The sequence below is a fragment of the Ruegeria sp. CDSB022 genome (assembly GCF_059611145.1).
The window spans coordinates 337023-392959 of record NZ_JBXWOZ010000003.1; the positions used below are offsets into that span (position 1 = coordinate 337023).

Genomic DNA, 55937 nt, shown 5'->3' on the forward strand with positions numbered 1-55937 from the left:
TGGTTAAGGCGGGGATGGTCGAAAGAGTGCAAAACCCTGAGGATGGCCGGGGCTTCCTGATCCGTCTTACCCAAAACGGATTCAAAGCGATTGAGGCCGCCGTTTCGGATCATGTAGAGACTCAGCAGCGCCTGGTTCAGGGTTTGTCCCTGCAACAGCGCGATCAACTCAATCACCTGCTCAGATCGTTGTCTGAAACGCTGGACTGATCCGGGCAGGTAAGCATTCTGGATCGGGGTGCCAATTCCGATGTGGCATAAGCCGTTTTAGTGCGCACGGCTCAAATTCTATAATTCTTGGGCTATGCGGTTTCCTCGGTCAGGGGATTGGCATATTGTCCAAACGAATTTCAGGTAGCCGGATGAGGATACATGTCGCGCTTCGATGGATATTTCCTGCGGCAACTGCTGATTCTGTTCGGCTTTTTCACTCTGATTCTGGTGGGGGTTTTCTGGATCACCCGCTCGGTCAGCCTGTTTGACCGTGTCATCAGCGGTGGTCAATCGGCCATGGTGTTTCTTGAATTTACCGCTCTTACTTTGCCGACGCTGATCCGTACGGTGATGCCCATGGCCGTGTTCGCAGCGGCCGTCTATGCCACCAACCGCCTGAGCCGTGAAAGCGAGCTAACGGTGATGCTGGCCACAGGCTCCAGCCCGTGGCGGCTGGCTCGCGCTGTGGTTCTGTTCGGTCTTGTTGCTGGTCTGATGATGGCCTCGATCAGTGTTTTCCTGCGCCCGGCCTCGGTCGATCTACTGGAAAAACGGCAGGCCGAAGTGGCGGGTGACGTCACAGCGCAGTTATTGAATGAAGGCGAATTCCTGCATCCTGCAAGTGACGTGACCGTCTATATTGGGGGAATTGATCTGGACGGGACTTTGCGCGAAGTTTTTGTTTCGGACCGGCGGGATAAAACCAGCCCGGTCAGCTATTCCAGCCAAACAGCTTATCTGGTCAATAACGGCTCGGGCATTCATCTGGTGATGGTTGACGGAGTTGCCCTGCGTCAGGACAGGCAGGGACGTACCCTGTCGTCTACACTGTTTCAGGACGCGTCCTATGACATCTCAGAATTGACGAGTACCGACAACGCGGCCGAGCGAAGCCTCGAGGCCATTCCCACCGCAGAGCTGTTGCGCGACCGGGCTGCGATCGCGGCAGCAGAAGGGTTCACTGAGGGCGCGTTGATCGACGAGCTGCATCAGCGATTTTCGTGGATCACCATTTGTATCGCGGTCGCGATGGCGGGCTATGCAACCCTTATGTTGGGCAGCTTTTCCAGATTTGGCCTGTGGCCACAGATTTTTGGAGCATTCATAATTCTGGTCCTTTTGGAAGGTATGCGCGGCTTTGTGTCTCCGTTGGTGATCGAAGACCCGAAATTGTGGCTATTGCTCTATTTGCCTGCTGTCATGGGCATATTGATCTCGTGCCTGTTTCTTTTGATTGCAGGTCGTCCGCTTCTGCGCGTGCGCGCAAGAAAACACTCGCGGGCATTGTCCCAAGCCTGAAGCTACGGCGCATTTCGGCGCAATGTTCTTCGGCCAAGCTAATTCGTTTTTTCGCTCAGGTTTTCTGCGTTAGGCTGCGGTTGGATGATCAGTCAAAAGGACCGGACCATGCTGGACAAAACCCACAAACCCACCTGGACCAGCTTTGAAGAGGCGACCAAGGCCGATTGGGACGCCGTCATGGAATACGAAGAGGCCTATAACGCCGCGTTGCCGGACAGGATACTGGATGCGATCCGTTCGCTGGACGAGGATTGGACGCCCTATCCCGTGAACCGCTATCAGCACAGCCTGCAGGCCGCGACGCGCGCCTATGAGGATGGGGCGGAAGAAGAGCTGGTCGTCGCAGCGCTGATCCACGACACCGGCGATATCCTGTCTCCCTATAACCATGGAGAGCTGTCAGCGGCGATGATGAAGCCCTATGTCAGCCAGAAAACCCATTGGATCCTCAAACATCACTGCGTGTTCCAGGGCTATTACTACAATCACCACCTGGGCGGAGACCGCAACGCCCGAGACAAGTACCGCGACAGTCCTTATTGGGAGGACTGCCGCTATTTCTGCCATGAATACGACCAAAAGGCGTTCGATCCGGATTACCCGACCAAACCGTTGGAGTTCTTCGAGCCGATGCTGCGCCGTGTCCTAAGCCGCGGCGAGGGGCATATGGAGTTGAACGAAACCGCCGAAGGTTAGCAGGCGGCCATCAGACGGTAGACGATCTGTGCGGCGGTAAAGTCCCAAGCGGCATTGCCGACCGGGGCGAGTTCGACCACGTCGAACCCCACGCATTTGCGCCCCCGAAGGGCATGCTCGACCAGTTGTAGCGCCTGATAATAGCCCAAGCCGCCGGGCACGGGTGTTCCTGTGGCCGGCATTTGCGAAGGGTCCAGCCCGTCGACATCGAAGCTGACATAGACCAGTTCGGGGAAATCCTTGGGCAGATCGACCGCGTTGATGTTACCGGTGACCAGCTCCTCGGCATCAATGTGGAACACGTTGTTCTTCACCCGGCTCTGCGCCTCTTCGGTCGAAAAGGCCCGGACGCCGAATTGGGCCAGTCGGACGCCTTCTTCGGCCAGTAGATGCATGACCGAAGCATGGCTGTGTTTTTCACCCTGATACGTGTCGCGCAGGTCCGCATGCGCATCAATCTGGACGATCCCGATCGGTTGGTTCAACGCGCGGGCCACGCCCATCACCGCACCGTAGCTCAGCGAATGCTCACCGCCCAGAGCGACCGGCACTTTACCAGCGCGAATGGCGGCTTCGGTGCGCAGGGCAAGGCGTTCCATCACTGCAGGCATAGGGCCGTCACAGTTCAAAGGTTCCTCAGTGAAAATACCCGCTGTGCAAGGCTCGGCAAGGCCGGTGATGCGCTCCAGCTCGTTGCTGGCCTCGATGATCGCCGCCGGGCCACCGGCTGTACCCGAGCCGTAGGATACCGTGCGCTCCAGCGGTACTGGGATTACACGAAACCGGGCGTTTTCGGTCCGTTCCGATGTGGTCAATTCACTGTCGAGGAAAACGCTCATGAGAGCCTCTCTTTAAAGTCGTCATAGCCGAACTGTTTGATAATTTTCAACGCGTCGGTTTCGCTGTTCCACAGGGCGATTGTGGGCAGGGGGACACCGTTGAAGGTGTTGGTCTTGACCATCGAATAATGCGCCTGATCTAGGAAGGCAAAGCGTTGGCCGATCTCAAGCGGTTTGTCCCACGTATAGTCGCCGATCACATCCCCCGCCAGACAGGACGGGCCGCCCAGACGGTAGGTATGGCCTGCCTCGGCCTCGGCCATCAGGGCCGGGCGATAGGGGGCTTCGATCACGTCGGGCATGTGGCATGTGGCCGAGATGTCGGTGATCGCAAGGGCCATGCCATTGGTCGGCAGGTCGAGAATTTCGCCCACCAGAATGCCCGCATCCAGTGCCACAGCCTCGCCGGGTTCAAGATAGACGTCGACGTCATGGGTTTCGCGGATCGCCTTGATGAACGCGATCAACCCATCACGATCATAGTCGTCGCGGGTGATATGGTGGCCACCGCCGAAGTTCAGCCATTTGAGATGACCCAGGAACGGGGCGAGTTTTGGTGCAATGGCTTCCCATGTGCGCATCAAGGGCTCGAACCCTTGTTCGCAAAGTGTATGCATATGAAGGCCGTCCACACCAACCATGATTTCATGGCTTAGTTGGCTGACCGGTGTGCCCAGACGCGAACAGGGCGCGCAGGGGTCGTATTTTGCAATCTCGCCTTCGGAATGTTCCGGGTTGATGCGCAAACCGACCTGCACACCTGCTGCTTGGGCTTTGGCCAGGAACCGATCCTTTTGAGCTATAGAATTAAAGATGACATGGTCGGACAGCGACAGGATTTCATCCATGTCCGCTTCCTTGTAGCCCGCGCAGAAGGTGGCGACTTCGCCGCCATATTCTTCGCGGCCTAAACGCGCCTCATAGATACCGCTGGCGCAGGTGCCGTCAAGATGTTGGCGGACCAGCGGCGCAAGCGAGAACATCGAAAACGCTTTGAGCGCACTCAGCACTTGCGCACCTGACTGACTGCCGACGTCGGACAAGATAGCCAGATTTTGCTCAACTGCTTTTTCGTCGACCACAAAGCAAGGCGTTGGCACGCGGTTGAGGTCGAAATTGCGGAAAGCTCCAGCATCCCCGGCTTGTGTGGTCATCATTTCTGCCATGATAATCCAGTCCCTTTCATTCTAACTGCGGCCCCTTAAAGTTCGACGCAGTTTCAGATGAGGCCCATCATCCAAAGTGGTATAATGAATGACAGGATATGAGCAGTGGTAGCGACAGGATTTTCTACTGCCACAAGAATGCTGGACTTTTCCAAGCGGAACATTTTGACCGTGTTTGTCCTGTACCGCTTCGATAAAATAAGAAGGAGCGCATAGGTTCCGAACATCGACCCGATCAGAATTGCCATTTGCTGATCTGACGACATTGCTTCTATTCGCTCCCTCTTTAATATGGTGACGGTTAAGCTTTAGAATTCGACCGGACCATCCAGTTCGTGGACCTGCCACGGCAAGCCATGTTCGTTCAGCATGTCCATGAAGTTGTCCGGATCCAGCTGTTCCATGTTCCACACGCCCGGCTCGGACCAGTTGCCTTTCAGCACCTGCGCCGCACCGATCATGGCGGGGACGCCGGTGGTATAGCTGACCGCTTGGCTGCCGACCTCGGCATAGCATTCCTCGTGGTCGCAGATGTTATAGATGTAATATGTTTTCTCGCCCGAACCATCCTTGGCCTGACCTGTAGCGATGTCGCCAATGCAGGCCTTACCCTTGGTTTCCGCACCCAGATCGCCGGGATCAGGCAGCAGGGTTTTCAGGAACTGGATCGGGATGATTTCCTTGCCGTCATGCATCACCGGATCAATGCGGGTCATGCCGACGTTTTCCAGCACCTTGGCGTGGGTGATATAGGCGTCGCCGAAGGTCATCCAGAAGCGGGCGCGCTCGATCTCGGGGAAGTGGGTGGAGAGGCTCTCCAGCTCCTCGTGATACATCAGGTACATGTTCTTGGGGCCGATGGCGGGGAAGTCGAACTCGACCTTATGGGTCATGGCGGGGGAGTGTTTCCATTCGCCGCCTTCCCAATGGCGCACTTCGGCCAACACTTCGCGCAGGTTGATCTCGGGGTTGAAGTTGGTGGCGAATTCCTGATCGTTGCTGCCACCATTGGCGTCCAGCACGTCGATCTGGCGGATCGTATCCAACTTGTGTTTCTTTAACCACGTCGCAAAGACAGACGTCACGCCCGGATCAAAGCCCGAACCGAGGATGGCGGTCAGTCCTGCCTGTTTGAACCGATCCTGATAGGCCCATTGCCAGTGATACTCGAACTTGGCTTCGTCCTCGGGCTCGTAATTCGCGGTGTCGATGTAGTGGATGCCCGCCGCAAGGCACGCGTCCATCAGCACGAGGTCCTGATAGGGCAGGGCCAGGTTCACGAGGACCTCGGCACCGGTGTCCTTGATCAGTTTGACCGTGTCCGCGACCTTATAAGCGTCCAGCTCCGCAGTAGCGATATCAACGCCCACACGCTCTTTCACGGCCTTGGCAATGGCGTCGCATTTCGACTTGGTGCGGCTGGCCAGCGTGATTTCAGTGAAGATGTCCGAATTCATCGCCATCTTGTGCACCGCAGCGTGAGAGACGCCGCCCGCGCCGACAACCAGCGTTTTGCCACTCAAAGTTCCCATGGGGTCATCTCCTCTCGGGGGTTATTCGTAATAGGTGTAGCCATTGATCGAGTCGCGATATGCGCTCATCAGGGTTTTGCGGTCTTTGGCCAGCAGAGTACCGGTCGAGATCGCCTCGTCCACCATTTTGCGGAAGGCGGCGACACAGTCGGCCGGATCAAACTCGACATAGGACAGGACCTGACCAATGGTGTCGCCCTCTTGCTCGTGCAGCAGATCGAAACCGCCATCGGAGCGCAGGTCGATGGTAACCACGTTGGTGTCGCCGAACAGGTTGTGCAGATCGCCCAGCGTTTCCTGATAAGCACCAACAAAGAAGACGCCCATGAAGTATTCGTCATTCTCGGGCAGGGAATGCACTGGCAGGCTGGGCGAGACACCGTCGGCCAGAATAAACCGGTCGATCTTGCCGTCGCTGTCGCAAGTGATATCGGACAGCACCGCGCGGCGGTCGGGCGTTTCGTTCAGACCCTGCAGCGGCACGATCGGGTGTAGCTGGTCAATGGCCCAGACGTCGGGCAGCGATTGGAACAGTGAGAAGTTGCAGTGATAGATATCAGCCACTTTTTCCAACTGTTCGTCGACATCCGTGTCGAGCTCATCACTGGCAGCCAACGCCTTGAGGCGGGCCATCAATGACAGATAAATGCGTTCGGCGCGCGCCATCTGGCGCAGGTCGATATATCCGCGGCGGAACAGGGCGCGCAGCTCGTTGCGATAAAAAGTGGCGTCGTTCCAGCATTCCTGAAGGCGGTCGCTGGAGAGGTATCCGTGCACGGCGGCAAGGTCCGAGACTAAGTGATGATCATCCGCCTCGACCTCAGGGCCGTCTGGCGCGTCATAAAGCGTGCTTTCCAGCACGTTGAACACCAGCATGGATGAGGTCGCAACGATAGCGCGCCCGCTTTCGGTGACCAATGTGGGGTGCTTGACCTCGGCTTCATCCATGGCATAGGCCACGGTTTCGACCACGTTGGCGCAGTATTCTTCTACCGTGTAGTTGATCGAGTTTTCGGCGGCTTTCTTTTCGCCCGTGTAATCTACGCCCATGCCGCCACCCAGGTCCAGATGGGTCAGCGGTACGCCTTCGCGGGTCAGTTCGGTATAGTATCGGCAGGCCTCACCCACGGCGCGGCGCACGTCATTGACGTCCTGCACCTGCGATCCAAGATGCGAGTGCTGCAGCTTCAGGCAGTGCAGCAATCCGGCGGCCTTCAGCTTGTCCACCGTGGCGACCAGTTGATCGGTGTTCATGCCAAAGGCGGAACGGTCGCCCGAGCTTTCTTCCCATTTTCCGCTGATCTGGTTGGTCAGTTTAACCCGTACGCCGATCAGCGGTTCGATGCCCAGTTGGTTATAGACTTCGATCACCGTGTCGGCCTCTTTCGGGCTTTCCAGCACGATCACCGTATTGAACCCGATTTTGCGGCTGAGGATGGCCAGCTGGATAAACTCGGCATCCTTGACGCCGTTGCAGACGATCAGCGCCTCATTGGCCAGACGATGGGCAAGCGCGACCACAAGTTCCGGTTTCGAGCCAGCCTCAAGGCCATAATTGTACTTCTTCCCAAACTCGACGATCCGGTCGACCACCTGAGCCTGTTGGTTGACCTTGATCGGAAAGACACCGCGATAGCTGCTTTTGTACCCAACCCGGGCAATCGCCTCTGCAAAGCTTTCGTTAATATGGACAATCTCGTGCTCCAGATAGGAGCTGACGCGCAGGATCATCGGAGCCTTGATGCCGCGATCGTCCAGATCACGCAGAATACCGGGCAGGCTGATAGCAGCAGTCTCTGGTGCAAGGGGATTGCGCAGACCGATTTCGCCGTCTTCCGTCACCTCGATGAGGTCTTTGCCCCATTTCTCAACCCCGTAGATGGAATGCGGTGCGTCGGGCGTCTGTTTCAATCAAGTCTGTCCTTAACCTAGGGTGCCTGCTTCGCGCCCGCCAATACGGCAGCAATTCGATTCGTCCAAGTGTAATCTATGTGACGGGTATTTCCGAATTTATACAGGCAGACCAACGGGAACCAGATGGTTATCCCACTGACAATCCGGCCGGGCTGAAATGCGGGCCTTGGCAGTAAGCGCTCCGACCAGCCCGGTGCCTGTGGTGAAGACAAAACCGGAAGGCCCGGCACCCAGGCCGCAGACATCCTCAAGCGGGGTCGTGTCGTTAAGTTGACCGGTCAAGCTGTCGAACCGGAGCAAACTGTTGCCGCGAGGGCAGGTGATGGCGATGGTTTTGCCGTCCCCGGCAAAAGCAATGCTGCCAGCGTAACCCTGCAAGGCACTTTGCACCGATTCCGGGGCTGCAAGCAGGCGCGGAGCCTCGCCTCTTTTGTGCAGTCCCAGCAAAGGCGGGTGGTTTGACTTGTTGCCCTGCCATTGCATTGCAAACCCGACCAGACCGTCGGATCGAACGGCAAGGTGCCGGATCGAATTTTTATGCAGTGTGTAGGGCAGCTCGATCTGTTCCAGGACCGAGCCTGACAGACTCAGATAACTTAGGCGCGGTTGCATGATGGGCAGATTCAGCTTGGTTCGGCCCATTTCAGGATGTGTTTCAATGCCGCCATTTGCGATGATCAGAGTTTCCCCATCCGGCATGAGCCGCATATCATGCGGCCCGACCCCGCCCGAAGAAAACTCGCCCAACCGCGTGTAGTCCTCCGAGTCCCAGACGCCAATCACACCCTCACCGGCCTCATAGTCGTTTTCGGTGGTGAACAGATGGGTTCCATCCCGAGAAAACACGCCATGGCCATAGAAATGGCGGCCTTTGGGAGCATCCATCCGTGCGGTTTGGGTTCCGCTCTTGCAATCGATCACCACGCCAAAGGTGCCAGGGCGGCGGGCGAAAGCCACGGCTTGCGCGCGTGAGGGATGCGCCGCAGCGGCATGGCCGCGCGCCGGCAGGGGGAGAGAGAATAAGATACCGCCGTCAGAACTCAGGCCCGCCAGCCGATAGGTACCGTCCGGAAACAGCGCCGCGGCCAGGAAATCTGGCGCGCCGACAGTCGACCAACCTTGTGTTGGGGCAAGGCTAGCTGCAGCCAGGCCCGCAAGGAATTGACGGCGGCTTGTCATGGCTTAGTCCCCGTCCAGCGAATTGAATCCGGCACTGATACCCAAGGTCGGGCCCAGCTCGGTTGCTGCAATCGTGCGGATGTCGTTGATCATCTGCTGCAAGGCTTCGACCCGTATCCGACCCGAAGGTGTCGAGACACCGGCCAGTGTAGGGTCGTCTAACTCACGCGTGCGGATGATAGCCTTGTCGAACGCATTATCCAAATCAGCGGCAATCTGCGGATGATCTGCGGACAGCCCGGTGGCCAGATCGCGCAGCGTGATCAATGACAGTTCGACCTGGCGTAGTGACCGTTCAGACCTGCGCGCTTCGGCCCGATTGGGACGGGGGCGCTCTAGGGTGCCCATGGGGCGCCCAAGGCGTGTTTCGGCAGTGAATTCCAATCCGGTGATCAGGGCTTTGTAAAGTTCCTGCATGGCCTCATCAGCAGACCGGTAAGGACTGTCTCCGCCGGGCATGGTCAGGTTGGCAGAGAAAGGTTGCCAGTCGTGATCCATCGCCTTGGCATTGCGGTTTATATCTGCAGCAATCGCCCGGATCAAAGCGCATCGATAGGCCCTGTCGCCCTGATCCGCGAGGGCTGGGTCGAATAGCATCAATTCAAGTGCAAGAAACCCGCGTCCCGCGATCGAAGCCTCGGCATAAGCCTCGGGGGTGTCAACCACCGCGTCTTGGGTGGCAATCAGGCCCGATAGGGATTTGGGTGTAAACCCTTTTGTGTCTGGCCAGAATGCCATTGCAAATGCGCGGTCATCGACCTCGGAGGGGCCAAAGCGCAAGTGGCTTACCGTGACCCAGCGGTCGAATGCCAGGTGATAGGCTGCACGAAGGTTCGGTGAAGCGGCTGTGCAATCCGCCTGCGCGGCCGCATCCAGCGCAGCTGTTGCGTCAGATAGCTGTGCGTATCCGGGAAGAATGTGCCCTTCAACAACATCTGTCAGGATCTGGCTGGGATTTTGCGCCAAGGCTGACAGGGGCAGAATAAGGGCAATGGCCAGGCCGAGGGCACGCATCAGAGGCTCTCCAGAAAGCGGATCAAAGCGTCGCGGTCGGGTTTTGGCATAGACACAACGGTGTCGCGCGCCGATTGTGCCTCTCCGCCGTGCCACAAAATAGCTTCCAACAGCGACTGCGCCCGCCCGTCATGCAGAAATTGTGTGTGGCCAGAGACCTGCCCGGTCAGGCCGATCCCCCAAAGCGGGGGCGTGCGCCATTCCCGGCCTGTTGCGCGTGCTTCGGGTCGGTTGTCGGCCAGACCATCGCCCATGTCATGCAACAGAAGATCCGTATAGGGCCAGATCAGCTGAAAACTGTGCTCGGGCCGGTCGTCCATCCGGTGGGTGACATAGGATGGCGTGTGGCACGAGGCGCAGCCGGTATCGAAGAACACCTGCTTGCCGTGCAGGACCTGCGGGTCACCGATATCGCGCCGCGCGGGTACGCCCAGATTGCGGCTGTAAAACGCAACGAGGTCCATGCCCAGTTGGTCGATTTCAAACACGCGGTCATCGTTGTCCCCATGGGGCGCGCCAACGCAATCCACCTGCAATTCCGTACACTCCCCATAGCCAGCAGGGTAAAGCGGGCTTGAGATGCCGATATCCCCTGCAAAAGCTGCAGCAGACTGCTCCATTATCGTGGGCATCCCGGCTTTGTGTCCGAACCGGCCCATCATCGGTTCACCATATTCGGTTGACCAAACGATGTTGGGGCGGCCGGAAATACCATCGCCATCCGCGTCATCCGCGTCGGCCTGGGCCAGCAGGTCCTGCACGGGAATTGCCTCAAGCAATCCCAGGCCGATCATCTGCGGAGCCACGCGCGGGCTCAGCATCGCCTCGGGGTGCAGCGGGCCATATCCAAGATCCGCCGCGGTATAGGTCGGGCTGCGGAGAATGACCGTTTCGCCGTCTGATAGCGCGACAGGAAGGTCTTCATAGGTGATGTCCAGCCGGTACTCGGCGGGGTGGCCCGCGAGGGCCAGATCCTGCATCTGCCCGCCGTAATTGGGTTCGGGCTGAGTGGCGATGTAGTCCGCGATTTCATCGATTGCGCCGCCACCGGGGATTGAGACCCGAAGGAACATCGAAACGGCCCCGTCATCGGGCCCATTTGGTGTGTGGCCGCGCCCGTCCTTAATGTGACATCGTTGGCAAGAGCGCGCGTTGTACAATGGCCCCAAACCGTCCGAGGCCAGGGTCGAGGAAGGCGAAGACACCCAGATTTTCTTGAACAGCCCGTTGCCGACCTTGAAATCCAGTTCCTGTTCGAATTTCAGATTGCCCGAAGGTTGCGAAAATGCATCTGCGTCCTGACGTGCCCTTACGGTTGCGGCACCGGCGGGCAGGTCCTCGAACCGTTGCGCGGCGTCGAAATCCGTGGGCGCGGCGATCACATCCGCGATCCGGGCCTTTTCATCTTCGGTTCTGGGTTGGAAGTTGAGATGCAGATCCTGCAGTTCAGCGGACAGGATCGGGGTGGCTGCAATCGCAGCCACCGCCACAAGCGAGAGCTTACTCGCCTTCGTCCATTTTCGATGCGTTAAGTTGCGCATAATTGGCTTCGCCAATCCTTTCGTACAAATCAAGCTGTGTTTCGAGGAAGTCGATATGGCCTTCTTCGTCACTGATCAGGTTCTCGAACAGAGACATAGTGACGTAGTCGCCCGCCTCTCGACAATATTCACGGGCCTCAACGTACAGGGCACGCGCATCATTCTCGGCAGCCAAATCACATTCCAGAGTTTCCTTCGGGGTCTGTCCAATCCGAAGCGGGTCCAGTTTCTGCAGGTTGGGGTGGCCTTCCAGAAAGATTATGCGCTCGATCAGCTTGTCGGCATGACCCATCTCTTCGATGCTTTCCTCACGGCTTTTCTTTGCCATGTGGGTCAGGCCCCAATCCTCTTGCAGACGGTAATGCAGCCAATACTGGCTGACTGCCGTCAATTCATGCCGCAGAGATTTGTTGAGGTATTCTATGACTTTGGGATCGCCCTTCATCTACACTCTCCTGTGATGCCTTGGTGCGTAATGCACAAAGCTGCATGGGGACTTCCAGATTATCGCTGGCGCGCATAGTGTCTAGGAAAAGCGGCATGCATCCGCCACAATCCGCTGATTTTCCAAGGGCATGATAGATCTTGCCAGGGGTTATGACTGCCCTAGGGTCGGAAACGCGCATCCAGTCGATGGCGGCATGAATCTCGGTGTCTGTGATCTTAGTGCAATGGCAGACGATCATGGAGGTGGCGCTCTGGATTGTATTCTGACTATATTAGTCAGTTATTAAGTGCGTGTCCTGCGGCATACTGTCAGTTCGCCGAAAATAAGTTGGGGGCGGGATAGTCCTCCGCCCCCGAACCGCTAGGTTTACTGGAAAACAGCCGTCGGGTTGTCCAGGCTTTCAGAACCTTCGAACTCAATCTGATCGACGTCCAGAATGGTGACGATCCGCTCGATTGTCTTGGTCTGGTCCACCAGCCCGTTCACACCTCCCATGATCAAAACTTCGCCACCTTCGTTGCCGCGTTCCAGCATCTGGTCATAGGCGAACCCGGCCTCGGCTGTGGATTTGATCCGACCCAGCGCCTGCATCGTGTTGGCCAGCTTCAGCTTCATCTCGGCGTCCAGCGATGGGTCGGAGGCAATCACCAAGTCCGAAAGCGATGCGCCGCTGACAGGAGTTCCGTCGATGCGGGTATAGCTGCCCAAATAGACGTTCTGAATGCCAAGACCATCATAGTAGTGGCTGTTATGTGTGTTGTCCGAGAAGCAGTCATGCTCTTCCTCGGGATCGTTCAACATCAAGCCAAGACGCATCCGCTCACCGGCCTGCTCACCATAGGACAGCGAGCCCATTCCGGTGAGGATCGCGCTTATTCCTGCGCTCTCATTTTCGGTCAGGGAGGTTCGGGCCGCGCCTCCGTCCTGCCACTGGGTCGCCATCCATTCCAAATCGGTGACCAGCAGTTCAGTCACGGCCTCAAGGTACTGGGCGCGACGGTCACAGTTGCCGCCGGTGCAGGCATCACCTTGGGCATAGTCCGTCCATGGACGGCTACCCGCGCCTTCACCGTGGCCGTTCAGGTCCTGGCCCCACAACAGGAACTCAATCGCGTGGTAACCAGTGGCGACGTTGGCCTCGATCCCGTCTGCTTCGTGCAAGGTGCCCGACAGCAGTTCCGGGGTGATGTCGTTGGCATCGATTGGTTCGCCTGAAAGTTCAAAGCTTGGGTTGGCGATGACGTTCAATGCGGCGAACTCATTCTCGTCGCTCGGGCCGCCGTAGGTGGTGTCTACATAGTCGATCAAGCCCTCATCCAGGGGCCATGCGTTCACTTTACCTTCCCAATCATCAACGATCGCATTTCCGAACCGATAAACCTCGGTCTGCTGATAAGGGACGCGGGCCGCAATCCAAGCGGAACGGGCGGCATTTAGTGTTGCGTCGTTTGGATCGGAAATCAGCGCGGTCACGGCGCGCTGCAGCGATTTGGCTGCAATCAGGCTGTCATCGTACTTCGCCTCGGCGATATTGGCGTAAGTATTCAGAACATCTGCTTTCGAGGGGGTCTCGGTTGCAAAAGCAGAGGTGGCGGTCATCAGAGCCATGGCGCTTGTCAGGATCAGGGGGGTATTCATTGGGGGGTAGTCTTTCTTGTCAGATAACAATGGGTTCGCGCGATGCGACACTCGACCAAATAACTGATAGAAATAGTCAACTAAGTCAACCTGAGTTTTATAGTCAGGTAAATTGTGAGCGAAAACAGCTCATTCCTACCCAATTCTAGTGGGCTTTGGTGTATCGTGACGCGATTGCTCGAATATTTTTTCAGTTTAGAGTCGCTTAGTTGATTCTTTTCAGATGGTTCCATGGTCATGAAGTTCTTAGTGTTTGTATTAACGCTTTTCCCGGTAAACGCGTTGCCTCAGTCCCAGGTTGCAAATCAGCACGAGCATGGGCAGGGACGATTGGCGGTTTCCTTTTCGGAAGCCGGGATTTCAATTTCCCTTGTGGTTCCTGGTCTTGACGTCCTGGGGTTCGAAGGCCCAGCGGAAACCGAAGGCGATCAGGCCTCGGTCGCCGGAGCCATTTCCGAATTGTCCAACCCCCTTGATCTGTTCAGTTTGCCTGAAGAGGCGGGGTGTTTCACTGTCTCGGCCAATGTCACGCTGTCTGGTGAAGGGTTGGGACCGGTCGTAGACAACGGATCAAATGTGCATACCGAATTCAGGGCAGACTATCAGATGCAGTGCCAGGACATGACGCATCTGGACCACGTCAACTTTCCTTATTTTGACCGCTTTCAACGTGCTGAGTCTCTGATTGTTCAGATCAACAAATCCGGGAAGGTTGATCGTCACACCGTGACGCGCGACGCGCCTGATTTAGACCTCAACACAGGCCTGTAATTCGGCAAAGAAAGCAATAGCTTTGCTGCCAGAATAGGTAGAGCTTTCCTGCGTTCTTCAGCACCAGTTCCCAGTGCAAAGGCCATCGCATGTCTGAAGCCACAGGACCCCGCATCCAACGTTAGTCTTCTTGCACCCACCGGCAAGACATTCCTGCATTGCCCCACAATCATTGTGCCACCACATACAGGATCTCGAAGACGAACATGTGCAGGTAGGCGGCGCGCCTTTGGCAATTTCGATAATCGGGCTTTCGCAAGCATTGTCGCCGAGTTGCTGCGTATATTTATGAAACACCGAGTGATCTGGAAAAACCTTCTCGATCACGGGCGACAACTCCTCAAGACGAGAAGTGGCCGTATGGTTCGCTTTGTCTTCGGAGTAGCAGTCAGGATTGAGTAAATCCTGTAGCTCGGAAAGTAACCGGCACTGAGACCTGTCAGACAGTGCCGCAATGCCTTCACTAAGCCGGTCTTGCCACACTGCCGCCTGAACAGTGGCGGGAAGGCAGTCAAAAATTGACTTCTGTTCGGCGATGTTCAAAGCCGACAAGCCGATCCGAAATTTTGAGATAGATGATACGGGATTGTACATAGTAGCCCCCTTTTCTAAGGGGCCATCATAACACATTTTTCGTTTGCGCGTTTGTCACGACCTTCTGAGGGCGCAGAGAACAGGCTGAAGCAAGGGCTCGATAAGCCTTGGTATGTCCTTAGAAGCGAGATCGAGGACAAAGTCGGAAAGAGAGCGTTTTGGCTTGCTTTTGTGATGGCAGAGTCGCCAGCACCATCACAAATTAACCGGGTTTCTTTAGGTCTTGGTGCAGCGCATCAGCTGCACCGGTGCAAACCCGGATTCCCGCTGATTTGAACTGTGAACTCAACGCTCAGTTATGAAGGACAATCCAGACACGAGCTGTCTCAATCCAAGTGCTGCGCCTGCAAAGATTGCAGCGAATGTTACGGGCGCGCTGTAGGCCAGAAGTGAGAATGCAGATATGCCTTGACCGACGCTGCAACCAACCGCGATGATCGCACCTGGACCCATAATCGCAGCGCCCAGCATTTGCCGCTTGAGTTCACGTGGATCTTCGCATGCTTCCCATCGGAAATGGCCCTTAGACCACGACCCCAGAAACGCGCCAATGAGAACGCCGGAGACTGATCCGACCGCAAAGGACAAAGTGTTTCCGGACGCAGTCATAAGGTAGAATATTGTGTCACCCAGGGGTGCCGCGAAGGTATGGGTTTGCACCGGCTCACCATCGAAACCATGTGTTGCAACCCAATTCGTGCCAAGCCAGCCCGAAACGATTGCCAGTCCAACTACAGACCCCCAAAACACCTGTGCCGGAGTGCGGCGGAAGCGATGGCTTGCCAAAGCAAAAAACACCAAAGCCACACCGATAACAGAGCCAATGAGCCAAGCTGGAATAGAGGTCAACCGTTCGGCAAGAAAGCTAATGCTCTGGGGGCCATTGAGATCCATTTCCTCTGGAAATATCCATACCCGCAGATAGGCGAGGGGTCCAGACATTACGACATAAGCGGAAAGACCCATGATCAAAACAATAACGAATGATCGAAGGTCACCACCTCCCAGCCTTGCCAGCGCACCATAGCCGCAGTTACCGCAGATGGCCATTCCGTACCCGAACATGAGGCCGCCCACGATCGAACCGAGGGGGTTCCAGGTCTGCGCAAGATACCTTGTTCCGACAGGGTCAAGCCCCCCCAACGCCATAGCGGTGTGGCTGCCGACAATCGCAACACCGATTGCCATTGCCCACATGCGCAGCCGCCGGTCATCATCTGCGTAAAGGTAGTCTTCGATTGCACCCAACGTGCAAAAACGGCCGATGCGTGCGGCCAATCCCAATACGATGCCACCAATCAAACCGATCAGAGCAACGGTATTTGTGTCTCCCAATGCTTCGAGCATTGCCAGTCTCCTCCCAAAGCTGGCGGCTTTCTGACCGGCTTCTACTTCTCCCTGCAGAAAAGGTCGTAAACGACTTCCAGGATTTGGGTCGAACGATCATCAGCCAATCTGTAGTAGATCGTTTTCCCCTCGCGTCGTGTCTTCACCAAGCCCTCGAAGCGCAAGCGGGAGAGTTGTTGAGATACCGCGGCTTGACGCGCTGAGAGCATTTCCTCCATCTGCGTGACCGATTTTTCCCCTGACGACAGATAACACAAAATCATCAGGCGCCCCTCATGGCTGATTGCCTTGAGGAAATTTGACGCGGTCTGAGCATTCTCCATCATTCTGTCCATGTCTTCGGCGCACATGTCCTTGGAGAACACAGGCAGGTTCGAAGATTTGTCCAACAAGATCGCCTCGCTTTCATGGCTTCACGCATTCAAAACAGTTTATGTAATATACCGCAGTTTATCCAGAGGTCTCAATTAGTATCCCAGCGTCACGCAGTAAAACGCCCAACACACCCCAGAAAAAGTCTTCACCGGGATAGCCTTCGATTCGTCCGACCTCTCGGCCATTGTCCAACAGAACAAAGGTTGGTGTGTAGTAGAGAGGCCGTTCCAATGCGATGTCGTCAGGCATGGCTGCGTGGATATCGACACGCCGAAGCGGTGCGGCATTTCCTTCAGGTGTCTTAGGGTAGATTTCTGAAATTTCGGAGTCCCAGCGGGCGCACCACATGCACCCATCTTCTTCTGCCATCAGAAGTGTCATTTCTGCCCGTAAAGCCATGGGAAAAACAAGCAACGTGATCGCAAGCAAACGTAGGATTAGGTGGCGCATCCAAAGCTCCGATTGACCGCAGTGACATATCTTTATAATTTTGAATGTGTGAATGATAGCGCGCCAGGACAGGTTTGACCATGCTCGACATTACATTTGCAGGAGCTTTGGTCGCCGGACTTTTGTCCTTTCTGTCGCCCTGCATCCTGCCAATTGTGCCGTTTTACCTCAGTTATCTGGCGGGTGTCGGGATGGAGCAGATTACAGCGACATCCGCCATTTCCAGCGAGGTTCGCCGCCGGGCAACGCTTGCTGCAATCGCATTTGCGGCTGGAATTATAACCATCTTTATGGCTCTCGGGGCCACGGCTTCGATATTTGGTCAGCTGGTACGAGAATACTTCGATATTCTGCGTTGGATTGCTGCAGCCATCATCATAGCGATGGGCCTGCATTTCCTGGGGTTAATTCGCATCGGGTTCCTGTATCGGCAGTTACGTGCAGATATTGGCGAGACATCAAACGTGAGCCTCACTGGGGCATATGTACTTGGATTGGCATTTGCTTTTGGCTGGACGCCCTGTGTTGGGCCGGTGCTCGCTGCAATCCTGTTTACAGCGGCCGGAACCGAAACGGCTTGGCGGGGCGCGGGGCTTCTGTTCGTTTACGGGGTTGGAATGACTGCACCGTTTGTTCTGGCGGCCTTTTTGGTTCGCCCCTTCATGCAATGGATGGTGCGGTTCAGGAAGCACTTGCCGCAGATCGAAATGGCAATGGGGGGGCTGTTGATCCTGTTCGGGGTCCTGATCGCAACCAACTCGATCAATCACATCGCACAATGGATGCTGGACTATATGCCCTGGCTTGCGGCCATAGGTTAATCCGGGAGGAAGACATGAAACGCACTTTGTCAGTTTTGATCGCATGCATGATAGGGGCTGCAGTCTCTGCTGCTGATCTGGGCGACGATGGATTGCATAAAACACCGTGGATGCGTGACACGTTCAAAGATCTTCGCGAGGATCTTGAAGAAGCGTCAGGTGAAGGTAAGCGGTTGGTTTTGTTCATTGAACAACGGGGCTGCATCTACTGTAAAAAGATGCACGAAGAGGTTTTCCCACAGCCCGACATGGCGGCGTTTATCGAAGAGAACTTTTTTGTCGTCCAGCTGGATTTGCATGGAAGCACCACGGCCACTGATTTTGACGGAGAAGAGAATGAGCAGAGAGCGCTGATGCGCAAATGGGGGATTCTGTTTACCCCAACGCTTGTATTTCTGCCGGAAGAGGTGCCCGAGGATGCCTCAGCCATCGATGCTGCCGTTGCTGTAATGCCGGGAGCATTCTCCAAGGGAACAACCTTAGACCTTTTCACCTGGGTCGATCAGAAGCGATATGAACTTGATAATGGCGAAGATTTCCAAAGGTATCACGCGCGGCGCATTCAGGAGCGAAACAATATTTCGCAGGAGTGAGATTGGGCGTTACAGATAAAAAAATTCATTATGATGAATTTGATGTTGCGATAAACCATGTTCGTCGACTACGGTGCACAAAGTCTTTGGGTCGCAAAGCGCCACAGGCGCGGTAGCAAATGGGAGGGATCATGAAGCTGAGACTCTTAACACTGGCATCCGCTATGATGGGCGTTGCCGCATTTGCCGAAGAGACAAGTCCGAAAGACGTACCCTATGACGACTATGGTGCAATCGAGGTCTCTCTGACCGATGTTAATGGGGACGCGGCAAATGGCGCACTCATCGTTGGCGACAAGTCCAAAGGTAATTGCGTGGCCTGCCACGCGGTCTCAGCTTTGGCGGACATTCCGTTCCATGGTGAGGTTGGCCCGATGCTGGATGGCGCCGGTGATCGTTGGACCGAAGCAGAGCTTCGCGGTTTAGTCGCAAACGCGAAAATGACGTTCGAAGGCACGGTAATGCCGGCGTTCTACAAGGATGACGGATATATCCGTCCAGGCGATGCCTATACGGGCAAAGCGCCAACGGCGCCTTTAACGACGATCCTGACTGCACAGGAAATCGAGGACGTGGTCGCGTTTCTAGCGACACTGAAAGAGGAATAATCTCGCCTTCTGGCGTGACTTTTCGAAGATTCAAAGGAGATTGAAAATGGAACTCTCTCGCCGCGAGACTCTGGCCCTTGGGCTGGGCGCCGCGTTCCTGACAATTATGCCGCTACGAGCGAATGCAGCTGCTGAAGATGCGATCTCCGCATTTTCAGGCGGGGCAGATGTGGCTGATGGCGGTGTTACACTGACGGCACCGGAAATCGCGGAAAACGGAAACACGGTACCAATCGAAGTCAGTGCTCCGGGCGCAGCTGCAATTCTGATCGTGGCCGCAGGCAACCCCGAACCGGGCGTGGCAACGTTCAATTTCGGCCCGCTGGCTGCTGAACAAGCCGCTTCAACCCGCATCCGTCTTGCCGGAACGCAGGATGTCATTGCCGTGGCGAAGATGGCAGATGGCAGTTTTGCCAAAGCGTCCGCGACCGTAAAAGTGACAATCGGAGGGTGCGGCGGTTAATCGCCACGCGCCCTGAAGAACAGGAGATTAACCAATGGCATCCGGTGTAAAGCCCCGCGTCAAGGTTCCAAAGACAGCCGCTGCTGGCGAAGCTGTTACGATCAAGACACTGATCAGCCACAAGATGGAAAGCGGCCAGCGCAAGGATAAAGAAGGCAACGTCATCCCGCGTTCGATCATCAACCGTTTCACCTGCGAGTTTAACGGTGAAATGGTGATTGATGTGACTATGGAGCCTGCGATTTCGACAAATCCGTACTTCCAGTTCGAAGCAACCGTGCCCGAGGCCGGTGAGTTTGTCTTCACCTGGTACGATGATGATGGCTCAGTTTACGACGAGAAGAAAACGATCGAGATCGCCTGACGGCTCGACCACTAAGGAAGGTAAGCGCTGGTTGTGATTTCTGGCGCTGGCCCACCAAGGGAGGAACTTAATGAATACCAAGGCACTTACGGCGATCGCGGCTGTTCTGGCTTTCCCAATGGCAGCAATGGCTGGACCGGACGAAGATAATCTTGTGATCAATGACGAGCTGAATATGACCTCGGTCACCGAGGCCTCGGCGCATCTGGAGAATTTGGACACGGTCTATTCGGGTTGGCATTTCCGCACAGATGAAACTCAGGCACTGCAGATTGATGATTTTGACAATCCGGCAATGATCTTCGTCGATCAGGCAGCCGACCTCTATGAGGCAGTTGATGGTGCTGCAGGTGAAAGTTGTGCCTCGTGCCATGATGGAGTGGAAAGCTTTAAAGGATTGCAGGCGTCCATGCCCAAGGTCGATGCTGAAAGCGGCGAGCTGGTGGTTATGGAAGATCTGATCAACAAGTGCCGTACCGATCGCATGGAGGCCGATGCCTGGAAATGGTCTGGTGGTGACATGCAGGGTATGGTCGCATTGATCGGCCTGCAGTCACGCGGGATGCCCATGAACGTTGCTATTGATGGTGATGCCGCGCCATTCTGGGAACAGGGAAAGGAAATCTATTATACCCGCTACGGTCAGTTGGAACTGAGCTGTGCCAACTGTCATGAAGAAAACTGGGGCAATATGATCCGAGCGGATCACCTGAGCCAGGGTATGATAAATGGATTCCCTACCTATCGTTTGAAGCAGGCCAAACTGATCTCGCGCCACAATCGGTTCCGCGGTTGTATTCGCGATACGCGTGCGGAAACCTTTGCCGAAGGGTCGGACGAGTTCCGGGCACTGGAGCTCTATGTCGCTTCGCGTGGCAACGGGCTTTCAGTCGAAACCCCAGCTGTACGTCAATAACGAATGACCCGCTTGGGCAATGCCCGGAGCGGGTTTTTCACTTATATAACATTCACACATTTATATGTGTAATAGGAAAGTTGATAGATGATTTCTCGACGTGACTTCTTGCAGGTTTCAATGGCGGCCTCGGCTCTGTTCGGAGCGTCCGGGTTTGGCAACTGGGCCAGACTTGCTGCGCAGCAAAGTCTAACGCAGGATCAACTGCTAGAGTTCGAGAACTTTGGCAATATCAGCCTGATTCATGTCACCGACATTCACGCGCAACTCAAACCAATTTATTTCCGTGAACCCGAAGTCAATCTTGGTATTGGCGATGCAAGAGGACAGATGCCGCATGTTACTGGCGCCGCGTTCCGCAAGGCATACGGGATAGAAGATGGAAGCCCGTCGGCCTATGCGCTGACCTACACTGATTTTGAGTCACTGGCCAAGACCTACGGTCGGGTGGGTGGCTTGGATCGGGTCTCAACTGTCATCAACGCCATTCGAGCGGACCGTCCTGATGCGTTGCTTCTTGACGGGGGTGATACTTGGCACGGTTCTTACACCTGCTATCAGACGGCCGGTCAGGACATGGTTAACGTCATGAATGCGTTGAAACCCGATGCGATGACTTTCCATTGGGAGTTCACGTTGGGCAGTGACCGGGTCAATGAGATTGTCGAAGGTTTGCCTTTTGCCGCCTTGGGGCAGAACATTTTTGATGCGGAATGGGATGAACCCGCAGAGATGTTCAAACCCTACAAGTTCTTTGATCGGGGCGGTTCCAAGATTGCGGTGATCGGACAGGCCTTCCCTTACATGCCGATTGCAAATCCGGGATGGATGTTCCCCGAATACTCGTTTGGGATCCGGGATGAGAACATGCAGGCAATGGTGGACGAAGTTCGCGATGCCGGCGCCGATGTCGTTGTTGTCCTAAGCCATAACGGCTTTGATGTGGATAAGAAGATGGCGGGTCGTGTTCAGGGGATAGACGTTATCCTCAGTGGCCACACCCATGACGCGCTGCCCGAGCCGGTTCTGGTGGGTAAAACGCATATCATCGCCTCTGGATCGAACGGCAAATTCGTCAGCCGTGTGGATCTCGACGTGCGCGATGGGCAGATGATGGGGCTAAAGCACAAGCTTATCCCGATTTTCTCTGATGTTATTGCACCAGATCCTGCGATCACTGCTCTGATAAATGATCAGCGCGCGCCTTATGAGGCGGCGCTGAGTGAGGTGATCGGCAAAACGGACTCGTTGCTGTACCGCCGCGGCAACTTCAACGGCACTTGGGATGACCTGATCTGCGATGCTCTGATCAATGAGCGTGAGGCAGATATCGCAATGTCGCCCGGCGTCCGTTGGGGGCCGTCAATCCTGCCGGGGCAAGAAATAACGCGAGAGGATATTTGGAACGTCACCTCGATGTCCTATCCGAACGCCTATCGCACAGAAATGACCGGGGAGTTCATCCATGTCATCCTGGAAGATGTCGGCGACAATCTGTTCAATCCCGACCCCTATTACCAGCAGGGTGGCGACATGGTCCGCGTTGGCGGGCTGGGTTATCGGATCGACGTAACCAAGCCGCAGGGGCAGAGGATCAGCGACATGACGCTGTTGAAAACCGGTGAGGCGATCGACCCGGCCAAGTCCTATGTCGTGGCCGGTTGGGCCAGCGTCAACGAAGGCACCGAGGGCCCGCCGATTTGGGATGTCGTCGAAAACCATGTTCGCAACCTTGGCACCGTAACGGTGCAAGAGAACACCAGTGTCGAAGTAATCGGCGCTTAAGAAACCGATGGAGACCTAAGAGATATGGATGACGCGTTCAAACCGTCCCGCCGGGCCTTCCTGAAAGGCAGTGCCGCGGTCGCCGCAGGATCCGTTGCAGGTGCGGCAGCGGCAGAAACACCCGACCCACTGATAACAGAGCTTCAGGATTGGGCATCTTATACGGGGGCAGGTGTTGATGAGACGCCTTATGGCATGCCGATCAGCTTTGAATCCCATGTCGTGCGCCGCAATGTGGAATGGTTGACCGCCTCTCCGATTTCGTCGATCAACTTCACGCCGATCCACGCGCTCGATGGTACGATCACTCCGCAGGGATGCGCCTTTGAGCGTCACCATTCAGGCGCGATCGAGCTGCGCAAGGAGGACTACCGCCTGATGATCAACGGGCTGGTTGATCGCCCGCTTGTCTTTACGTACGAAGACATTGAGCGGTTCCCGCGCGAAAACCACGTGTATTTCTGCGAATGTGCGGCGAACACGGGTATGGAGTGGGCTGGTGCGCAACTCAACGGCGTCCAATTTACTCATGGCATGATTCACAACATGGAATACACCGGTGTTCCGCTGCGCACGCTGTTGCAGGAAGCAGGTGCCGACATCTCACCTGACAAATGGGTCTATGTTGAGGGCGCAGATGCGTCGTCCAATGGCCGCTCTATCCCGATGGAAAAAGCGCTGGATGACGTGTTGGTTGCATTCAAGGCGAATGGCGAAGCGCTGCGGATGGAGCATGGGTACCCTGTGCGTCTCGTGGTGCCGGGTTGGGAAGGCAACATGTGGGTCAAGTGGCTGCGCCGGATCGAGGTTGTCGATATGGCGGTCGAAAGCCGCGAAGAAACATCAAAATACACCGATGTTTACGTCGATGGCACGGCCCAGAAATGGACTTGGGTGATGGATGCTAAGTCTGTCATCACCTCACCCAGCCCGCAAATGCCGATCAAACACGGACCGGGTCCGCTGGTCATTTCCGGGCTTGCCTGGTCAGGCCACGGACAAATTACACGGGTCGATGTGTCAAAGGACGGTGGGATCACATGGGAGACAGCGCGTCTTGGTAAGCAGGGCGACACCAAGGCTCTTACACGTTTCTATCTCGATACGAACTGGGACGGGGCGCCAATGCTCTTGCAGGCCCGGGCAATAGACGAGACCGGTTATGTGCAACCAACCAAAGACCAGTTGCGTGAAAAGCGCGGAGAAAACTCGGTCTACCACAACAACTGTATCCAGACTTGGTACGTGAGCGCAGAAGGGATCGCCGAGAATGTTGAAGTCTCTTAGTCATGTTTTCCTGCCCGTATTTGGCGGTACGGCGTTGGTGCTTGCGGTAGCTGTGTCTTTCGCGAACCGGAACTACGGCCACTCGAAGATTGAGATATTGGAGACCCGGATAGGGCAGGTTGAGGCGCATGCAGCAGTTGCCCAGGAGAATGCGGAAGCAGAATCCAAACGAGCAGCCGAACTGGAGATCAAAGTCGAAGAAATCCAGGCTGCGGCGGCAGAACGGGTCGCCAATGGTGCGAACTTGACCACAACCGCGCCCTTCCGCGAGGGCAGCCTTGGGCTTGGGCGGTCGGCACTGAAGGAAGAGATTGCGGCCTGGGACGTTGACGTCTTGCCTGATGGGCGTGGCCTACCCGTAGGTTCAGGCGACGTCTGGACCGGAGAAGAGGTGTTTGTCGCCCGCTGTGCGTCGTGCCACGGTGAATTTGCCGAAGGTGCTGATAACTGGCCTGTTCTGGCCGGTGGGTTTGACACGCTTGCAGACGAAGATCCTGTAAAAACCGTTGGGTCATATTGGCCACATTTGTCGACTGCCTGGGATTACATTTCCCGCTCAATGCCCTTTGGTGAAGCGGGCACGCTGACGGCGGATGAGACCTACGCAATTGTCGCATACATCCTCTACTCCAATGATTTGGTGGATGACGATTTCGAGCTGAACAACGAAAACTTCGCCGAGTTCAAAATGTACAATATGGACGGTTTCGTTGTAGATGTACGACCCGAGACCGAATACACTGAATGGCGCAAAGAGCCTTGCATGGAGAACTGCAAGGCAGAGACCGCCGTCACGATGCGTTCTGTTTTTCTGGTTGAAACGCCCGCGGAGGGTGGTTCGAACTCGGTCATGAATAATGCCAGCCCGGATGAGTTGCCGACGTTTTCGGCAGAAGGCCCCTCGTTCATTCCAACTGCAGCGCCAAAGCCTGATGAAGAGGCCGCAGCCATACCGGCCGCTCAAGAAACCGAAGTGACAGACGAGGTTACAGAACTGGCTGCTGCCGGAGAGAAAGTCTTTAAGAAGTGTAAATCCTGCCATCAAATTGGTGAAGGTGCAAAGCACAGCACTGGGCCTGCTCTGAACGGGGTAATCGGAGCTAATGCTGGATCGGTCGAGGGCTTCAAATACTCCAAAGCGATGCAGGCGTCTGCGGAGGCAGGACTAGTCTGGACCGATGAAGAAATGGCTGCCTTTCTTGCGAAGCCCAAGGAATACATGAAAGGCACAAGGATGTCTTTTGCAGGTCTCAGAAAACAGGACGATATCGAAGCTTTGATCATCTATCTAAAGACGTTTGGAAGTTGACGATGCGTTGGTCGAACGCGCTTGTCTGTGCCGCGTTCTTTGGGGCTACTGCTTCATCGACATACGCTGCAGAAGACCTTGGCGATGCTGAGGCAGGGAAAGCCGTGTTTGCCAAATGCAAAGGCTGTCATCAGGTTGGAAAAGGGGCCGAAAACAAAATCGGTCCGCATCTGAATGGGATTTTTGGGCGCAGGGCAGCTGGTCTGGATGGCTTTAGCTATTCCAAAAGCCTTGCGCGCGCGGGTAGCTCGGGTCTGGAGTGGCACGCTGACACACTATCTGCGTACATCGAAAACCCACGTGCATTCGCGTCAGGCACCAGGATGAGTTTTGGTGGCCTGAAAGACCCGGAAGACCGCGCCAACGTGATCGCCTATTTGCGGGATTTTTCCGACAATCCTCAGGACATCCCAGAAGCGGACCCGACGGCGAAGGGCACGGATCATTCTATCGACCCCGCGATCTTGGCGATTCAAGGAGATCCGGAGTACGGCGCATATCTCAGCAGCGAATGTACAACGTGCCATCAGATCGACGGAGGCGATGAGGGCATTCCCTCGATCGTGTACTGGCCTGACGAAGACTTCGTGGTCGCCATGCACGCATATAAAGACAAACAGCGGCCACATCCGGTCATGCGAATGATTGCCGGACGGCTGAGCAATGACGAGATCGCGGCATTGGCTGCCTACTTCAATAATCCATAGTGACTGTGTCCAAGAGGAGGAATCGCGATGACGCTAAATAGACGAGTATTTCTTGGAGCCGCCGGGGTGGTAGCAGCCGGGTTATCGGCACCGATGGTGTTGGCGCAAGGCAAACCACGCGTGGTAATTGTCGGCGGCGGTGCGGGCGGTGCAACTGCTGCACGCTACATCGCAAAAGACAGTAGGGGTGAGATCGACGTAACGTTGATCGAGCCGTCGCGGACCTATTACACCTGTTTCTTCTCAAACCTGTATCTGGGAGGGTTTCAGGAGCTTTCGGACATTGCCCACAGCTATGGCACGCTTGCCGCGAACTACGGCATCAACGTGGTGCATGATTGGGCCACGGGGGTGGATCGTGATGCCAAGACGGTGTCCTTGGCAGGTGGCGGGTCCGTTCCATATGACAAGCTGATCCTGAGCCCGGGTATCGACTTTGTTGATGGTGCGGTCGAGGGCTGGGACGTCTCGGCGCAAAATAAAATGCCGCATGCGTACAAGGCTGGATCTCAGACCGAGCTTCTCAAGGCGCAGATCATGGCAATGCCTGAAGGCGGTACATTTGCAATGGTCGCGCCACCGAATCCGTACCGTTGCCCACCCGGACCGTATGAGCGGGTTTCAATGGTTGCGCATGTTCTGAAGGCGAACAACCCGACAGCAAAGATCATCGTTGCCGACCCGAAACCGAAGTTTTCCAAGATGTCATTGTTCCAAGAGGGTTGGGCCAACCACTACGAAGGAATGGTTGACTGGATCGGCGAAGATTTCGGCGGCGGCAATGTCGCCGTAAACCCGGATGCAATGACTGTTACGATCGACGGCGAAGAAACCAAGGTCGATGTCTGCAACGTGATCCCAGCGATGAAAGCCGGACGCATTGCGGAAATGGCAGGGGTGACCGATGGTAACTGGGCACCCGTGAACGCCGCGGATATGTCCTCCAAAGCCGACCTGGATATCTACGTTCTTGGTGACGCCAGCCAACAGGGTGACATGCCCAAATCCGGCTTCTCGGCCAACAGTCAGGCGAAAGTCTGTGCGAATGCCGTGCGAGGTGCGTTGACCGGGTCCAAAGTGTTTCCGGCCAAGTTCTCCAACACGTGCTGGTCGCTCATCGACACCGATGATGGCGTCAAGGTTGGCGCAACTTATGAAGCGACTCCCGAAAAGATTGCCAAAGTGGACGGCTTTATCAGCCAGACCGGCGAAGATGCGGACTTGAGAAAAGCAACTTATGAAGAGTCGCTGGGTTGGTACGCTGGTATCACTTCAGACATGTTCGGTTAAGGTATTCAGGGGTTTTGACTGGTGTCAAAGACCTTGATGAGCAATCTGAGAAGATGCGGTTCAAGAGGAGGATTAAAATCATGAAACACTTTATCGCTGTAGCCGCGTTTTCCAATGTTCTGGTGAGCCATGCGTTTGCGGAAGAGATCATCACCGCCCCATTTGACGGCAGTTTTGATGATGCAACCTTCGCCGTCGAGTCCGCGATTGTCGGACAGGGACTGGTCATCGACCATGTAAGCCACGTAGGCGACATGTTGAATCGCACGGGCGCTGATGTCGGCAGTGACAAGCAGATATTTGCGGCCGCAGACATCTTCATTTTCTGCTCGGCAAAAATCTCGCGCGAGGTGATGGAAGCCGACCCTATGAATATCGGATTCTGCCCCTACGGGATTTTTGTAGCCGAGGACAACAGTGGCGTGATGGTGGGATATCGAGGCTACCCTGACGGGCCAATGCAAAAGGTTCAGACCCTGTTATCCGAGATCGTCGAAGAGGCCGTAGGAAATTGAAATGAACTATCAGCAGTTTTTTCGTGATCAGCTGGACCAGCTTCAAGAGGAAGGGAACTATAGGGTCTTTGCGGATCTCGGAAGGCAGTGCGGTGCATTCCCAACCGCGCGCATTTACGCAGAAGACGGTCCCGAAAAAGTCACTGTCTGGTGCTCAAATGATTATCTTGGCATGGGTCAACACCCCTGCATTCTTGCAGCAATGCACCAAGCAATTGATGAGTGTGGTGCCGGGGCGGGAGGTACGCGGAATATCTCTGGAACCACTCATGAGCACGTTTTGCTGGAACAGGAACTTGCCGACTTGCACTGCAAAGAGGCGGCATTGCTATTTACGTCCGGCTACGTTTCAAACTGGGCGGCTTTGGGAACTTTGGCCTCCCGCATTCCTGGTATCACCGTACTGTCAGACGAGTTGAACCATGCCTCGATGATTGAGGGAATTCGCCACAGCCGTTGTCAAAAGCGGATCTGGAAGCACAATGATATTGCAGACCTTGAAAGGCAGCTTGCTGACATACCAGCCAACGCACCAAAGCTCATTGCGTTCGAAAGCGTCTATTCCATGGATGGTGATATAGCGCCAGTTGCCGAGATCTGTGATCTGGCGGATCGCTATGACGCGATGACCTATTTGGATGAGGTTCACGCCGTAGGGCTTTATGGACCGCGCGGCGGTGGCATCGCCGAACGTGAAGGCCTGATGGATCGCCTAACCGTTATCGAGGGGACATTAGGCAAAGCCTTCGGTGTCGTCGGTGGATACATCGCGGCGTCGAAAGAGCTTGTGGACTTCGTCCGGTCCTTTGCCAGCGGGTTTATCTTTACCACTGCATTGCCTCCGGCCGTAGCCGCAGGTGCGGCAGCCTCGGTTCGGCACCTGAAGCAAAGCAATGCGGAACGATATCTGCACCAGCAGCGAGTGCGCGAAGTTCGAGACAGGCTGGACGAACTGAGTATTCCCCATACTCCGAACCCAAGTCACATCATTCCGGTCATGGTCGGCGATCCGGTTAAGTGTCGCTTCATCTCTGATGTACTGATGCGTGACTATGGAATTTACATCCAGCCGATCAACTATCCAACCGTTCCCAAGGGAACGGAGCGTCTACGGATTACACCGTCGCCGGTGCATTCTACTGAAGACGTGGATCGACTGGTATCTGCATTGGGTGAGTTGTGGACGCAATGCCAGTTGGCGCGCAGGCCAATGGTCGCGCAATGACAACTTGATCGAAGACAAGGATGCACACGCTACGAAGTGAGAGTTTCTGTTGATGGAGAGACTCATCGATCTGTTGGGAGACTCTGGCGCCTTGGCATTTGCCGGAGTGCTCGTCGGTATCTTGTTTGGCGTGACGGCTCAGAAGTCTCACTTTTGTTTAAGAGCGTCGGCAGTCGAAGTCGCTGAAGGCGAGCTAGGTCCCCGCTTGGCGGTTTGGCTGATCGCCTTCACCACTGCGCTCGCCTTGGTACAGGCGCTTATCGCGTTTGACTGGCTAGACCTTTCCGAGACACGTGCAATCGCGTCGACAGGTAGCCTGAGCGGCGCGGTAATTGGTGGAGCGATGTTCGGCGCAGGCATGGTTCTGGCGCGTGGATGTGCATCTCGCCTTTTGGTATTAGCCTCCTGCGGTAATCTGCGCGCCCTGGTTACGGGGTTGGTTTTGACCTTAGTGGCTCAAGCCGCCTACACAGGTGTTCTTAGTCCCGCCCGCGAGTTGCTGTCTGGTATCTGGGCTGTCCCAGGAGGCGCGCCGCGTGATCTTTCAGAAATACTTGGGTTCTCGCCAACGGTTTATACAGCCGTTGCAGCGTTGGGATTGGTGTCGGCCATTGTCTTTGCGTCCCACCGGAAAGTCGCGCCTATAAGGATCATAGCGGCCGCAGGAGTTGGCCTGGCTGTAGCGCTCGGCTGGTTGATAACATTTGCCATCGCGCAAGCATCTTTTGAAGTCGTGCCTGTGTCTTCAGTCACGTTTACCGGACCGGCCACGGACACACTAATGGCGTTGGTTGCAAGTCGAAACGTTGTGTTGTCCTTCGGTATCGGCCTTGTCCCAGGCGTAGTAATTGGCGCGGCAGGCTCAGCCTTGACTGCAGGGGAGTGGAGGATCGAACGATTTGGCTCGGATACTCCGATGGAACGCTACCTCGTAGGGGCTGTTCTCATGGGGTTTGGGGCCATGCTGGCGGGAGGTTGCGCGGTGGGTGCCGGGCTTTCAGGAGGGTCCGCCCTGTCATTGACCGCATGGGTTGCCGTATTTTTCATGTGGGTCGGGGCGATCAGCACGCATAGATTATTGATGCTAATCCCTGTTCCGCAACATTCCTGAGCTACTCGAATTCCATCTGTTCGAAAACGCGCCCTGCATTTTTCGTGGCCAGTTCTTCAAACGTGTCCAGGTTGGCGTAAGGTGACTGATCGACGTAGTAAGCCTCAGCCAGATCACCTCCTGCATCCATATGCTCTTGAATCTTGCCGCGCAGATATATCAGGTAGTCGCGTGTATAGCGGCGCACCTGATCCATGTTCGTAGGATGGCCGTGTCCCGGTATCACATAAGTAGCATCTAAAGCCTCGAATTCGGTGTCCCAAGTTTCAAGCCAATCCGCTGTATAGGTGTCTTGAAAGATTGGCAGCATGCGTTCGTGAAACGCCATGTCTCCCGCAATGACAAGGCTTTGGTTCGGCAACCAGATCGAGATATCGCCGGGACTATGGGCGGGGCCGAGGTACTTTGCCTCAATCCGGAATTCACCCATCTCAACCACGTATTCATCATCGAATGTCTCGGTTGGGCCGGCCAGGAATGTTCCGTCTGCCTTGTCCTGATTGTATCGCTGCATTCCTTGCAGAATTTGCAGGCCATATTCCTCGAATTCAGCCGCTGCTTCTGAATGTGCGATGATCGGAATGCCGAGTTCTGACCAGTAAGCGTTGCCAAGCATCGCGTGCCCCTGGCCATTCTCGTTGAAGACAAGTCTGACCGGCTGATCCGTGATGGCCTGAATTTCCTTGTGAAGCGCTTCGGCAAGGACATAGGCTGCACCGCCGTTTATGACGACCACACCTTCACCGGTTACAATGAAACTGAGATTGTTGTTGTGACCAGAGTTTTCATAGGTCGGTGGGGCGGTTGCGCCAATGGCGGAATAGACGCCAGGGAAATACTCGACCGGTTTGGAATACAGCACGCTTTGCGGATATTGGTCTGCAATTTCCTCGCTTGCCCAAGCTGGTGCGGCCAAGGCCAAGGCAATCGCAAGCGTTCGTATCATGTTGGTTCTCCAATGAACTTATACGCAGAGCCAGTTTTTTCGACCCGGCCGATTCCACCATTCGGCAGGTGGAAGCCAATTATCTTCATTTGCTCGCGAGAAATCTGATCTAGCAGCAAACTACGAGTTGCTGCAGCTGTCTGTGGATCCTGATCCGTACCACTGTGCCAATCAGGCCGTTCAAAAGCCACGTGTGGATTTCCCAACGCGTCGCCGACAATCATCACGGATTCACTGCCGCTGCGGATTTCAAACGCCATGTGGCCGGGTGTGTGCCCAAAGCTTGCACGGGCGGCAATGCCTGGAAGGATCTCTTGTCCGTCGTCAAAGAACGCCACCTGATCCTCAATTTCTGCCATCCGGCGCTTCGCGCCTACAGCGAACGCAGCGCGATCTTCTCCTATCGAATCTACCGTTGAAGGGTTCCACCAATAATCCCACTCTTTACGGCCAAAGTGATGCGTCGCGTTGGGGAAAAGCAGGTCGTCGAAGTCATCCAAAATGCCCCAGATGTGATCCGGGTGCGCATGGGTGAAAATCACGTGCGAAACGTCTTCGGGCGACAGGCCGATTGTTTCAACAGTTTCCATAAGTTTGCCAGACGTGGGCATGAAATCCGGCCCAGCTCCGACATCGAATAGCACCGTGTTTTTACCATCACGATAGAGCGCCACGTTGCACTCTGGCTCGTACTTGGTCGCGTCCACTCGATTGCGATTCAGAAGCTGCTCGAGTTCTTCTTTCGGCATGTACCCAAAGACCATTTCCGGTGGCAATGACAGGTACCCGTCTGATACGGTTGAAATCCGAGCTGAAGAGCCGAGTTGCAACTCGGCCCTCACGATCCTGGATTGAGTGCCAAGCATCCCAAGGCAAGCGGCGCTGTACAAGAAAGTGCGGCGAGAAAATGCATTTCCATCCATACACAATCAATAAAATGAATGTTATTATTTGTAAATGGAGAAAGAAAGGCTGTGTGTGCAAAGCTGCTTTCGTCTTGATCACTAAGAAGTCTACTCAACTTCTTCGGTACCGGCGGGTAAGTTAGCGATTACACCGGTGCCCCTGAGAGCCTGCATCTCAACTCTTGGAGCGAAATGGGACTGGTTGCGGCGTGTGGCGTTTCCCGCTTTTTCGTGACGATTCCCAGTTCTTTTTGAACACAAAATTCGTCTGCTGTTACCCAAAATGCCACCCAAACCATGTTTGCGGTACGTGAGAGCAACGCTGAGTTCACGTTTCTAACTGATATGTTATGGGGATTTGGTAGCGGAGGAGGGACTTGAACCCCCGACACGCGGATTATGATTCCGCTGCTCTAACCAACTGAGCTACTCCGCCATGAGTGAATGGCGATTTAAGGGAGGGGTTGGGGAGGGTCAAGAGGGAAATGGCGCCTTTGTTGGGAATATTTTAGCTGGGACTAATCCGAATTCGGCACAACCGTCGCCCTGGGTTCTGTATTTTGTACCACGCCGCGAATGAAGTTGTTGCAGATGTCCGGGACTGTCAGGGGGATCATATGGCCCAGCCCTTCGATCTGTTCAAAACTCAGACCAAACGCCTGCATTGATTCACCGTGTTGCGTGGCTGACAAGAGCGCATCCTGTGCTCCAAACAATATGGAGCCAGGCACTTTCAGGTCGCCATAACGGGCGACCTGCGCCGGCATGCTCTGTTCAATCCCGATCACATCCTGTGAGGCGCTGATAAACGCGGATGGACGCATCCCCAGAGCGCCGCCGGCGCGGTCCAGAAAGTCTTGGGGCGCGGGTTCTGGCGCAAAAGCCGCGCTAAGGGTGTGCGGTGCGGTTTTTGCGGCCAGCGGGACGGCAATCGTGTTGCCGATCAGACTGCGCAGCCATTCTGTCCGGATTTCAAGCGGTTTGAACACGGCGGGCGGCCCGGGCATCGCCTGAGTAAGCGGAGCTAGCAGGGCCAGCGCTTTGATCTTGTCTGGGTAATCCAGCGCCATCGCCAGAGAAACCGCGCCACCCAGCGAATGGCCGACCAGAATTGGGTTGCTGACCCCCTTTGCCTCTAGAAATTCATGTATCATGCGGCCCTGTTCGGGCAACCGCCCAAGCTCTGCCGTCTCACGAGTTGAGTATCCGCAACCGGGGCGATCCACGGCAATGACGTGAAAATCCTCGGCCAGTTTATCCATCAAGGCGTAGGTGAAATGTTGCAACTGCCCGGCCAGCCCATGAATGAGCACAACCGTCTGATTGGAAGGGTCGCCCTTTTCCACATAGTGGATATTGCCGCCGCGCACGGGAATGATAACCCCCGGTTGTGGGACACGCATCCGGCCGTCACGGGTCAGCTTGCGTGTCCAAAGATTCATCGCAACAAGAAACAGCGCAATGAACAGCGCAATAGTCAGGAAGATTGTCATCAGCCTATCCTCTGGATGGAGCAGATCAGATTACTGACCGGATAGCGCCACAACCCGAAGGCAATGTCCACAGCTCGCTTAAAGGATCTAATGCGGACTGGGTTAGCCGCGCAAGATCGTTCCAGTTGGATCAAAGGGCGGTTCTTTCAGGATCGTTGCCCTATGCGGGCGCCCTAATACCATGACCTCGACCCTATCGCCGGCCTCGGCACCCGAAACATAGCCCAAGGCCAGCGACATACCCACGGAATAGCCATAAGCGCCCGATGTCACCCGACCGATTCCGCGCCCGTCCATGAAAATGGGTTCGCCTCCGGTCGCGTCAGCGTTCGAAGCTGCGGTGTCGGCTTCGTCCAGATGCAGCAGGACAAGCTGCTCTCTGGCCGGAGAGGTCATGGCAGAATTGGCGGCATCTTTGTTTAGGAACGATTTGTCGAATTTGCACAACCGGTCCAAACCGACCTCGTGTGGCCAGTATTCGGGGCTGTATTCGCGCCCCCAAGACCCATAGCCCTTTTCGATCCTCAGCGACATCAGTGCGCGGCTGCCAACTGGGCCTGCGCCGAACTCTTTTCCGGTCTCGATCAGCGCCTCATACAGGCGGAGTTGATCTTTCGCGGCGCAATGCGCCTCCCAGCCCAGATCGCCGGTGAAGGAGACACGCAGCGCCAGGACCGCAATTCCGGCGATTTCGATCTGTTGCGAGCGCATGAAGGGGAAATCCTCGGGGCTGAGCGAGGTATTCGTAAGCCGTTGCAGGATTTCCCGCGATTTCGGTCCAGCCACGTTAAAGCCGCAAGTCTCTTCGGTGCGGCTTTCGAAACGGGTGCCATCGGGCAGAGGAACCTGTTTGAAGAACCGTTTGTGATAGCGCTCGGCCATGCCCGAGCCGATGATCCAGAATTCGTCGTCGGCCACGCGGGTCACGGTGAAATCGCCGGCAATACCTCCCCGTTTTGAGATCAGCGGGGTCAGGCAGGATCGACCAACCGATCTCGGCATGGAATTTGCGAATACGGCATTAAGCCAACCCTCGGCTCCCGGACCTTTGCAAACATATTTGGCAAAGTTTGAGATGTCGATGATCCCGGCCCGATCGCGCAGCATCCGGCATTCCGCGCCCACCGGTTCCCACCAGTTCTGGCGGGTGAATCCGTTGGTGTCCGTGGCGCCGGGCGCCTCTGCGAACCACAGCGGGTGTTCCCATCCGACATTCAGGCCAAAGACGGCACCCATGTCCTTTTGCCTGTCATAAATCGGGCGGGTCCGGGCAGGGCGTCCTGCGCTGCGTTCTTCATTTGGGAAGTGGATGGCAAAGCGGTGTGCGTACTGGTCCTGCACGCGGGCCTTGGTGAAATCTTTCGTAGCCCATGTGTCGAACCGCGCCACGTCCCAGGCGAACATGTCGTATTGGGTTTCGCCTTCGATGATCCACTGCGCCGCCATCAGGCCCATGCCACCCGATTGCGAGAATCCCGGGATGATGCCGTTGCAGCAGAAATAGCCGTCGACCTCGGGCACTGGTCCCATCAGAACGTTGGCATCCGGTGACCAGATCATCGGTCCGTTGATGACCCGTTTGATCCCGGCGTCGCCCACGGCAGGTACGCGTTCGATGGCGTTCATCATATTCTCTTCGATCCGCTCCAGATCGTCGGGGAACAGATCATGTGCAAAGTCCAGGGGTGTGCCGTCCTCGGCCCAGAATTTCATATCCTTTTCATAAGCCCCCACCAAAAGGCCCTGACCTTCCTGCCGCAAATAGTACTCGCCATCGCGGTCACTGACCGAGGGCAGGCGAGTATCATGCGCCGCGACGTCAGCCATGGTTTCGGTGACAAAATACTGATGCTCGGTCGGTTGCAGGGGTAGCTCGATCCCGGCCAACATGGCAACTTCGCGGCCCCACAGACCGGCGGCATTCACAACCCACGGCGTTTGGATGTCCCCCTTAGGGGTGCGTACGATCCAGGTGCCGTCTTCTTGCTGATCTGTTGCAGTGACCGGCGTAAAGCGGTGGATTTCGGCCCCACGCTGGCGCGCGCCGACAGCGTAGGCGTTGGTGACCCCCGAGGGATCAACATTACCGCCATCAGGTTCGTACATGACACATCGGATGCCATCGTAATTGACCAGCGGGTTCAGACGCTGCGCCTCTTCGATGCTGATCTCATAGAAATTCATCCCGTACAGCTTGGCCTTGGCGGCCTGCAGCCTAAGCTGGTGCTCGCGCTCTTCGGTTTGGGCCAGATATAACGAGCCGGGCTGGAACACGCCGCAGCTTTGGCCGGTTTCAGCCTCAAGCTCTTTGTACAGCGTCATCGTATAGTGTTGGATGCGGCTGATATTGGTGCTGTCATGCAGTCCGTGGATGTTCGCCGCCGCGTGCCAGGTCGAGCCGGATGTCAGTTCATCCCGTTCCAACAGCACCACGTCTGACCACCCGGATTTGGTCAGGTGATACAGGATCGAGCACCCAATCACACCACCGCCGATTACCACTGCCTGTGCATTTGTCTTCATGAGTCTGTCATCCAAAATTTTGGTCTTGTCGTCATGTGTTACCAGTACTGAACCCAAGACAACGGGTTTAAATTTCACGTGGGATTGAACAGATATAAACCAAGGTTAGTCTCCGATGCCCACCACTATGCACGTCCATACTCGACCAGTCTGTGGTTCAATTCATCTGTTTCAGAGGCCCCGGCTTCCAGGGCGAATATAAAGGCGTGGGTCAGGTAAAAACAGGCCGCGTCGATATCTTGCACCGCTTCGCATTCATCTGCTGCAATAGTGTAATAGCGGACCAACGCGGCAGGATCATCATGATCATGCGCCTCAAGTAGCAAGCGATCCAGTTCTGTTCTGTCCATCGGGTCTCCGTCGCGTCTGGCCAGTCGTGCGTGGCCAGACAGCTGGTTCAGTCGGCGCGACCGCTTTCAATCTGTGTCGCAACCCAGTGATGGAAATTATGGGTCGGACCATCCATCACCGGAGAGAATCGACCGCCGTCGAACAACATTCCGTGCCGACCCTTTTGCATCCCTTCAACAACGAACACATCCTCTTCAAACACAGTTTTCCATTGCTGGGCGTTTGCCGCCCTCAGGCCATCATGTTCAGGTGTGTCTTCGATGCTTTTGGCATAATAAAGCTCGATATGCTCAACGGTATTTTCGTGATCAACCGGTTCCAGGACAATGGCAAAGGCATGGTCACGCTGCACACCCAAAAGAACATTCGGATACACGGCCACATACTCTGCACCCTCATTCCATCGATCGCTGAGCCCGTCGAAATCGGCGAATGTGGTGCCGTCATGGTCAGTGAGTTGTCGATAGACAAGCGTGCCTTGACCGGAATAGTGCCCGCGCACTTCGATGTTATAGTGATCCTCAAGTCGCGAATAGCTGTTCAGGCCGGGATGCACCCAGGGCAGGTGATAGCTTTCGCAATAGTTCTCAACCGCCAGCTTCCAGTTGGTCTTGACCTCCAACTTGAACGAAGAGGCCTCACCGCCGTGATGTACTGGTTGATCAAACTCTTTCCAGCGTTCCAATAGGGCGGCGTGCGCCTCTTCGAATTCGGGCGCATTGCCGTCCACATTCACAAAGACCACGTCCCGCCAGACATAAGAGCGAATACGGATCAGGCCCAGAGATTTGCGATCCACGTCCTCATGGGTGTTGTGACCGGCGCCGCCAACATGTGGCGTCGCACGCAGCTCTCCCTTCAGGCTGTAGCACCAGCTGTGATAGGGGCAACGGATCGCGCCACTTATCTTGCGAGGGGTATCGACAAGGATCATCCCGCGGTGACGGCAGGTATTTTGAAATACGCCAACCTCACCATCCCGATCCCGCACGATTAGTAAAGGCATGCCTAGGAAATCGACCGGCATGGCATCGCCTTCCTCGGGCACGTCTTTGCCAAAGCCGATCCCGGACCAGTTGGCGTACAAAACCGATCTACGCTCTTCGGCGAAAAGTGCCGGGTCGATATAGTGTTCGTTTGGCAGGCCGTTTGCGACATTCACATCGACCAGAACGGAAGACAGCGCAGTATGCTTGTTCATCGGGCTCTCCTGCAGGTGTTGTTTGTTCTCTATTGGCGGATACGCTGGCATCCACTCAATATCAGAAAACCTCATCACAGGGTGATTTCACCTAAACCGAACCGTCCTGAACCTCTTGAATGATCCAATCTTTCAGCGCCCGGGCACTTTCGGACAAGTCTTCATCCGAGCGGCCAACCAGATAAAACTGGTTTGGAGCGATCTGGAGGTGGGGCCCGATTGCCACCAGCTTTCCCGATTGCAGCATGGGTTGGATCAAGCGTTGCCATCCAAGAACCAGCCCGGCCCCCTTACGCGCCCGCTGGAGGGCTACCGAATAGCTGTTCACACGAGAATCGATCGGAATGGTTCCCGTGTACCCGAGTTGTTGAAACCATTCGGGCCAAGTGGTCCAGCTGCGGTCTTCAGAGTCCAGATGTATCAGTCGTTCAGCGGCGAGATCTTCAAGGCTTGCACCGGCCAACCGATCCGCCACCTCTGGGCAGGCGACGGGGACCAGACAATCCCGAAACAGAGGAGTGTGCGAAAGGTCACCGTTGCCGTCCCGGCCGTAGCGAATAAAGAAATCGATATCCGGCCGATCCCGAAATGGTCGATCCTGTGAAAGCTGGTCAACATTTACTTCAGGCATTTCGCGCCAGAACCGGATTACCGATGGCGACAACCAAAGAGCAGCCACTGCAGTGGTTGATCCTACGGTTACCTTTTCGACGGTGGCACGGTCGCGGATTGTTGCCAGTGTTTTTGAGATGCGGGTAAACGAAGAAGCCAGCGCGTCATACAGCGCTTTGCCGTCTTCCGTCAGTTCGACCCCTCGGTGTTTGCGCTGGAACAAGGCGGTGCCAAGATCACCTTCCAACGCTTTGATCTGATGACTGACCGCGCCCGGCGTTACCGACAGTTCTTCAGCCGCATGCTTAAAGCTTAGATGGCGCGCAGCGGCTTCGAAGGCCGACAGCGTGGTGAGTGGCGGCAGATTATAGTGGCGTCTGGACATGACAGGTGTAGCCGTTGGTGGTCTTCAGGTTAATTCTTCTCACTCAAATATTGGACTTTTTAAGATTGTGCGCCAGAAGAAATTTTCCAAAACGATGATGTTGAGTGCCGTGTTTCCGATACGTGCGGTAAAGATCAGGCAATGTTTCTGTGACGACCGGGTTTGGTGTCAGCCAGTTCATTGACGGTTCTTATGCCATCACCGACATGGAGTGGATCATGGATATGGGCGGAGATGATCCCGCGCTAAGCATGGCAGAACTGATAGCAGGTCTGGTCGTCATCATGGGTCTGTAGATCATTTCGGCGGTTTCGGGTGCGGGTCGCTTCCTGCAAACATGTATCGCAATTAGTGAGGCTTGCTTTGACCAAATACCGCAGTCTTTTGGGGAGGATTGGAGGATCGCCCTGTGAATATGCGTACCATGACCCGAACCGGTGGCCGTGCGGCCCGGCGCGCGCTGCGCTCTGCTCCGAATTTCGAGATGTTGCCCGGCCTGACCCGAGGCATCCCCCTATGCGAGGTGATGGATGGCAGCCAGATCGACCGGATCGACAGCGCCTCAATGGATATTCTCGAGAATGTCGGTGTTCAGTTTCGCGATGCAATCGCACTGGAGGATTGGAAAAAAGCTGGTGCAAAGGTCGAGGGCGAACTGGTCTATCTGGACCGGGGCCTGGTCCGAGAGCTGATCGCCACCATTCCCAGCACCTTCAATTATCATGCTCGCGATCCGAATAAGAACGTGCGACTGGGCGGACGGCACTCGATCTTTGTGCCGATGACCGGCGCGCCCTTTCTGCGCGATCTCGATGACGTGAGGCGCAATCCGACGCTCGATGATCTGGCAATGTTCCACAAACTAAGCCACATGCTGCCGGCGATGCATTCCTCGGCGCATCACATTGTCGAACCTTACGACCACCCGATCAGTCAGCGACATTTGCGCATTACCTATTCGTCGATGAAACATTCGGACAAGACGTTCATGGGTATGACCACTTCGCCCAGAAACGCCGAAGACGTCATTGAGATGTGTGCGATCCTGTTCGGGGAAGATTTCATTGAAGATCACCCGGTCACCACGGGCAACTGCAACGGAAACTCTCCGCTGGTCTGGGACGAAACGATGCTGGGCGCGATGCGGGCCTTTTCTCGCCGCAATCAGCCTGTCTTGTGCTCGCCCTTTGTGCTGGGCGGGGCCAATACGCCCGCATCGGTTCCCGCCACAGTGGCGCAGTTGAACGCCGAAGCACTGAGCGCGCTGGCCTATACCCAAGTCATTCGCAAAGGTGCTCCGGCGATTTACGGGCACTACCTGTCGACGGTGTCGATGAAATCAGGTGCCCCGATGGCCGGCACGCCCGAGATCAGCCTGATGAACTTTATGATCGGGCAGATGGCCCGGTTCTACGACGTTCCATGGCGCACTTCGAATACGCTGGGTGGGGCCAAGACATTTGATGCGCAGGCCGGCTACGAATCCGCCACGACGCTGCAGGCGGTTCTTCATTCCGGTGCGAACTATATTTGGCATTCGGCTGGCTGGAATGAGGCTGGGATGCATTGTTCCACCGCCAAGTTCATTGTCGATGCTGAACAATGTGCGATGGCTTATCGCATGGCAGAAGGCCCGCAATGGGATGATTTCGACCAAGCTCTTGCCGCCATTCCAGAGGTCGGTCCAGGCGGGCACTATCTGGGTCATCCGCACACGCAGGACAATTTTCAAACGGCGTTTTTCATGCCCGAGATGTTCGACAATAACTCGATTGAGCAATGGGTGGCAGAAGGCGGGGTTGAGATCACTGAGCGCGCGTTGAAGCACGCGCGCAAGCTGCTGGCCGAATACCAGGAACCGACACTGGACGTGGCCAAAAACGAGGCCCTGCTGGACTATATTGCCCGGCGTGAACGGGAAATTCCCGCCGCTGACGAGCTGAACCAAACCTATTAAAGATTTCGCCTTGGACCTATCCCGACTGCATTGTCGGGTGGGTTTCTATTTAGCACTCGGAGGGAAAATGGAGCTGACGGGCAAAACAGCGCTCATCACAGGGGCTGCGGGTGGCATCGGATCTGCTATTGCACAGCGGATGCGGCAGGCAGGGGCACGAGTTGCGGTTGCGGACGTTTCGGTTGAGGGTATCGAAGCCGACGCCCATTTGCCCGGCGATTTGCGCGAGAGTGCTTATGCAGATGCATTGCCGCAACATGCGGCGGATGCGCTGGGCGGGCTGGATATCGTTGTTAACAATGCGGGGGTCATCACCCGCGGAGCGGTGACCGAGACCTCGGATACCGACTGGGCATTGTCGCTGGGCGTGAATGTCGAGGCGCCCTTTCGCATCTGTCGCGCCGCAATCCCGATCATGGCGGCGCGTGGTGGTGGCGCCATCGTGAACACCGCGTCATGCTGGGGCCTGCGCCCTGGGCCGAACCACGCGGTCTATTGCATGACCAAGGCAGCCATTGCGTCGTTGACACAATGCATGGGTATGGACCACGCGCATCAGGGCATCCGCATTAACGCCGTATGCCCGAATGAAGTAAACACGCCGATGCTGCGGTCGGGGTTTGAAAAACGCGGCTTTGATCCGGATACTGCCGTGGCCGAGCTGGGCCGGACGGTGCCCTTGGGGCGTATCGCCGAGCCCGAGGATATTGCTGATGTGGTGATGTTTCTTGCCTCGGACGCCGCGCGCTATGTGTGCGGGGCATTGCTGGAAGTGAACGGAGGAAAACCGGTTTCATGACGCGATTTACCGGCAAAACCGCGCTGGTCACGGGCGGGCGCAGCGGTATCGGACGCGCCATCGCGGAACGTTTGCAACACGAAGGTGCACGGGTCTTTACCGCGCAACGTGGGAGCGATCCGGAATTCGAAGGGTTCGAGGCCGATTTCAGAGATCCCCTCAGCCCGCAAACGGTGGTCAATCAGGTCGTTGATCAGGCCGGGCGATTGGACATTCTGGTCAATAATGCAGGCATGATGCAGGAAGCCGGCGTCGAGCAGATGAGCCTTGCGGACTGGCAGCGCACGTTGACAGTCAACCTCACGGCCCCGTTCCTGCTGATCAAGGCGGCGCTGCCCCATTTACGACGGGCCGGCGGGGCGATTGTCAATATCGGCTCGATTGAGGGGCTGGGCAGCAATCCCGGCCATGCCGCCTATTGCGCATCCAAAGCCGGGTTGCATGGTCTGACACGAGCGGTGGCCGTGGATCATGGGGCAGAGGGCATTCGTTGCAACGCCGTGGCCCCTGGCTGGATCGACACCGAGTTGAACGTGGATTTCATCGCCTCAATGCCGGACCCGGAGACATTTCACGAGGATATCAAGCGCATACACCCCGTTGCCCGAACCGGAAGCCCACAAGAGGTTGCGGCGCTCGTCGCCTTCCTGGCGTCGGGTGATGCCAGCTTTATCACCGGGCAGGTCTACACAGTAGACGGAGGCCGCATGGCCAAGCTGAGCCTGCCCTGATCACTCGTCCCGCGCGCGCCATTCTTTCCAGCGCAGCACCGCATTGGCACCGATCTCGCGGAATGGCTTTGGGGGTAGGCGTTTGGGTTGACCCTGGGCGTCGAAATACCGGGTGATATTCGAGCTGTGGCCGCAGGCGCGTTCTGCCGCCGCGATACCGGTCAGGGTGCCGCGCGCCGTGCCCAGCCCGTTCTGGACACAGCCAGAAATTACGCCCTGTTCGACCTCTCGTGCGACGGCGACGCCGTTCAGGCTGAGGCAGAGATGACCGGCCCAGCGATATTGCATGTCCAGCCCGGCCAACTGCGGAAATCGCTGGTCGAATTTGCGCTGCATCACCCGCGAGGCGCGCGCCAGATCACCAGCAGTCGAGGTCATGCCCGGGCGCAAGGCCGCGCAGGTACGAGTTATGATCCGATTGCCGCCCTGTGCCGTATCAATGCGCCGCATCGTTGTACCCAACGGATCAGATGGTGTGACACTCCAGCGGGGTTGCCCCCCCAGCCGCGACAGTACTTCGGCGTCCAGCTCCGGGGTCATTGCCGCAAACAGGAACAGCTGCATCAGGCGGTCACGCTCGATCCCAAAGCTTTCCAGATGCCCGTTCACCGTGAGGATGACTGTACCAGTGCTGACGGTACCGCGCGCGGTTTTTACCAGCCACGCACCGCCTTGCTTCTCAAACCCGGTCACGCCAGAGCTCTCGTACAATGCAATGCCATCCTTGATCAGTCCCGCAGCCAGACCGCGAATATAGCCTGCTGGTTGCAACATAACCGTGCCGGGTGTGTATAGCCCCGACCGATAGTGGCGCGACCCTGTCAGGGCGTGCATCTGCTGTTGGTCGAGCATTTCACTGGTCTCACCCAAAGTGCTGAGATGATGCGCATAGCTGATATTATGTGCATGTCCCGCCGCGCTCACCGCTCCGTTAACCTTGCCAGCCGGATCAAAGAAATTCGGGTCGATCTGATATTGCTCGACCGCCGATCGGGCAAAATCAATTGCAAGTCGGTTTAGTGTGATCATGGTGCGATCATCCCCCGGCCCGGAATAATTGTCCGAGGCCAGGTCATGTGGCAGATCGATCATAAAACCCGTATTGCGCCCAGCAGCCCCTTCGGCCACGCGGCCAGCCTCAAGCACGATGATCTTTGCGTCGCTTTGCAGCTGCCTCAAACGCTGTGCCGCTGACAGGCCTGCGAAACCGGCACCAACAATCACGACATCCGCCGTCAGATCACCATCCAGTTCTTGGGCTGGGGGTGGATCGCCTAATATGACGCTCCAGGCCGCAGGTCCGCGATGGACTGGCAGGGTTCGGGCGGCATAGCTGCTCAATCCACGGCCTCATCCGCATCGTCGGACAGGTCGACCCAGATGGTTTTTAGCTGGGTATACTGGTCATGCGCATGGATCGAGTTGTCGCGCCCACCAAAGCCAGACTGTTTATAACCGCCAAAGGGCGTGGTGATATCGCCCTCTCCAAAACTGTTTACAGTCACCGTTCCCGCCCGGATCATCCGCGCCCCGCGAATGGCGCGTTTCGCATTGGCTGTGAAGATCGACGCACACAAACCATACTCGGTATCGTTGGCGATCTTGATGGCCTCATCAAAGCTGGAAACCGTGATCACCGAAAGAATGGGACCAAAGATCTCGTCACGTGCCAGGATGGCGTCATTGCCAGGGAGTTCGACTACGGTGGCCTCGACAAAGCCATTGTCCGCTTTGCCTCCGATCACTACGTTTTCGGCCTGATCCAGATATCCGCAGACCTTATCGAAATGAGCTTCGCTGACCATTGCGCCCAATCGTGTTTCCGGGTTCAGAGGCTCGCCGACATTCCATTGCTTTACATGATGGGCGATGCGGTCGAGCAACTCGGCCTTTATGTCCTTGTGGACAATCAGGCGGGACGTGGCCGAGCAGTTCTCACCCATATTCCAGAACGCACCGTTGACGATATGTGCCGCCACGCGGTCCAGATTTTCTGCATCTTCCATCACAATGGCCGGATTCTTGCCGCCCATTTCAAGCACCACCTCTTTGGCGTTGCTTTCCGCCGAATAGCTCAGGAACCGTTTGCCAGTCACGGTTGAGCCGGTGAAGGACACCATATCTATATCCATGTGCCGTCCAATAGGTTCGCCCACCTCGGCACCTGCGCCGGGGACGATGTTCAGGACGCCGCGTGGCAGACCGGCCTCCATCGCCAGTTCGGCCAGCCGCAATGCCGTCAGTGAAGTTTCCTCGGCCGGTTTCACCACCACCGAGCAGCCCGCAGCCAGAGCGGGCCCGATTTTCCATGCCAGCATCAGCAATGGGAAATTCCAGGGCAGGACTAACCCGACAACGCCAATCGGCTCGCGCACGACCAAAGCGATGTGGTCGTCACTGGCGGGCGAGACCTGATCATAGATCTTGTCGATCGCCTCAGCGTGCCATTTCAGGCAATGAATGGTCTCGGGCAGGTCGACGGTCTCGCAGTCAAAGATGGTCTTGCCACTGTCGATACTTTCCATCACCGCCAGTTCACGTGCATTGCGTGTGATTAGTTTGGTCAACCGGATCAGCACATTTTTGCGCTCGGATGGGTGCAGCCTCGACCAGCGGCCATCTTCGAACGCTTCGCGCGCCTTCTCGACGGCAAAATCCACGTCCGCTACACCACAGGCGGCAATGTTGGCCAATTTCTTGTTGGTCGCCGGGTTAACCGTTGTGAAGGACTGCCCTGAAATCGCCGGGCGGTACGCGCCATCAATAAAGGCGCCGGTTGGCAAGGTCAGACTCGCGGCGATGGAGTCGTATTCGTCCTGCGTCAGCAATGTCATACCTTACCCCTCTGCCATGATGTCAGCGATTTTCTGTTTCAGCACGCGCGTCACTTGCTCTAGCGCGCGTTTGTCATCTTTGTTCAAAGATTTCAGCGGCGGTCGAACGGTGCCCGCGTCAATCCCATTCATTGTGACACCATGCTTGATGGTCTGGATGAATTTTCCACCCTGTTCCAATACCCGCATCAAGGGCATCAGCGCCGACATGATCCGGCGGCCCTTGGCATAATTGCCCTCGATTACACAGGCCTGGTATAGCGCCACATGCTCGGCAGGCAGAAAGTTCGAGCCGCCACAGACCCAGAACGGCGCGCCCCAGGCAAAGAACTCCAGCGCCTGATCGTCCATACCGCATCCCAGTTGGATATGCGGATAGTCCCGCGCCAGAAGATGAACCCGGTTGATATCGCCCGAACTTTCCTTGATGCCGCAGAAATTCCTGCTGCGTCCGACGCGGTCCAGGAATTCCTCGCCCATCATCGTGCCTGTGCGGTGAGGATAATTGTACAGCATTACCGGCAGGTCGGCGGCCTTGTCGATGGCCAGCGCATTCAGCGCATTTTCGCGGTCGGTGGGCACCGAATAGGGCGGGCTGGCCAACAGGATCGCATCTGCCCCGATTTCCTTTGCACCCGACGCCAGCGCAACCGAGTCCGACGTCAACATCGCGCCCGTGCCAACAACCAGAGGCAAACGGCCTTTCAGACGCACATGGGTGAACCGCGCCAATTCCAGCCGTTCCTCCACGGTCTGCGCATAATTCTCACCGGTCGACCCGCCCGAGATCAGACCATGCACGCCATTCTTGATCAGAAGCTCGATCACCTGCGCCAGCGCGTCCCAGTTGACGCTGTCATCGGCCTGATAGGGCGTGACCACCGGGGTATAGACCCCCTCAAATCGGAAAATTGGATTCATTCCGTCCTCATGCAGGTTTCGAAAGCGGTGGGAGGCCCATTGGGACATCCAGCGCATCGGGCATCACGAACAGTTCGATCTGATCGCGTGACAGGTTCCAGTGATCTTCGGCCAGCTGCGCAGCAGCCGTTTCATCGCGTGTCTCTATGGCGTCGATGATGGCGTCGTGTTGCTGGCTTGCCTCGGACAGGTTTTCGACCATCCTGCCCGACTGTGGCCGGTAGAAGGTCATGCCGATACGGGCATGGTCTATCAGCAAACGGTTGAAAGAGGGCAATAGATAGACATTGCCCGACATTTCGCCGGTCACTTCGTGAAAGCGGTTATTGGCCAGGGCGCGCTCTTCGGCTGCCCCATCCCGCAGCGCGGCCTTGAATGCCTGCTGTGCGGTTTTCAGGGCTTCAATCTGCACAGGCTTTGCATTCGCCGCTGCCAGTCGCAGGATTGCACCATAGATCATCGGAGCGGCCAGAAAGAAATCGCGCAAGGTGGTATACGACATTTCGGACACGCGCGCGCTGCGGTTTGTTCGCAGGTCCAGATATCCTTCTCCGGCGAGTTGTCGGAACACTTCGCGTAAAGGCGTTCTCGACAGGCCAAACGCATCGGACAGATGCACCTCGTCCAGATCGGTGCCAGGTTGCAGGCGCAAAGTCAGGATCGAGACCTTCAAGTGCTCGGCCAGCTGCGTTTTGCGGGTTTTTGCGACGTCCTTCATTCGGATCCTCCAGCCCAGCCAGCAAGAATCGATTGGGTTCGATTGCCTCCTTTTTGTATCCGAATAAAATACATATTGTATACATGGAAATTTCGTGCAGCATAATCCAACGACAAAGACTCAGCCAATCCGGCCGAACAAAGTGGAAAACCCTATGCCTCAGATGCGGCACATCACCATTGTTCTGATCGAGGAGTTCTCGCATCTCGCCTTTTCCTGTGCCGTCGAACCACTGCGGATCGCCAATCTGGTCAGTGAGAAAACGCTATATGATTGGACGCTGATATCGGAGGACGCAGAGCGTGCAGTATGTTCCAATAAGGTGGTGACACTTGTGCATGGCGGGTTGGGCGATATTCCAAAGACTGATCAGCTGTTTGTCTTGTCGGGCATCCACATGCGCAACCATGTCTCACGCGACCTTCTGGCGACGTTGCGACGCGAACGTGCGCGGGGCACGCCGATCGGGGCATTGTGTTCTGGTGCTTGGCTTCTAGCAGAGGCTGGATTTCTGGATGGCTCTCAGGCTGCGATCCACTGGGAATATCACGATGCGTTTATGGAAGCGTTCCCAGAGGTGAACCTTGTGCGCAGTGTCTTCGTGGCAGACGCGAAACACATCACGGCATCGGGTGGGACGGCAACTGCCGATCTTATGCTGCATCTGATCGGACGCGACCACGGCGAGGAGCTGGCGATCGCGGTTGCAGACCAGATGGTGTATAATGCTGCCCGCAACGCAACGGCCAAACAAAGGGTATCATTGCAATCGCGCAACGGGATGCGTAACGCACATCTGGCTCGGGCTATCCATACCATGCGCGAATGCCTTGAAGCACCGGTTTCTCCGTCAAAGATCGCGGATGATCTTGGCATATCCACGCGCCAGTTAGAGCGGTTATTTGGTAAGTATCTCAACACTTCGCCCAAAAAATACTTTATGGAATTGCGCCTGGAACGCGCGCAAAAGCTTTTGCTTCAGACCGAAGCATCCGTCACCGAGGTCGCCTTGGCTTGTGGCTTTGAAAATCCCGGTCATTTCTCGCGGGTTTATCGATCCAGTTTTGGTGTCACACCGCATTCGCAAAAAAGCAAAATCGACTGACGGAAGGCAACGGGGGGAGCTGCTCTGCCCTAGGGCGAGCCCGGCCCGGCAGGCGCTCACCCCCTAGTCCCGCTTGTACCCCCTCGTTAAATTCAAACTCGTAAACTGATCAGCAGGATTGACTGTTTGTATTTGGTAAAAAGGGCACAAATTCTGCAAGATCGTGTCAGATGTAAGGGAGTTTAGGGCGACATAAAGGCCCAGATTTCAGCAAAAAATGCGGCCCAAATCCCACACAATTAATAACTCAATTAGCCAAGTTTGTCCTTGAGTTTGCGTTACATATGAAAAATGACTTTTAAGTTTAGCCAAAATACCGGGTATACTTACAAACTATGGCAGAGATTCACATCGGGATGCATTTTCGAACCCCCATGTTCCCTTCAGCAACCAAAGCCGGAGGCCATGCATGAATTTCGAAACTTACCAGCCGGTCGTGACACCAGTCCCGCCAGTCATACCCGTAGACGTGCGCGAGGTTCAGATTATTCAGGCCTCTCAGGCGGCCAGTGCAGCATTTGAAAAGTTATCCGCCACGGCATTATTTGAGGTGGATACAGTCACTGATACCCAGAAGCGCATACTTGCGATCTTTCGCTGGTATTTTCTGGCGGCCTTTTGCACGCGCATGTTGTCTGGGGCAACGCATCGGCTGGATCATTTGACGATGCAAGTAGGCATGGATGTATACAGTGCGGTTGGTATGATTTTGTCCCGCGATGAGATCGAGTATTCGAGAAACCTGGTTGAAAAATTGCCGGATTCTGCGGCTGATGCACGGATGAAGGCGATCGGCGCGCGGGGGCACAAGGCAGGTTGGATCGCGGCCAATCAATATAAACAGGGCAGAGGCATGCCCTTAGAGATCAAGGTCGCTCTGTCGGGTGCTTTGGCGGCTGTGGATCGTTTGAATTGAACAGCGGTCCCAATTTGACATGAATTTACAAGTGTAGGTGAATTTGCCTCACAGCAGGCAGGCGCGCTCCTTTCGTTGAAGCTCAGGTCGAAGAGGGAAATGCTGCCCATTCACAGTAGGGGATTGAAAACCGTACCAAATCACTACATTCACCCCTGATAGATCCAACAGGTTAATGCTACATGCCCCTTTCAAGAAGATTGCTAGCCTATGGCTCGGTTCCCGTGGTTGCGATTGTATGCTTTGCCGTTTGGTATACCAGTATCGGTTCCAAACCAGGTCCTGAGTTTGTCCGGCTGGATGGTGGAGAATTCCTGATGGGTTCGCAAAACTTTCAAGCGGAAGAGACTCCGGTCCATCCAGTGAATGTCAGGTCCTTTGACATTACGCGGACAGAAATTACCAACGACCAATTTGCGAAATTTGTCGAAGAAACCGGGTATCAGACAACGGCAGAGCGTGGCTTGTCGGCGGAGGATTTCCCGGGTCTGCCTGCAGATTTGCTTGAGCCTGGGTCGATGGTCTTCGCCCAGCCTAAGGAAGCGGTGTCGCTGAATAATCCCAACGCATGGTGGCGCTATGTCAAAGGTGCAAGCTGGCAACACCCGGCAGGACCGGGCAGTTCAATTGCGGAACTGGGCGACCATCCGGTGGTGCATGTGTCACCCGAGGATGCCGCAGAATTTGCGGAGTGGATTGGAGGTCGTCTGCCGACCGAGGCCGAATGGGAATTTGCAGCTCGCGGCGGGATCGAAGGCGCCGACTACACCTGGGGTGACAGCTATGATCCCAGCAATGGGTGGAAGGCAAACACCTGGCAAGGACAGTTCCCAAGCGAAAACCTGGCTGACGATGGCCATGTCGGAACCGCACCCGTAGCTTCATATGTGGCCAATGGCTACGGCCTGTATGACATGGCGGGCAATGTCTGGGAGCACGTGGCCGACTGGTGGGTGCCGGGGCACATTCCTGGTGACCAAATTGATCCTACCGGCCCGGAAAAGGCTTTTGCCGCCCAGTTCGGTAGCGCATCGATGGGTGCAATGCGGTTGGTCAAAGGGGGCTCATGGCTTTGCGCGCCGAATTTCTGTCTGCGTTACCGACCTGCAGCGCGGCAGCCGGTTGAGATGTCGTTGGGCAGCAATCATGTCGGATTTCGCGTTGTCCGCGATGTAGACTAACCGCCGGGCATTCCGGTCATGCGGCGGGCTTATTCCGCCCCGTACCGGTGGCACAATCGATTCCAGAACATATCAAGCGCGGCAAATTTAACGCCCTTGCGACGGGCAGCGCATATGTTCCAGGTCAGAGGTTGCGTGGTTCGTATCTCTTTCAACATCCCCAATTTCAGGTGCTGATCAAAATCTTCCTTCATTCCTCCGGCAATCAGGTCTGCTCTGCAGGCCATATCGGCAACTAAAGAGAAATCGTCACTTTCGATCTGGGGCAATCGGTCAACAATATGCCAGGCTTTCTCGTCATTCCCCAGAGTGGCGGCAATGGCAGAGCGCCAGTGGCGATGCATATGCGCGGTTATAAACGGATGCCGAAACACCTCAGCGATTGAGACCGGAGTTGCCTGATGAATGGGATGGTCGGGGCGAGCGCAGAAGAAAACGGGTTCCTTTCGAACGACCTGAATGTCCAGATCGCTTAGGTTGGGCGTGTGCGTCAGATCGCAAACCGCCACGTCCAGGCGCCCTATCCGCAATGCTTCGAGGGGTTCCATGGTGGCCCGCACATCAACGCGGACGCGAAGATCTGGCCAGTTATCAAGCAGCTCTGCCAGAAGCGGCGTGATGATCGTCCGGGTCGTCAGGGGGCCGCAGCCGATATTCAGCACCTCCGGGCCGACCGAACGCAGCCGTTTGACTCCTGCTTCAAACTGGCTGGTCGCATTGTGCAGCGCGTCCAGAAGTTGCAGAAAGCGTTTCCCCGCCGGTCTGATGGTTGCGCCGCGGCCTGTCCGTTCGAATAGCGCCTGACCGGCATAAGTTTCTGCCTGGCCGATATAGCGTGAGAAACTTGCCGGAGAGGTTCCGATTGCATCCGCTGCCACGCGAAAGTTGCCGTGTCTGGCCAATGAGCGCACCGCATCTATGGCTTTGGAATCAATCATTTGCACCCTCGTTCCAATATTCAGAACGCTCATACCAAATGATGGAATGACCGTCTCTTTCTGTAGCCGGAAATGTCGTTTCCTGCGACATTATTGTCGACCGTGGCACGACGCCCCGGACTTCCCACATAACGGAGGATTCAATGGTTCCTTTAAGGAATATATTAGCTGTGCTTGGCGCTTCGGCGTTATCAACGACTGCAGCACTTGCCGATTCTGAGGATACACGCCCAAACGTTCTTATTCTAATCGCAGATGACATGGGGTTTTCCGATGTTGGCGCATTTGGCAGTGAAATCGAAACGCCCTCGATCGACCAACTGGCAGATGACGGTATGCTGTTCACCAATTTCCACGTCGGAGCGTCTTGCTCGCCCACTCGGACTATGCTGATCAGCGGTGTCGACAACCATCTCGCAGGCCTCGGCAATATGTTAGAGATTCAGGCCGATAACCAATTCGGCAAGCCTGGCTATGAAGGTCATTTGAACGACAAGGTTGTTGCGTTGCCGCGTCTGTTGCGCGACGCAGGATACCACACCTATATGACCGGCAAATGGCACCTAGGTCATGAGCCTGGCACGATCGCTTATGACCGCGGATTTGAGAAATCCTTTATGCTGGGCGAAAGCGGTGCGGATAACTGGGTCGAGCAGCCCTATGCCCCGTTCTATACGCGGGTGCACTATTACGAGGACGACAAGCTTGTCAGCCTGCCAACGGACGACTACTTCTCGTCGGATTTTTATACCCAAACGATGATCGATTACATCGACAGCAACCTGGATGACGGTAAACCATTTTTGGCCTGGGTCGGGTATCAGGCCGTCCATTACCCTCATCAGGCGCCAAAAGAATTCATCGACAAATATGACGGCGTTTATGACGAAGGGTTCGAGGCCCTGCGGGTTTCGCGTCTGGAAAAGCAGAAGGAACTTGGGCTGATCTCTCCGAATGTGGAATTGGACCCGGAGTTTGCGAAAACCTCTTATGAACCGTGGCAGATGCCGGATTGGGAAAAGCTTAACGACGAAGAAAAAGCATTCAACGCGCGACGGATGCAGACCTATGCCGGAATGCTGGACAATATGGATGTCAATATCGGCAGGATCCTGAGCTATCTGGATGAAAAAGGTATTGCGGACAACACCATCGTCATTTTCCTTGCGGATAACGGCCCGGATCCGAACCAGTTGCCGCTGTCTGAAGCCTATCGTGATTGGTACAAAGCCCATTACGACAAGGTCTATATCGAGGATTTTGACGGCGATTATTCGGATATGGGGCAGCAGGGTGTCTATGCTGATTACGGCCCTGGCTGGGCGGCAGCCGCAGCGGTTCCGGGCAGCTACTTTAAGACATTCTCGACCGAGGGTGGTTTGCGTGTCCCTTTGATCGTGAAATTCCCGGGTGTTGTCGAGCCCGGATCGCAAGTCGATAAATTTACCTTTGTTCGCGATATCGTTCCAACACTTCTTGAAGTTGCCGGCGTAGACGTTCCCGGACCGGTCTATGACGGTCGCGAAATCTATACGCCAGACGGTATCAGTATGATGCCGGTCCTGAAGGGTGAGACGGAAACCGTGCGCGACGATAACAACCCGGTCGGATATGAGCTTGCAGGGTCCTCGGCAGTATTCCAGGGCAAATATAAACTGATGCAGAATCTGGCCCCTAAAGGCACAGGCGAATGGGAACTGTTTGATATCGAAGCTGATCCGTCGGAATTACACAATCTGGCGGACCAGATGCCCGAGCGTGTCGCAGCGATGCAGGCCTATTTTGAGGACTATGCAAAAAGGGTAAATCTTGTGCCTGTTCCAGAAGGCTATAACCCTCTGGAGCAGACGGTCGTCAACGCCAAGCGCAGTGGCGCGCATTAACTGAAATGTCATCGCGCCGTTTCGGGACGGAAACGGCGCGATGCGTATATTTGAAAAAGGGACTGTGCTGGTTGGTCCGCCGATAGATATGTGGCGCTACTGCGGGTGCAGCCACTGTTTGCCGCAAGCACACGCCCATGGAACAGGCCGGTGCATTGTTAGGAGGAGATGCGGGTTATTGCCCTGTGATTTCCGTGCAAGTTCCTTTGCCCCAACCGGTTCTACTACCAGAGGCAGAGAAATCGAACGTGCCTTTCTGGGGGTGGACGTTATAACTCAGCGTGTGATCCTCGCCGATATACAGGTAGGTCAAGGTATCGAGCCCCGGGAAAACATCGACCTCTTTGTCGATGTCACCGATCTTGATACGACCTTTGTTTTGATCTTCATATTTGATCAGTTTCGCAGCCATTTCGGGATGCTGTTCGTCTGGCGACTGACATTCAAACACCCGCTCTTCTGCAAGCGCCGTGAAGGGCATAGATATAAGAAGAATGGCCAACTTTTTCATTTGATCTCACCTAGAGCAGATTCGTTTCGAACGCCGCAGCTAGGTGTGATTTCTGTCATAAATTTGCTGAAATTCTGGCCAGACTGTGCCTTGGGCACAACCAAAGAAAATATAGGTGTTGGACCGTCTGCAAAATCAAGATTCTAGCGTCTCGGCAAGAAGCCTGTGGCAAAGATCGCATCCCAGAACAGAATGCAGGTCGGCTCAACTGAGCATTGCATTCACTACCAATCAAATCTCTCATAAGTATCTGTTTCAATACAAGTAATATTTGCATCTCCGAGGGTTGAGATCGGCTCGTCCAGAACATCCACCTCTGGGGCATTGTCGGTCGAATGGATAGCATCCCAAGGCAGGGTTCCAGGAGTACTCGAGTGCAGCGCTTCGTAAGCCAGTTCTTCGTCCAAAGAAATCCCTGGGCTGACAGGGTCGTCACCGACGGTCAGGGCAAATGGGTTTTCCGAAGTGATGAGAGTGCCGGCGCTGTCTATGTCTGACACAACGATCTGACCATGAATTACGCCCTCGAAACCTACTGGCGGGGAAAGCTCCAGGTGGTTCAGGTTACAACCCGACAAATCCACCGGATCACCATTGGTGATCACCGAATGCTCACCACTGATTATCAGGGTATTTGCCGGCAACCCCTCCAGTGTAACATTCGCCTGATCAGACGCATGCGACACTTGGATGCCAACTTGGATCGCGTCGTCCTTGGGAACCGACAAACCGGGATCGGCCTGCATCACCTCACGGCCATCGGTATCCGGACCGTCCCATTCCAGCTTCAGCCCCGCATGGCCGTGGTTCTCGACATATCGGACTTCGATGCCATAAGTCCCAGGCTCAAGGTTGACCTCTTCTGAATACGTGCGAAACCCATGTGGCTTATCTCCTGTGTTGGAGACATCATCTCCGTTTATGTGCAGCGGAGGCGCAGCGGACACAGTTTCATGCGCAGCACAGCAAAAGGTGCTAGCCGCGTAAGACCTTGATACATTGTAGGGAAAGAATGGTGGGTGATGAGAGACTCGAACTCCCGACATCTTCGGTGTAAACGAAGCGCTCTACCAACTGAGCTAATCACCCGTGAGGCTGCATTTAGCCAAGCCGGCGCGCGGGCGCAAGAGGGTCTGGCACAATTTCTTTCACTGAATTTAGACAAGGCGGGCATCTGGGGTGATATCTCCGCCAACCGGGCTCTGATTTATCAGACTTTTTGAGGGATCACGAAATCTGAACCGGTCGTTTCGGATCAGGCACCTCCAAAATATCTTGGGTGTTGTAGCGGCTATGAATTGCCCGTTTCAAAGGTTCTTATTCACGATGCGTCCTATCGATGCTTGCGCGCCCCCCGCCGCCTCAGATATCCCCTGATGGAACCTTAACCTACGAGACGGGAACAATATGACCCTGTCATCCGCAAGCCGTTTTCTGGCTGCTGCTATTGTTTTGGGTAGTTTGATATCGACTCCGCAGCGTGCAGAGGCCGACGATGTTTTGGTTTTTGCTGCTGCCAGTCTGAAAAATGCTCTGGATTCACTTGTACCGGGTTTTGAACGGCAAAGCGGTCAGGAGGTTGTCATATCGTATGCGGCGTCTTCCATACTGGCACGTCAAATTCAACAGGGCGCCCCGGCGGATGTGTATATTTCAGCCAACAGTGACTGGATGGATGTCCTTCAGGAGAATCGGCTGATTGATGCTGGATCGCGGGTTAACCTTTTGGGAAATGGGCTTGTCCTGATCGGTGGGCCGACGGCCGTTGAAATTGAGGGGCTTTCCCCGCAGACGGACATCTCAGCCGCTTTGTCAGGTGGACATCTTGCGATGGCCCTGGTCGATGCCGTGCCTGCGGGAATTTACGGCAAAGCGGCGCTGCAAAACCTAGGTCTTTGGGATAGTGTTCAGCAGCAGGTGGCGCAGACCGACAATGTACGCGCGGCTCTGGCATTGGTTGCCGCGGGGGCTGCCCCTTTGGGTGTTGTCTACCGATCGGATGCCCAGGCCGAGGATCGGGTGCGGGTGGTGGCCTCTTTCCCTGCAAATCTTCACCCGGAAATTGTCTACCCGGCCGCTGTAACAACACAAGCCTCAGCCGAGGCATATGCATTCCTAAGCTACCTACAGACCGACGCAGCGATGGCAGTCTTTGCAGAGCAGGGATTTGCCCTGCCGGGCGACTAGCCGATGGGTTGGTTGGGACCGGAAGAACTTGAGGCGCTGAAATTGTCGCTGCGTGTCTCTTTCTGGGCAACGCTGGTTACTTTGCCCTTTGGTGTATTCGTTGCCTATGCACTGGCGCGCTGGCGCTTTCCCGGGCGACAAGTGTTGAATGGGTTGGTGCATTTGCCATTGATCCTGCCGCCCGTTGTTACGGGATATCTGCTGCTATTGACCTTTGGTATTCAGGGCCCGATTGGTGGACCTCTGGCGGGGCTTGGAATTGTCTTTGCGTTTCGCTGGACCGGCGCGGCGCTGGCCGCTGGGATCATGGCGTTTCCGCTGATGGTCCGTGCTATTCGCCTTTCGATCGAAGCCGTCGACCCTAAGCTCGAACAGGCCGGAGCCACGCTGGGTGCCTCGCGTCTTTGGGTTTTTGTCACCGTAACTTTGCCGATGATTCTGCCGGGGGTGATCGCCGGGACCATCCTTGCCTTTGCAAAAGCCATGGGTGAGTTCGGCGCGACGATCACCTTTGTTTCGAACATACCTGGACAGACACAGACGTTGCCATCGGCCGTTTATGCGTTTCTGCAGGTTCCGGGTGGTGAGGCGGCGGCGATGCGGCTAGTGGTGATATCGGTCATCATCGCGATGGGGGCGCTGCTGTTGTCAGAGTTTGTCGGTCGTCGCGCCGCGGCAAGAGTGTCGGGGACATGAGCCTTTCCGTCAATCTGCAACATGATCTGCCAGGTATTCAGTTGGATGCCAAATTTGATGCGCCTGCCGGGGTGACGGTTCTGTATGGAAGGTCCGGCGCCGGTAAGACGACAATCGTTAACGCTGTTGCGG

The 55937-nt window shown here is 55.7% G+C and carries 57 protein-coding genes and 2 tRNA genes (2 of these 59 cut by a window edge); 29 read left to right on the forward strand and 30 right to left on the reverse strand.

The window, feature by feature from the left end:
- From AC2FIZ_RS09315 to AC2FIZ_RS09325, 3 genes are all read left to right on the forward strand, one after another.
- Window positions 1-209 carry the final stretch of a MarR family winged helix-turn-helix transcriptional regulator gene (locus tag AC2FIZ_RS09315; RefSeq protein ID WP_496676356.1) on the forward strand. The gene continues 274 nt to the left of window position 1, outside the view, so only the last 209 of its 483 coding nucleotides appear in the window; its start codon lies off the left edge, out of view; it ends in the stop codon at window positions 207-209.
- A gap of 162 nt (window positions 210-371) precedes the next feature.
- A complete protein-coding gene (lptF, locus tag AC2FIZ_RS09320) occupies window positions 372-1511 on the forward strand; it encodes an LPS export ABC transporter permease LptF (RefSeq protein WP_142635808.1) in 1140 nt (379 codons plus the stop codon).
- Window positions 1512-1619: 108 nt separating this feature from the next.
- Window positions 1620-2210, forward strand: coding sequence for an HD domain-containing protein (locus tag AC2FIZ_RS09325; RefSeq protein WP_271948658.1), 591 nt, complete (start codon window positions 1620-1622; stop codon window positions 2208-2210).
- On the opposite strand, the gene speB is transcribed toward AC2FIZ_RS09325, so the two are convergent.
- From speB to AC2FIZ_RS09375, 10 genes are all read right to left on the reverse strand, one after another.
- The gene (gene speB, locus AC2FIZ_RS09330) at window positions 2207-3049 is read right to left on the reverse strand and encodes an agmatinase (protein ID WP_496790935.1); all 843 of its coding nucleotides are present in this window, start codon (window positions 3047-3049) and stop codon (window positions 2207-2209) included. The two genes, AC2FIZ_RS09325 and speB, sit on opposite strands and share 4 nt — an antisense overlap.
- Entirely contained in the window at window positions 3046-4215 is a 1170-nt protein-coding gene (gene nspC / locus AC2FIZ_RS09335) for a carboxynorspermidine decarboxylase (protein ID WP_281972445.1), read from the reverse strand. Before nspC ends, speB begins: the two co-directional genes overlap by 4 nt.
- A gap of 308 nt (window positions 4216-4523) precedes the next feature.
- Entirely contained in the window at window positions 4524-5747 is a 1224-nt protein-coding gene (locus AC2FIZ_RS09340) for a saccharopine dehydrogenase family protein (RefSeq protein ID WP_496790936.1), read from the reverse strand.
- Between the two features lie 21 nt (window positions 5748-5768).
- Window positions 5769-7658 (reverse strand): biosynthetic arginine decarboxylase, encoded by a 1890-nt coding sequence (gene speA, locus AC2FIZ_RS09345; protein ID WP_281972444.1) that lies wholly within the window; start codon window positions 7656-7658, stop codon window positions 5769-5771.
- 99 nt (window positions 7659-7757) lie between these two features.
- Entirely contained in the window at window positions 7758-8840 is a 1083-nt protein-coding gene (locus AC2FIZ_RS09350; RefSeq protein ID WP_496790937.1) for a DUF1513 domain-containing protein, read from the reverse strand.
- 3 nt (window positions 8841-8843) lie between these two features.
- A complete protein-coding gene (locus AC2FIZ_RS09355; protein ID WP_496790939.1) occupies window positions 8844-9854 on the reverse strand; it encodes an imelysin family protein in 1011 nt (336 codons plus the stop codon).
- Window positions 9854-11395, reverse strand: coding sequence for a di-heme oxidoreductase family protein (locus tag AC2FIZ_RS09360; RefSeq protein ID WP_281995321.1), 1542 nt, complete (start codon window positions 11393-11395; stop codon window positions 9854-9856). Before AC2FIZ_RS09360 ends, AC2FIZ_RS09355 begins: the two co-directional genes overlap by 1 nt.
- Window positions 11355-11840 (reverse strand): bacterioferritin, encoded by a 486-nt coding sequence (gene bfr, locus AC2FIZ_RS09365; protein WP_142635826.1) that lies wholly within the window; start codon window positions 11838-11840, stop codon window positions 11355-11357. The genes AC2FIZ_RS09360 and bfr overlap by 41 nt, the downstream gene beginning before the upstream one ends.
- Window positions 11788-12081 (reverse strand): (2Fe-2S)-binding protein, encoded by a 294-nt coding sequence (locus AC2FIZ_RS09370; RefSeq protein ID WP_142635828.1) that lies wholly within the window; start codon window positions 12079-12081, stop codon window positions 11788-11790. The genes bfr and AC2FIZ_RS09370 overlap by 53 nt, the downstream gene beginning before the upstream one ends.
- Window positions 12082-12209: 128 nt before the next feature.
- The gene (locus tag AC2FIZ_RS09375; protein WP_281972441.1) at window positions 12210-13481 is read right to left on the reverse strand and encodes an imelysin family protein; all 1272 of its coding nucleotides are present in this window, start codon (window positions 13479-13481) and stop codon (window positions 12210-12212) included.
- 249 nt (window positions 13482-13730) lie between these two features.
- Here AC2FIZ_RS09375 and AC2FIZ_RS09380 point away from each other — a divergent pair, with 249 nt between their 5' ends.
- Window positions 13731-14252: a ZrgA family zinc uptake protein gene (locus AC2FIZ_RS09380; RefSeq protein WP_185956649.1), complete on the forward strand. Its 522-nt coding sequence runs from the start codon at window positions 13731-13733 to the stop codon at window positions 14250-14252.
- A gap of 57 nt (window positions 14253-14309) precedes the next feature.
- On the opposite strand, the gene AC2FIZ_RS09385 is transcribed toward AC2FIZ_RS09380, so the two are convergent.
- The 4 genes from AC2FIZ_RS09385 to AC2FIZ_RS09400 form a co-directional block, all read right to left on the reverse strand.
- Window positions 14310-14882 carry a bacteriocin fulvocin C-related protein gene (locus AC2FIZ_RS09385; RefSeq protein ID WP_142635834.1) on the reverse strand — a complete coding sequence of 191 codons (573 nt, stop codon included), beginning with the start codon at window positions 14880-14882 and terminating at the stop codon, window positions 14310-14312.
- Between the two features lie 249 nt (window positions 14883-15131).
- Window positions 15132-16193 carry a YeeE/YedE family protein gene (locus tag AC2FIZ_RS09390; protein ID WP_142635836.1) on the reverse strand — a complete coding sequence of 354 codons (1062 nt, stop codon included), beginning with the start codon at window positions 16191-16193 and terminating at the stop codon, window positions 15132-15134.
- Window positions 16194-16234: 41 nt separating this feature from the next.
- Window positions 16235-16543: an ArsR/SmtB family transcription factor gene (locus AC2FIZ_RS09395; RefSeq protein ID WP_142635976.1), complete on the reverse strand. Its 309-nt coding sequence runs from the start codon at window positions 16541-16543 to the stop codon at window positions 16235-16237.
- Window positions 16544-16643: 100 nt separating this feature from the next.
- Window positions 16644-17018, reverse strand: coding sequence for a hypothetical protein (locus AC2FIZ_RS09400; RefSeq protein WP_142635838.1), 375 nt, complete (start codon window positions 17016-17018; stop codon window positions 16644-16646).
- Window positions 17019-17098: 80 nt separating this feature from the next.
- On the opposite strand from AC2FIZ_RS09400, the gene AC2FIZ_RS09405 reads away from it, so the two are divergent.
- The 14 genes from AC2FIZ_RS09405 (at window position 17099) to AC2FIZ_RS09470 (ending at window position 30012) form a co-directional block, all read left to right on the forward strand.
- Window positions 17099-17839, forward strand: coding sequence for a cytochrome c biogenesis CcdA family protein (locus tag AC2FIZ_RS09405; protein ID WP_142635840.1), 741 nt, complete (start codon window positions 17099-17101; stop codon window positions 17837-17839).
- A 14-nt stretch (window positions 17840-17853) separates the two neighbouring features.
- A complete protein-coding gene (locus AC2FIZ_RS09410) occupies window positions 17854-18432 on the forward strand; it encodes a thioredoxin family protein (protein WP_271948175.1) in 579 nt (192 codons plus the stop codon).
- 131 nt (window positions 18433-18563) lie between these two features.
- Window positions 18564-19040, forward strand: coding sequence for a sulfur oxidation c-type cytochrome SoxX (soxX, locus tag AC2FIZ_RS09415; protein ID WP_142635844.1), 477 nt, complete (start codon window positions 18564-18566; stop codon window positions 19038-19040).
- Between the two features lie 46 nt (window positions 19041-19086).
- The gene (gene soxY / locus AC2FIZ_RS09420) at window positions 19087-19503 is read left to right on the forward strand and encodes a thiosulfate oxidation carrier protein SoxY (RefSeq protein WP_142635846.1); all 417 of its coding nucleotides are present in this window, start codon (window positions 19087-19089) and stop codon (window positions 19501-19503) included.
- 34 nt (window positions 19504-19537) lie between these two features.
- Window positions 19538-19867: a thiosulfate oxidation carrier complex protein SoxZ gene (gene soxZ / locus AC2FIZ_RS09425; RefSeq protein WP_142635848.1), complete on the forward strand. Its 330-nt coding sequence runs from the start codon at window positions 19538-19540 to the stop codon at window positions 19865-19867.
- Window positions 19868-19937: 70 nt separating this feature from the next.
- A complete protein-coding gene (gene soxA / locus AC2FIZ_RS09430; protein ID WP_281995318.1) occupies window positions 19938-20783 on the forward strand; it encodes a sulfur oxidation c-type cytochrome SoxA in 846 nt (281 codons plus the stop codon).
- A gap of 87 nt (window positions 20784-20870) precedes the next feature.
- Window positions 20871-22568 (forward strand): thiosulfohydrolase SoxB, encoded by a 1698-nt coding sequence (gene soxB, locus AC2FIZ_RS09435; RefSeq protein ID WP_496790940.1) that lies wholly within the window; start codon window positions 20871-20873, stop codon window positions 22566-22568.
- A 24-nt stretch (window positions 22569-22592) separates the two neighbouring features.
- Window positions 22593-23855, forward strand: coding sequence for a sulfite dehydrogenase (soxC, locus tag AC2FIZ_RS09440; protein ID WP_496676312.1), 1263 nt, complete (start codon window positions 22593-22595; stop codon window positions 23853-23855).
- Window positions 23839-25164: a c-type cytochrome gene (locus AC2FIZ_RS09445; RefSeq protein WP_281995316.1), complete on the forward strand. Its 1326-nt coding sequence runs from the start codon at window positions 23839-23841 to the stop codon at window positions 25162-25164. The genes soxC and AC2FIZ_RS09445 overlap by 17 nt, the downstream gene beginning before the upstream one ends.
- 2 nt (window positions 25165-25166) lie before the next feature.
- Window positions 25167-25871, forward strand: a complete 705-nt coding sequence (locus tag AC2FIZ_RS09450; RefSeq protein ID WP_142635858.1) for a c-type cytochrome — start codon at window positions 25167-25169, stop codon at window positions 25869-25871.
- Between the two features lie 27 nt (window positions 25872-25898).
- On the forward strand, window positions 25899-27161 hold the full coding sequence (locus AC2FIZ_RS09455) for an NAD(P)/FAD-dependent oxidoreductase (RefSeq protein ID WP_281972435.1): 1263 nt from the start codon (window positions 25899-25901) through the stop codon (window positions 27159-27161).
- Window positions 27162-27241: 80 nt separating this feature from the next.
- The gene (locus AC2FIZ_RS09460) at window positions 27242-27676 is read left to right on the forward strand and encodes a DUF302 domain-containing protein (protein WP_281972434.1); all 435 of its coding nucleotides are present in this window, start codon (window positions 27242-27244) and stop codon (window positions 27674-27676) included.
- Window position 27677: 1 nt separating this feature from the next.
- Window positions 27678-28901 (forward strand): 5-aminolevulinate synthase, encoded by a 1224-nt coding sequence (hemA, locus tag AC2FIZ_RS09465; protein ID WP_282027789.1) that lies wholly within the window; start codon window positions 27678-27680, stop codon window positions 28899-28901.
- A 52-nt stretch (window positions 28902-28953) separates the two neighbouring features.
- Window positions 28954-30012 carry a YeeE/YedE family protein gene (locus AC2FIZ_RS09470; RefSeq protein WP_282021566.1) on the forward strand — a complete coding sequence of 353 codons (1059 nt, stop codon included), beginning with the start codon at window positions 28954-28956 and terminating at the stop codon, window positions 30010-30012.
- Between the two features lies 1 nt (window position 30013).
- Here AC2FIZ_RS09470 and AC2FIZ_RS09475 read toward each other — a convergent pair whose 3' ends face one another.
- The 8 genes from AC2FIZ_RS09475 to AC2FIZ_RS09510 form a co-directional block, all read right to left on the reverse strand.
- Window positions 30014-30958, reverse strand: coding sequence for an MBL fold metallo-hydrolase (locus AC2FIZ_RS09475; RefSeq protein ID WP_281995313.1), 945 nt, complete (start codon window positions 30956-30958; stop codon window positions 30014-30016).
- Window positions 30955-31707, reverse strand: a complete 753-nt coding sequence (locus AC2FIZ_RS09480) for an MBL fold metallo-hydrolase (protein ID WP_281995312.1) — start codon at window positions 31705-31707, stop codon at window positions 30955-30957. Before AC2FIZ_RS09480 ends, AC2FIZ_RS09475 begins: the two co-directional genes overlap by 4 nt.
- Window positions 31708-32222: 515 nt before the next feature.
- Window positions 32223-32299, reverse strand: a tRNA-Met gene (locus tag AC2FIZ_RS09485).
- 82 nt (window positions 32300-32381) lie between these two features.
- Window positions 32382-33356 (reverse strand): alpha/beta fold hydrolase, encoded by a 975-nt coding sequence (locus tag AC2FIZ_RS09490; RefSeq protein WP_142635870.1) that lies wholly within the window; start codon window positions 33354-33356, stop codon window positions 32382-32384.
- Between the two features lie 102 nt (window positions 33357-33458).
- Complete coding sequence (locus AC2FIZ_RS09495) at window positions 33459-35879, reverse strand: GcvT family protein (RefSeq protein ID WP_496790941.1); 2421 nt, start codon at window positions 35877-35879, stop codon at window positions 33459-33461.
- Window positions 35880-36004: 125 nt separating this feature from the next.
- Window positions 36005-36229, reverse strand: a complete 225-nt coding sequence (locus AC2FIZ_RS09500; protein ID WP_142635874.1) for a hypothetical protein — start codon at window positions 36227-36229, stop codon at window positions 36005-36007.
- Window positions 36230-36276: 47 nt separating this feature from the next.
- Window positions 36277-37431, reverse strand: coding sequence for an aromatic ring-hydroxylating oxygenase subunit alpha (locus tag AC2FIZ_RS09505; protein ID WP_142635876.1), 1155 nt, complete (start codon window positions 37429-37431; stop codon window positions 36277-36279).
- Between the two features lie 91 nt (window positions 37432-37522).
- Window positions 37523-38428, reverse strand: a complete 906-nt coding sequence (locus tag AC2FIZ_RS09510; protein WP_281995309.1) for a LysR substrate-binding domain-containing protein — start codon at window positions 38426-38428, stop codon at window positions 37523-37525.
- 149 nt (window positions 38429-38577) lie between these two features.
- Here AC2FIZ_RS09510 and AC2FIZ_RS09515 point away from each other — a divergent pair, with 149 nt between their 5' ends.
- The 4 genes from AC2FIZ_RS09515 (at window position 38578) to AC2FIZ_RS09530 (ending at window position 41915) form a co-directional block, all read left to right on the forward strand.
- The gene (locus AC2FIZ_RS09515; RefSeq protein WP_416383911.1) at window positions 38578-38724 is read left to right on the forward strand and encodes a hypothetical protein; all 147 of its coding nucleotides are present in this window, start codon (window positions 38578-38580) and stop codon (window positions 38722-38724) included.
- Window positions 38725-38843: 119 nt separating this feature from the next.
- Window positions 38844-40385 carry a trimethylamine methyltransferase family protein gene (locus AC2FIZ_RS09520; RefSeq protein ID WP_496790952.1) on the forward strand — a complete coding sequence of 514 codons (1542 nt, stop codon included), beginning with the start codon at window positions 38844-38846 and terminating at the stop codon, window positions 40383-40385.
- Window positions 40386-40452: 67 nt separating this feature from the next.
- Window positions 40453-41184, forward strand: a complete 732-nt coding sequence (locus AC2FIZ_RS09525) for an SDR family NAD(P)-dependent oxidoreductase (RefSeq protein WP_271948145.1) — start codon at window positions 40453-40455, stop codon at window positions 41182-41184.
- The gene (locus AC2FIZ_RS09530) at window positions 41181-41915 is read left to right on the forward strand and encodes an SDR family NAD(P)-dependent oxidoreductase (protein WP_281972425.1); all 735 of its coding nucleotides are present in this window, start codon (window positions 41181-41183) and stop codon (window positions 41913-41915) included. The genes AC2FIZ_RS09525 and AC2FIZ_RS09530 overlap by 4 nt, the downstream gene beginning before the upstream one ends.
- On the opposite strand, the gene AC2FIZ_RS09535 is transcribed toward AC2FIZ_RS09530, so the two are convergent.
- Genes AC2FIZ_RS09535 through AC2FIZ_RS09550 form a run of 4 tightly spaced genes read right to left on the reverse strand, consistent with a single transcriptional unit; the run spans window position 41916 to window position 46388 of the window.
- Window positions 41916-43256 (reverse strand): NAD(P)/FAD-dependent oxidoreductase, encoded by a 1341-nt coding sequence (locus tag AC2FIZ_RS09535; RefSeq protein ID WP_496693665.1) that lies wholly within the window; start codon window positions 43254-43256, stop codon window positions 41916-41918.
- Window positions 43253-44749 (reverse strand): aldehyde dehydrogenase, encoded by a 1497-nt coding sequence (locus AC2FIZ_RS09540; protein ID WP_496790943.1) that lies wholly within the window; start codon window positions 44747-44749, stop codon window positions 43253-43255. Before AC2FIZ_RS09540 ends, AC2FIZ_RS09535 begins: the two co-directional genes overlap by 4 nt.
- A gap of 3 nt (window positions 44750-44752) precedes the next feature.
- Window positions 44753-45670 carry a dihydrodipicolinate synthase family protein gene (locus AC2FIZ_RS09545; RefSeq protein WP_142635887.1) on the reverse strand — a complete coding sequence of 306 codons (918 nt, stop codon included), beginning with the start codon at window positions 45668-45670 and terminating at the stop codon, window positions 44753-44755.
- Window positions 45671-45677: 7 nt separating this feature from the next.
- The gene (locus AC2FIZ_RS09550) at window positions 45678-46388 is read right to left on the reverse strand and encodes a GntR family transcriptional regulator (RefSeq protein ID WP_142635889.1); all 711 of its coding nucleotides are present in this window, start codon (window positions 46386-46388) and stop codon (window positions 45678-45680) included.
- Between the two features lie 154 nt (window positions 46389-46542).
- Between AC2FIZ_RS09550 and AC2FIZ_RS09555 the strand changes: the two genes are divergently transcribed.
- The 3 genes from AC2FIZ_RS09555 to AC2FIZ_RS09565 all read left to right on the forward strand — a co-directional run bounded on the left by AC2FIZ_RS09555 (window position 46543) and on the right by AC2FIZ_RS09565 (window position 49590).
- Window positions 46543-47493: a GlxA family transcriptional regulator gene (locus tag AC2FIZ_RS09555; RefSeq protein WP_142635891.1), complete on the forward strand. Its 951-nt coding sequence runs from the start codon at window positions 46543-46545 to the stop codon at window positions 47491-47493.
- A 409-nt stretch (window positions 47494-47902) separates the two neighbouring features.
- A complete protein-coding gene (locus AC2FIZ_RS09560; RefSeq protein WP_496790945.1) occupies window positions 47903-48409 on the forward strand; it encodes a hypothetical protein in 507 nt (168 codons plus the stop codon).
- Between the two features lie 182 nt (window positions 48410-48591).
- Entirely contained in the window at window positions 48592-49590 is a 999-nt protein-coding gene (locus AC2FIZ_RS09565; protein WP_496706376.1) for a formylglycine-generating enzyme family protein, read from the forward strand.
- 29 nt (window positions 49591-49619) lie between these two features.
- Here AC2FIZ_RS09565 and AC2FIZ_RS09570 read toward each other — a convergent pair whose 3' ends face one another.
- Window positions 49620-50528 carry a LysR family transcriptional regulator gene (locus tag AC2FIZ_RS09570; RefSeq protein ID WP_496693669.1) on the reverse strand — a complete coding sequence of 303 codons (909 nt, stop codon included), beginning with the start codon at window positions 50526-50528 and terminating at the stop codon, window positions 49620-49622.
- Between the two features lie 143 nt (window positions 50529-50671).
- On the opposite strand from AC2FIZ_RS09570, the gene AC2FIZ_RS09575 reads away from it, so the two are divergent.
- Window positions 50672-52411 carry an arylsulfatase gene (locus tag AC2FIZ_RS09575; protein ID WP_281995306.1) on the forward strand — a complete coding sequence of 580 codons (1740 nt, stop codon included), beginning with the start codon at window positions 50672-50674 and terminating at the stop codon, window positions 52409-52411.
- 175 nt (window positions 52412-52586) lie between these two features.
- Here the strand turns inward: AC2FIZ_RS09575 and AC2FIZ_RS09580 are convergent, their stop codons facing one another.
- The 3 genes from AC2FIZ_RS09580 to AC2FIZ_RS09590 form a co-directional block, all read right to left on the reverse strand.
- Window positions 52587-52922 carry a hypothetical protein gene (locus AC2FIZ_RS09580; protein WP_281995305.1) on the reverse strand — a complete coding sequence of 112 codons (336 nt, stop codon included), beginning with the start codon at window positions 52920-52922 and terminating at the stop codon, window positions 52587-52589.
- A 224-nt stretch (window positions 52923-53146) separates the two neighbouring features.
- Window positions 53147-53869 (reverse strand): hypothetical protein, encoded by a 723-nt coding sequence (locus AC2FIZ_RS09585; RefSeq protein ID WP_281995304.1) that lies wholly within the window; start codon window positions 53867-53869, stop codon window positions 53147-53149.
- A gap of 66 nt (window positions 53870-53935) precedes the next feature.
- Window positions 53936-54011: transfer RNA gene (locus AC2FIZ_RS09590), tRNA-Val, on the reverse strand.
- 318 nt (window positions 54012-54329) lie between these two features.
- Here AC2FIZ_RS09590 and modA point away from each other — a divergent pair.
- The 3 genes in view from modA to modC are tightly spaced (at most 3 nt apart) and all read left to right on the forward strand, a layout consistent with a single transcriptional unit that may run on beyond the window.
- Window positions 54330-55109, forward strand: a complete 780-nt coding sequence (modA, locus tag AC2FIZ_RS09595; RefSeq protein WP_281995303.1) for a molybdate ABC transporter substrate-binding protein — start codon at window positions 54330-54332, stop codon at window positions 55107-55109.
- Window positions 55110-55112: 3 nt separating this feature from the next.
- Window positions 55113-55805, forward strand: a complete 693-nt coding sequence (gene modB / locus AC2FIZ_RS09600) for a molybdate ABC transporter permease subunit (RefSeq protein ID WP_142635905.1) — start codon at window positions 55113-55115, stop codon at window positions 55803-55805.
- A protein-coding gene (gene modC, locus AC2FIZ_RS09605; RefSeq protein ID WP_281995302.1) for a molybdenum ABC transporter ATP-binding protein crosses the window boundary here: on the forward strand, window positions 55802-55937 show its beginning. The gene runs 965 nt beyond the window's last position; 136 of the gene's 1101 nt are visible here — the first part of the coding sequence; it begins with the start codon at window positions 55802-55804; the stop codon falls past the right edge of the window. Before modB ends, modC begins: the two co-directional genes overlap by 4 nt.

Excerpts from the sequence above, each read along its gene's own strand:
- soxC (WP_496676312.1), top strand. The coding sequence starts at position 22,593 with ATGGATGACGCGTTCAAACCGTCCCGCCGGGCCTTCCTGAAAGGCAGT.
- AC2FIZ_RS09360 (WP_281995321.1), bottom strand. The coding sequence starts at position 11,395 with ATGCGCAACTTAACGCATCGAAAATGGACGAAGGCGAGTAAGCTCTCG.
- AC2FIZ_RS09370 (WP_142635828.1), bottom strand. The coding sequence starts at position 12,081 with ATGATCGTCTGCCATTGCACTAAGATCACAGACACCGAGATTCATGCC.
- soxB (WP_496790940.1), top strand. The coding sequence starts at position 20,871 with ATGATTTCTCGACGTGACTTCTTGCAGGTTTCAATGGCGGCCTCGGCT.
- AC2FIZ_RS09500 (WP_142635874.1), bottom strand. The coding sequence starts at position 36,229 with ATGGACAGAACAGAACTGGATCGCTTGCTACTTGAGGCGCATGATCAT.
- AC2FIZ_RS09445 (WP_281995316.1), top strand. The coding sequence starts at position 23,839 with ATGTTGAAGTCTCTTAGTCATGTTTTCCTGCCCGTATTTGGCGGTACG.
- AC2FIZ_RS09450 (WP_142635858.1), top strand. The coding sequence starts at position 25,167 with ATGCGTTGGTCGAACGCGCTTGTCTGTGCCGCGTTCTTTGGGGCTACT.
- nspC (WP_281972445.1), bottom strand. The coding sequence starts at position 4,215 with ATGGCAGAAATGATGACCACACAAGCCGGGGATGCTGGAGCTTTCCGC.
- AC2FIZ_RS09480 (WP_281995312.1), bottom strand. The coding sequence starts at position 31,707 with ATGCCGAAAGAAGAACTCGAGCAGCTTCTGAATCGCAATCGAGTGGAC.
- AC2FIZ_RS09550 (WP_142635889.1), bottom strand. The coding sequence starts at position 46,388 with ATGAAGGACGTCGCAAAAACCCGCAAAACGCAGCTGGCCGAGCACTTG.
- AC2FIZ_RS09575 (WP_281995306.1), top strand. The coding sequence starts at position 50,672 with ATGGTTCCTTTAAGGAATATATTAGCTGTGCTTGGCGCTTCGGCGTTA.
- AC2FIZ_RS09475 (WP_281995313.1), bottom strand. The coding sequence starts at position 30,958 with ATGATACGAACGCTTGCGATTGCCTTGGCCTTGGCCGCACCAGCTTGG.
- AC2FIZ_RS09580 (WP_281995305.1), bottom strand. The coding sequence starts at position 52,922 with ATGAAAAAGTTGGCCATTCTTCTTATATCTATGCCCTTCACGGCGCTT.
- soxX (WP_142635844.1), top strand. The coding sequence starts at position 18,564 with ATGAAGCTGAGACTCTTAACACTGGCATCCGCTATGATGGGCGTTGCC.
- soxZ (WP_142635848.1), top strand. The coding sequence starts at position 19,538 with ATGGCATCCGGTGTAAAGCCCCGCGTCAAGGTTCCAAAGACAGCCGCT.
- lptF (WP_142635808.1), top strand. The coding sequence starts at position 372 with ATGTCGCGCTTCGATGGATATTTCCTGCGGCAACTGCTGATTCTGTTC.
- speB (WP_496790935.1), bottom strand. The coding sequence starts at position 3,049 with ATGAGCGTTTTCCTCGACAGTGAATTGACCACATCGGAACGGACCGAA.
- AC2FIZ_RS09470 (WP_282021566.1), top strand. The coding sequence starts at position 28,954 with ATGGAGAGACTCATCGATCTGTTGGGAGACTCTGGCGCCTTGGCATTT.
- AC2FIZ_RS09570 (WP_496693669.1), bottom strand. The coding sequence starts at position 50,528 with ATGATTGATTCCAAAGCCATAGATGCGGTGCGCTCATTGGCCAGACAC.
- AC2FIZ_RS09525 (WP_271948145.1), top strand. The coding sequence starts at position 40,453 with ATGGAGCTGACGGGCAAAACAGCGCTCATCACAGGGGCTGCGGGTGGC.
- AC2FIZ_RS09560 (WP_496790945.1), top strand. The coding sequence starts at position 47,903 with ATGAATTTCGAAACTTACCAGCCGGTCGTGACACCAGTCCCGCCAGTC.
- AC2FIZ_RS09400 (WP_142635838.1), bottom strand. The coding sequence starts at position 17,018 with ATGCGCCACCTAATCCTACGTTTGCTTGCGATCACGTTGCTTGTTTTT.
- AC2FIZ_RS09530 (WP_281972425.1), top strand. The coding sequence starts at position 41,181 with ATGACGCGATTTACCGGCAAAACCGCGCTGGTCACGGGCGGGCGCAGC.
- AC2FIZ_RS09510 (WP_281995309.1), bottom strand. The coding sequence starts at position 38,428 with ATGTCCAGACGCCACTATAATCTGCCGCCACTCACCACGCTGTCGGCC.
- modB (WP_142635905.1), top strand. The coding sequence starts at position 55,113 with ATGGGTTGGTTGGGACCGGAAGAACTTGAGGCGCTGAAATTGTCGCTG.
- AC2FIZ_RS09355 (WP_496790939.1), bottom strand. The coding sequence starts at position 9,854 with ATGCGTGCCCTCGGCCTGGCCATTGCCCTTATTCTGCCCCTGTCAGCC.
- AC2FIZ_RS09565 (WP_496706376.1), top strand. The coding sequence starts at position 48,592 with ATGCCCCTTTCAAGAAGATTGCTAGCCTATGGCTCGGTTCCCGTGGTT.
- AC2FIZ_RS09540 (WP_496790943.1), bottom strand. The coding sequence starts at position 44,749 with ATGACATTGCTGACGCAGGACGAATACGACTCCATCGCCGCGAGTCTG.
- AC2FIZ_RS09490 (WP_142635870.1), bottom strand. The coding sequence starts at position 33,356 with ATGACAATCTTCCTGACTATTGCGCTGTTCATTGCGCTGTTTCTTGTT.
- bfr (WP_142635826.1), bottom strand. The coding sequence starts at position 11,840 with ATGAAGGGCGATCCCAAAGTCATAGAATACCTCAACAAATCTCTGCGG.
- AC2FIZ_RS09520 (WP_496790952.1), top strand. The coding sequence starts at position 38,844 with ATGCGTACCATGACCCGAACCGGTGGCCGTGCGGCCCGGCGCGCGCTG.
- soxY (WP_142635846.1), top strand. The coding sequence starts at position 19,087 with ATGGAACTCTCTCGCCGCGAGACTCTGGCCCTTGGGCTGGGCGCCGCG.
- AC2FIZ_RS09405 (WP_142635840.1), top strand. The coding sequence starts at position 17,099 with ATGCTCGACATTACATTTGCAGGAGCTTTGGTCGCCGGACTTTTGTCC.
- hemA (WP_282027789.1), top strand. The coding sequence starts at position 27,678 with ATGAACTATCAGCAGTTTTTTCGTGATCAGCTGGACCAGCTTCAAGAG.
- AC2FIZ_RS09375 (WP_281972441.1), bottom strand. The coding sequence starts at position 13,481 with ATGAATACCCCCCTGATCCTGACAAGCGCCATGGCTCTGATGACCGCC.
- AC2FIZ_RS09350 (WP_496790937.1), bottom strand. The coding sequence starts at position 8,840 with ATGACAAGCCGCCGTCAATTCCTTGCGGGCCTGGCTGCAGCTAGCCTT.
- AC2FIZ_RS09390 (WP_142635836.1), bottom strand. The coding sequence starts at position 16,193 with ATGCTCGAAGCATTGGGAGACACAAATACCGTTGCTCTGATCGGTTTG.
- AC2FIZ_RS09495 (WP_496790941.1), bottom strand. The coding sequence starts at position 35,879 with ATGAAGACAAATGCACAGGCAGTGGTAATCGGCGGTGGTGTGATTGGG.
- soxA (WP_281995318.1), top strand. The coding sequence starts at position 19,938 with ATGAATACCAAGGCACTTACGGCGATCGCGGCTGTTCTGGCTTTCCCA.
- AC2FIZ_RS09505 (WP_142635876.1), bottom strand. The coding sequence starts at position 37,431 with ATGAACAAGCATACTGCGCTGTCTTCCGTTCTGGTCGATGTGAATGTC.
- modA (WP_281995303.1), top strand. The coding sequence starts at position 54,330 with ATGACCCTGTCATCCGCAAGCCGTTTTCTGGCTGCTGCTATTGTTTTG.
- AC2FIZ_RS09395 (WP_142635976.1), bottom strand. The coding sequence starts at position 16,543 with ATGTGCGCCGAAGACATGGACAGAATGATGGAGAATGCTCAGACCGCG.
- AC2FIZ_RS09455 (WP_281972435.1), top strand. The coding sequence starts at position 25,899 with ATGACGCTAAATAGACGAGTATTTCTTGGAGCCGCCGGGGTGGTAGCA.
- AC2FIZ_RS09545 (WP_142635887.1), bottom strand. The coding sequence starts at position 45,670 with ATGAATCCAATTTTCCGATTTGAGGGGGTCTATACCCCGGTGGTCACG.
- AC2FIZ_RS09325 (WP_271948658.1), top strand. The coding sequence starts at position 1,620 with ATGCTGGACAAAACCCACAAACCCACCTGGACCAGCTTTGAAGAGGCG.
- AC2FIZ_RS09460 (WP_281972434.1), top strand. The coding sequence starts at position 27,242 with ATGAAACACTTTATCGCTGTAGCCGCGTTTTCCAATGTTCTGGTGAGC.
- AC2FIZ_RS09410 (WP_271948175.1), top strand. The coding sequence starts at position 17,854 with ATGAAACGCACTTTGTCAGTTTTGATCGCATGCATGATAGGGGCTGCA.
- AC2FIZ_RS09555 (WP_142635891.1), top strand. The coding sequence starts at position 46,543 with ATGCCTCAGATGCGGCACATCACCATTGTTCTGATCGAGGAGTTCTCG.
- AC2FIZ_RS09385 (WP_142635834.1), bottom strand. The coding sequence starts at position 14,882 with ATGTGTTATGATGGCCCCTTAGAAAAGGGGGCTACTATGTACAATCCC.
- AC2FIZ_RS09340 (WP_496790936.1), bottom strand. The coding sequence starts at position 5,747 with ATGGGAACTTTGAGTGGCAAAACGCTGGTTGTCGGCGCGGGCGGCGTC.